This window comes from Pedobacter roseus, assembly GCF_014395225.1.
GTDB lineage: Bacteria > Bacteroidota > Bacteroidia > Sphingobacteriales > Sphingobacteriaceae > Pedobacter > Pedobacter roseus.
The window spans coordinates 4,959,749-5,017,419 of the sequence record NZ_CP060723.1 but is presented as its reverse complement, the minus strand read 5'-3'; the positions used below and the strand labels follow the sequence as shown (position 1 = coordinate 5,017,419).

Here is a 57,671-nt window from a genome sequence, read left to right as displayed (position 1 = left end):
GTAGATATTTAAACAACCAGAATTTTGTAAGCAAATCTGATCTTGACAATCACTATCAGCCAAGAGACGTAGATAATTTTATTTCGGCCGATAAAGATCCAAACTTCAGGGTTTTCGATATGTCGTTGGGCGATCCTTTTAAAAGTGCAGAAACTTCCTATTTCCATAAAACGGTTGGTGGTTTCCACTCGGCAAGGTTAAAACGTTTCCAGGAGTTGGTTGATAACCAGTTAACAAAAAGTATTAACCAGGATGTATTGGATATGTTAAATACCAAATACATCATTACGCAGGATCCTCAAACAGGATCATATAAAATGCAGCGTAATCCAACAGCTGCGGGTAATGCCTGGTTTGTACAAAGCGTGCAGTTTGCTAAAAATGCCGATGAGGAAATGAAAGCCATCAGCAGTTTCGATGCCAAAAAAGAAGCCATTGTTGATGAAAGCTTCAAAAATGTAATCGATACCAAACGTTTAGGTACCGGACAGGAAGGTTTTATCAAATTAACCAATTATAACCCTGATCATTTAACTTACGAATACTCTACCGCGAAAGATGCAATTGCCGTATTCTCGGAAATATATTACAACAAAGGCTGGAAAATGTATATTGATGGTGTAGAAAAGCCATATTTCAGGGCCGACTACGTTTTACGTGCCGCGCAGCTTGAAGCTGGTAACCATAAACTTGAATTTATTTTCCACCCAACTTCGTACTATATGGGCGAGAAAATCTCTTTAGCAGGATCAATCTTGTTATTGGCCGGCTTAGGTTTCGGTTTTTACTCAGAAGAAAAGAAGAAAAAGAAAGCAGTTAAAGCTTAATTTTCTTTAGACACTTATAACCCCGTAGGATTTATTTCTTGCGGGGTTTTTTGTTGCCTGTGTTTTTTGCCACGATCATTTTCCAAGGAAGCACAGAAACACGGAATATTTTCTCGGGTTTTCATCCTGAAGGGAAATTATTTCATAAACATCAGTAGAGAAAAGATAATTTTGAAGAGATGCTCAGTTGCGAGGAATCGTCATTGCGAGAAAGGCTTTTTCAGCCGACAGCCTGCCCCGACCTTTCGGGGAGGCAATCGTTCTGGCAAAAATCGCTGGCAGGAAAGATTGCTTCGTCGTACCTCCTCGCAATGACGACTTTTCTTCGCATCTGTCAATGATAGTGCTGTAGAAGGACCTTTGGTTGTTGCTCCCAACGCAGTTAACCAATTTAAACAATTAACCAATACCCAGTTTTCAATGGGCAGTTTGCTTTACCAATAAACCAATGGCAAATGAACTACTGAACTAATTCACCGCCAAACTAAAATTTAACAATGTCGTAACATTTGTTTGATATACAGTGTCTTATCTTTGTAATGAAAAATCAGGTAGTATGTTAGAGTCATTCTTTGCCGTATGTTTATTAATTGTTGTACTTTATTTCTTTAGCCCTTTTGAGGTAAAACTCGATGAGGAAGAAGAGTGGTAGCAAAGTTAATTTATCTCTAAACTGCTCAAACCGGGCGGTAACAATACCCTTCCCCCTAAAATTCCCCTTTTATGGATAAAAGAAATGTCGATGTAGTCGTAATCTCCGATGTACATTTAGGCACCTATGGCTGCCATGCAAAAGAGCTTTTAAAGTATCTGAAAAGCATTAAACCCAAAACTTTAATCTTAAACGGCGATATCATCGATATCTGGCAGTTTAGCAAAAGTTACTGGCCCGAATCGCACATGAAAGTAATCCGTAAACTGATGAAATTCGTTTCAGAAGGTGTTCAGGTGCATTATCTTACCGGAAACCACGATGAGATGCTCCGCAAATTCGACGGTATGGAAATGGGTAGTTTTCACCTCCAGAATAAACTCATTTTAGAGCTCGATGGCAAAAAAGCATGGTTTTTCCACGGCGATGTTTTTGATGTAACCATGCAGCATTCTAAATGGCTGGCCAAACTGGGTGCGGTTGGTTACGATACGCTGATCCTCATTAACAGTTTTGTAAATTGGGTGCTTACGGCATTTGGAAGGGAAAAAATGAGCTTTTCGAAAAAAATTAAAGCAAAGTTTAAAGATGCCGTTAAATTCATCAACAGCTTTGAGCAGACAGCAGCCGAGCTGGCCATCGAAAAAGGCTATCAGTACGTGGTTTGTGGTCACATCCACCAGGCCGAGCAACGCGAAATTGCAACTGAAGAAGGAAAAGTGACTTATCTGAACAGTGGCGACTGGGTAGAGAGTTTGACCGCTTTGGAGTATCAGAATAAAAACTGGACAGTGTTTAAATATGAGCATCAGCATTTTACCAAGGACGAACTGGATGAAGGACTCCTTTCGGATGCCGAGGATTTAAAGAGTAAACTGGATATAAATATTCTTTTACAGAATATAAAATATGAAATTGCCCAATAATTTTAGATATTCGGGCATAAATGAAGATACTATACGCAATACAGGGAACAGGAAACGGTCATATCAGCAGGGCGAGGGAAATCATCCCTTTGCTTCAAAAATATGGTGAATTGGATATTTTGGTGAGTGGCACACAGGCCGATGTAAAATTAAGCCAGCCCGTTAAATACCAGTTACATGGTTTCAGTTTCATTTTCGGAAAAAAAGGTGGTGTAGATCATTATAAAACCTGGCTAAACATGAATCTTTTCCGTTTCAGGAAAGACATGAAAAAACTGCCACTTAAAGAGTACGATTTAATTGTTAACGATTTTGAACCGGTAAGTGCCTGGGCCTGTAAACTGCAGGGCATCGAATGTGTATCCTTAAGCCATCAGGCTGCATTTAAATCGAAAAAAGTGCCTCGTCCGAGAACCTTAGACTGGGGAAAACTAATTTTAAGCCGTTATGCACCTACCAAATACCATATTGGTTTCCACTTTGACCGTTATGATACTTTTATCCATACCCCGGTAATCAGGGCGGAGATCAGAAACCTGAAAAGTGAAAATTTAGGTCATTATACCGTATACCTTCCTGCCATTGACGATAAACGTTTGGTAAAGCTTTTTACACAATTACCCAACATTACTTGGCAGGTTTTTTCTAAACACAGCAAAGTTGCTTATCAGGAAGGGAATGTTTTTGTTGAGCCGGTGAACAACGAAAAGTTTAATAAAAGTTTGTCTACCTGCGAAGGTCTTTTTACCGGAGGTGGCTTCGAAGGACCAGCTGAAGCACTTTATTTAAAGAAAAAATTATTGGTTGCCCCTATGCGTTTCCAGTTTGAGCAGCAATGTAATGCTTATGCTTTAAAACAGTTTGGTTTGCCTGTAATCTGGGGAAGTACCCGTAATTGGTTACCAATAATTAAAAACTGGGTAGAAAACCCTCAAAAGCACGAATTTGATTTCCCGGATGAAACCGCGCAAATTATCGATGATATGGTGAAGAAATACGCGAGGGTTAGTCTGGAGTCTTAAGTCGGCAGGCCTGAGGCGATTAGACTGGTTTTGTCATCCTGAGGGATAATATATTTCATAAAAATCAATATAAAGACAGAGTTTTTTGGCAAAATGGTAGGCTGCGCGAGATCGTCATTGCGAGAAGGCTTTTTCAGCCGACGAAGAAATCTTTATAGCAAGAATCGCTAGCGTGATAAATTGCTTCGTCGTTCCTCCTCGCAATGACGACCATTCTATTGGAATCTATGAATGGTAGCGGAGTCGAAGGATCTTGGCGCTTAGTTTTGAGGCTACAATTAGTTGTCATTCTAAACGAAGTGAAGAATCTTTTAATTAAGCGATACATTTTTGAACCATCTAAGGCATATAAGTAAATCTAAGCTCAAGCATTTTCTTGCGCCGTAACATTGTTATCTAAACCTGACAGGAGCGGGCATCCCGATTTTTTCATCGGGATAAAGCGGATGGCAGGACTACCGAAACCGAAAAGAACTGGAACCTGCTTTTCTAAAAATAATATAACACCTTTCTTTAGTCTTTCCGCTTTGAGCTTTGGTCTTTTTGCTTTCGCCTTTCCGCTTTTATCTTTCTTCCCCTACTCTTAAATTATTTTCTTTACTTTGCCTACTCTTTAAAAAGGCATGATTAATCAGTTTAGAAAGCTAAATCCAATTAACCTCGTATTCTTGCTGGCATACACGTTCTTTTTGCGTATTGCCATTTTTCATGAAACGCATGATAAGCTGAATTTTGATTTTTTAGAGCCATTTGCCAGGTTACTGATCAATATCGATTTAGATAATGCCTTTGCACCATCTACCAACATCTTTTTAGCCGGGATTTTGGTTTACATCCAGGCCTTAATTTTTAACCGGATCGTAAATAACCATAATTTATTAGGTAAGCCCAGTTTTCTTCCGGCTTTGATGTTTATTACCGGCACAAGTCTGTTTATGCCCTTCATGATCCTTTCCCCGGCATTGATCTGCAATTTTTTGTTGATCTGGATTATCGATAAATTTTTAAAGCTGGGTAAAAGTGCCAATTCCATTACCACTGTTTTTGATATTGGCATGATTATCGGCATAGGTACATTAGTTTATTTTCCTTTTATGGTGATGTTACTGATGATCTTTCTGGCTTTATTACTCTTCAGGTCGTTCAACTGGCGCGAATGGGTAGCAGGACTGATCGGATTTATTACCGTATTCTTCTTTTTGGCAGTATTTTATTACTGGAACGATAATTTAAGTTCGTTTTACCAGATCTGGAAACCATTGGGCAATAAGTTCCCATCAGTGTTTAAGATCAATTATAACGATTACCTGGTACTCATCCCGGTAGCGGTGATTATTATATTGGCATCCTTACAACTACGCGAAAATTTCTTCAGGAGTTTTATCAGTACAAGAAAAAGTTTCCAGTTGCTGTTTTTCATGTTTATTGTTTCTGCAGCGAGTTTTTACCTCAAACCTGATTTCAGGACCTGGCATTTTTTACTCTGCGTGCCTCCCGGTGCGGTGCTGTTGGCCTACTATTTCAGCAATGCCAAAAAACGCTGGTTTTACGAAACGTTGTTCCTTTTATTTCTGCTTTCTATCCAGTATTTTCTGTTTGTTTAACCTTTTTTAACAAATAACTAGAACGAAACTTGACAAAGATTAATAGCTTTGTGCATGATTTTAGAATTAAAGCCTTTTGGGTTTTAATCAGATGGATAAAAAATGGAGTCATTGGAATTTCTAAAGAACATATTATTTGCAGAGGGAGATTTTAAATGCGCAGGTTAAGCATTGATATTGGAAATTCTTCTGCCAAGGTTGCAGTTTTTGCAAATAAGGAAATTGTTCACCATCAGCGTTTCAATAAACTGGGCATAATTGATTTAGCGCAGTTGATCGAAAAATTTTCACCAGCAAAATCCATCATCAGCAGTGTAAACCAGGAAATTGCACCGCTGGAAGTATTTTTAAAAAAGCATACTGAATACACCCGTTTTTCAACTTTGTTGACCAATGGTGTTCAGAATAAATATAAAACACCTGTTACTTTGGGTTTGGACAGGTGGGCAGCAGTTTTGGGTGCAAACGGATTATACCCTGCAAGTGCAAGTTTGGTGGTAGATGCCGGAACCTGTATTACCTACGATGCCTTAAGCCGGTCAAAAGAATATTTTGGCGGAAGCATAAGCCCGGGCATCAAAATGCGTTTTAAGGCGGTACACGAATTTACCGGCCGTTTGCCTTTGGTAGAATGGGATGAAAGCGAAGGGATCACCGAAGGAACCGACACCCTGTCGGCAATCAAGAATGGTGTTTTACAGGGGATAATAAATGAAATTGAAGGCTTTATTGCCCTTAATAATAAAAAAGAAAGTGCCTTGAGGGTGATTATAACGGGGGGCGATGCTAATTTTTTGTATAAGCAATTACAAAACAGCATCTTTGCGCCTCAAATTATAAAAGATCCTTACCTGGTATTAAAAGGATTAAATGAAGCTATTGCAGATTAAAATGTACAGAAGAATAAATTATATTGCAGCCATACTCGTTCTAGTTTGTGGTTTTGGTGCGCAGGCACAGGTTACCACATCATCACCATATTCAAGATATGGGCTTGGAAATATAAAAGGATCTTTATTGCCGCAGTTTAGGGCAATGGGCGGAATTTCTACTGCTGTAGGCAAAGTTACCGGTTTCAATAACATCAATATGCAGAATCCTGCATCCTATGCGGGCATTAACTTAACGACGATTGATATTGGTATGACCGCGGGGACGACCAATTTAACAAGAGGGAATTTAAGCCAATCGAGTTTTAACTCTACTTTTAGTCACCTGGCTTTTGCAGCACCGGTTACCAGAAGATCGGCATTAAGTTTTGGTATTTTGCCTTACTCTGATTTAGGTTATTCTTATAAAAACACTGTAAAAGTTGATACCACAACAGTAAACCAGCTTTATGAAGGTGAAGGTGGTTTATCAAAAGCCTATTTGGGTTACGGTTACCGTTTTGGCGACCACTTGAGAATTGGTGGTAATTTGGAATATATTTTTGGTAACCTGCAAACTACAAGGGCGACTGAATTCCAATCGGTTGGCGCCATAAATGCAAAACTTCAGAATAAAAACAGTGTTGCCGGATTGAATTACTCTTACGGAATCCAGTACGATTTTAACGTAGGTAAGAAAACATTGGTTACTTTAGGTTATTCTGGTAGCACTTCGGGCAAAATAAATTCGACACAAACATTCTTTGCTACACAGTATACAAGAGATCAGGATGGTAATGAAAACACTGCGATTGATACTTTAAGTTCGATCAATAATGGAAAATCTAACCTTACCCTGCCATTAACGCATAATTTTGGTATCGCGATTCAACAGAATGATAAATGGTTAATCGGTGCCGATTTCAGAATGAGCAAATGGTCTAAAACCACAATCAATAACGTGAGTCAGGGTCTGCAGGATAGTTGGGGAGCATCATTAGGTGGTCAGTGGACGCCTGACGCTTATTCTTACAACAGCTACCTGAAACGTATTGATTATCGTTTGGGCGTAAGCTATGATAAAACTTATATCCAGATCAACAATCAGGACATCAAGCAAATGGGTGCATCATTAGGTTTTGGTTTCCCTTTACCTACGGCAACAGGCGGTAGTGCATTTTATAAAATCAATTTTACAACAGAAGTTGGACAAAGGGGAACCTTAAACAATAATCTGGTAAAAGAGCAGTATATCAACTTCCACTTAGGCTTTACTTTGAACGATACCTGGTTCCGCAAGTACAGGGTTGACTAATGAAACTTAAAACATTTTTATATGGTCTTTTTCTGGTGTTGCCCTTGTTTTTGGCTTCATGTGGAGACGACGATCTAAAAAATGCAAGTTTGGTTTCTATTAATAAGACCATTTTATCTCGTGATCGAACAATAGGTGTTGATATCACTTACAGCGATTCGGCGAGGGTAAAAGCAAAAGGTTACGCACCGATACTGGATAAAGTTACCCCTACAAACGGGAGTACCTATCAGGAGATGGTTAAAGGCGTAAACATCGATTTTTACAATCCCAACGGAACCATTGACGGAAACCTGGTTTGCGATTATGCCATCAGGAAAGATACTGAGCTTAAAACCGAGTTCAGGAAGAATGTGGTGGTGAAGAACAGCAAAGGGGATACCTTCTCTTCTCAGGAGCTAATCTGGGACGAATCGAAGAAAATATTCTATTCCAACCAACGGGTATACGTAAAAGGTGCCGATGGCAGCATAGGTGAGGGCATTAACTTTAAAGCCCCTCAGGATTTTAGTACCTACGAAATGGACAGCGGGAACGGTGAGCTGAATATGAAAGAAGGCGTAGCGCCTTAATAAAATGATTGAATGAGAGAATGGTGAACTAATTGAATGTTTTAGTGGATCTATTTTTTGATATTTTTCAATAATTCGTTAATTCAGTCCTCCCCTAATTCTGTCATTCTATCAATCAATAATTCATTACTTCAATCATTAATAAGAGACTTCCATTACCCTAATAATTAAGCGCTTGATAAATAAAATTTTGTATTTTCTTTTTTAATGCAAATTTGTATCTTGCGCCCTCTTAAAAAAGAACTAAATAAATTTATAATTACAATATGGGATTAATGACATTTTTGCGTAACCGTGCGGGCTACATCCTAGTCTTTGCTATCGGTTTTGCAATTGTTGCATTTTTAGTAGGTGATGCAATTAACGTGGGTAAACCTTTTTGGTCGGCAAATCAAAAAGTTGTAGGGTCTATTGATGGTAATGATATCAATATCGACGAGTTCGGACCAAAAGTTGATCAGGGTGTAAACCAGATGAAACAACAATATGGCGGTAGTGCTAACGCACAAATAACTGCAATGGCGGTTGATCAGGCATGGAATGCAGAACTTGCTAAAGTTTTGTTGACCAAAGAATATGACCGTTTAGGTTTAAGCGTATCAGAAGATGAGTTATTGGATTTATTACAAGGACAAAACCCTAGCCCGCTGATCAAACAATATTTTTCTAATCCTCAAACCGGACAGCTGGACCGTGCAACCTTGATGAACTTTTTGAAATCAAAAGAACCTCAGGCTTTGCAACAATCTACCATGTTACAGGAAGAAATTAAAAACCAGGCATTACAGACCAAATATTCTAATTTGATCCGTAACTCGGTTTATGTAACTTCATTAGAAGCAACAGACGAATATACCAACCGTAACAAACTAGCTAACTTTAAATATGTAAGTTTAGATTACGCTTCTATTCCAGATAAATCGGTTAAATTAACTGATGGCGATTATTCTGAATATTACGATCAGAACAAAGCACGTTTCAACAATCCTCAGGAAACACGTGCTTTCGAATATGTTACTTTCAGCATCAGCCCTAATAAAGCAGATTCATTAGCAATCAAAACTCAGGTTGATAAAATTGCTGCTGACTTCCAGGTGGCTAAAAACGATTCACTTTTCGCAGCGATCAATTCAGATGTTAAAGTTCCGTTTACTTATTTAACAAAAGGTAAATTAGATCCTGCTGTTGATTCGGCAGTGTTTGCTTTACCAGCAGGTAGTTTCTATGGCCCGAAATTAACCGGTAACTCATACAAAATTATTAAAGTAGTTTCTACCCGTATCTCTCCTGATTCGGTAAAAGCAAGCCACATCTTAATTGACCCTGCTAAAGTAGGTGGTGAAGATAAAGCCGTTAAATTAGCAGATTCATTAAAAGCATTAATTTTAAATGGTGGCAACTTTGCCGAACTGGCTAAAAACTACAGTGTAGATGGATCGAAAGATAAAGGTGGCGAACTAGGTACTTTCGCACGTGGTGCAATGGTTCCTGAATTTGAAAACGCAGCTTTTGACGGTAAAACAGGAGATATTAAAGTGGTAAAATCACAGTTTGGTTACCACGTAATAAAAATTGAAAAACAGATCGGTTCTTCTAAAGTAGCTAAATTGGCTTACGTAGAAAAAGCATTGGCAGCAAGTAGTAAAACCCAGGCGGCAGCTTATAAAGCAGCAAGCAGTTTCTTAGCTGATGTAAAAGGTAACGATTTCAGCAAATTTGCAACCCAAAAAGGATTGAAAGTAGGTGTAGCGGATAAAGTAGCCGCAACCCAAGGATTTGCAGCAGGTTTAGACAACCCACGTAAACTGATCCAGGATGCTTATGCAGCAGACAAGGGTGACGTTTTACCGGAAATTTATACCATGAGCAATGCTTATGTGGTAGCACGCTTAACCAACATCAGTCCTAAAGGAATATTATCATTGGCTGATGTGAAAAAAGAAATTGAACCGATGGTAATCAATGCGGTTAAAGCAAAACAATTAAAAGAAAAACTGGCTGGTGCAGGTTCAAACTTGGATCAGGTTGCAGCTAAAGTTGCACGTCCTGTTAACCCGGTACAGAATGTTGTATTTGCTAACCCTGTAATTCCAGGTGTTGCGCAAGAAAATGCATTGGTAGGTAGCGTATTTGGTTCACAGCCAGGTAAAGTATCTGCTCCTGTTCAGGGCGAGCGTGGTGTATATGTATTTACCGTTGATGGTTTTACAAGCCCTGCTCCAATTGCAAACATGTTTAAACAAAAAGAAAGCATGTTGTTAAGTTTAGGTCAGCGTTCATTAGGATCAGCTTTCCAGGCTTTACAGGAAAATGCCAAGATAAAAGACAATCGTGTGAAATTCTATTAATTAGAAAATACGTAATTTTGTAACCGTTCCGATCTATCATCGGAACGGTTTTTTTATTTAAGGCCATGGAAATTCAAGAGAACATCGTAAATAAAGTTGCCAGCAGCGGTTTAATCACCTTAAACCTCGAAGACTTTTATCACAAAGGCGAAAGAGTAGTGTATGATATTGTAGATAATCTTTTTCATGGCTTAATGCTAAGGGAAAAAGATTTCAGGGCTTTTATCAAAGATCACGATTGGGCACAATACCAGGATAAGAATGTAGCTATTACCTGCTCTGCAGATGCCATTGTTCCTACCTGGGCTTATATGTTACTGGCCAATAAACTACAGCCTTATGCCAATGAAGTGGTTTTTGGTGGCTTGGATACTTTAGAGGCGGTATTGTTTACCAAGGCCCTTTCTCAAGTTAATCCGCAGGATTATGCCAATGAGCGTGTAGTGGTAAAAGGATGTGGTGATATCGATATACCTGTTTCTGCCTATGTAGAAATCACTAACCTGCTTACCCCGGTGGTAAAAAGCATTATGTTTGGCGAGCCTTGCTCTACCGTGCCTGTATATAAGAGAAAAGATTAAATTTTGGTTTGCTTTTTGTATATCTTCATGATGAAAAGGAATTTGACCGGATTTTAAAGGAGCCTGATTCTTTCTCAAACACACACAAATGAATACAAAAGCAATGAAAAAGATATTGATAACCATAACGGCTAGCTTATTTAGCCTTTTTGCAGTGGCTCAGGAACTTCCCTGAAGAAGGATGCTGTTTTTCAGGAAGGTGAAGTTTTACAATATAAATTGAGATACGGCTTTATTACGGCGGCAGAAGCTACCATTAAAGTAAGCAATTCTGATTTAAAGTTTGATAATAGGCCTACCTATAAACTCACGGTTGATGCACAGACGTCGGGAACCTTTGATGTATTCTATAAGATCAGGGACCATTATGATTCGTACATTGACAAAACTGACCTATTGCCTTACTTTTATCAGGAAAACATCCGTGAGGCTAGCTATAAACGTCAGGATAAAGCCAGGTTCAATCAGGATGGGAAAAAGGTCGTTTCGAACAGGGGGACATTTACCACGCCAACAAACCAGACTTTCGATCTCGTTTCGGCCTATTATTTTGCCCGGAGCCTTGATATCGGTAAAATAAAAGTTGGTGATAAATTTAAACTAAACTATTTTTTAGGTGATGAAATTTCGGCCCTGGAAGTTGAATACGTGGGTAAAGAAACGGTGAAGAGTAAATTAGGAAATATCCGCTGTTTAAAATTTAGTCCTTCAATAAAGCCGGGTAGAATTTTTAAAAAGGACAGCAGGTTATATCTTTGGGTTACTGACGATGGAAACCGCGTACCGGTAAAGGCTCAGGTTGAAATATTGGTGGGTGCAGTAACCATGGAATTAAAATCGGCCGATGGCCTTAAATATGCTTTAGCGAAAGAATAATGATGATAGAAGTTGAACAGGTGCTGGTGCACGAAGATGTGTTGAAAGAAAACTTTGTTTGTAATTTAAGCAAATGTAAGGGGATCTGTTGTGTGGAAGGTGATTCGGGTGCACCCCTGGATAATGATGAGAAAGGTATCCTGGAAGAGATTTATCCGAAAATCAAACACCTGTTAAACGAAAAAGGCATTAAAGCTATTGAAGAACAAGGTGTTTATGTTGTTGATGAAGATGGCGATTTAACGACTCCATGCGTTGATAAAAATAAAGAGTGTGCTTATGTGCTTTTTGAAGGAGGCATTACCAAATGCGCTATCGAAAAAGCTTACGAGCAGGGGATAGTCGACTGGCAGAAACCAATTTCCTGTCACCTATACCCTATCCGCATTACCAAATATCCTGAATTTGATGTATTGAATTACGATCGCTGGCATATCTGTCACGATGCCTGCACCTTTGGCCGTGAGCTTAAAGTACCTGTGTATAGTTTTTTAAAAGGGCCACTTATCAGGAAGTATGGAGAAGAGTGGTATAAAGAGCTTGAGAGTTCTGTGGCTGCGATGTAAGCGCTTGATGAATTGTAAGTGCAGTTTCTTGGTATGATCTTTTACTTATCATGTATTTATAAAATTGCCTTATAAATTTATGTGTTGATTAGCCTCATGAGACTTAAGTTGGCCATATTAAGTCCGTCAAAGGTAATGACTATTTATTCAATAGAAATATTATATCTATCCAATTTACGAATCAGTTAATTAATGGTCGAACGATAAATAAGGGTAGCGTATGAAAGATTAATGCGAGAATTATATTTTTTCCTAAAAAAAAATCTCCAATTATTTCTCCTACTTTTCTTTATTTAAATTGATTTTTCCAACAATTTTTCTTTTCGTTCCCCTCCTGTATAATATTGATGATAGGCTGTTGAGCAAAGCTGTATCTGCCTTATCCGAGCCCACTTAGGCTATCGTTCCGAATTCTATAACCTTAGCCGATCATTGTGCCTATGCAACTCATTTTCTGAGACACCATATCAACTATTACTTTCCAAACGGAAGAATGAAAATCTTTTTGAGCCGATGACAAAAAGTTATTCCAGCGCACGCTATAAAGAGGGGTTTGCTATATGTAAAATGGATGCAGAAGACTTGTGTCAGGTTTTATTATCCTTTCTTGAATTTGCGAGAACTATGTTTAAGAAAAAATTGATTTGTTGCAGGCTGAGGCCGCGAAATATCGACTTTCACAGCAGTCTTGGGCAAGCGCGCCCTTCGATTCAGTCAGCATCCATAAATAGGAGTATATTTAATTATTCAGTTAATCTGGGTCATAAAAAAACTAAAAAAACAAACAAAAAGCAAGATCTTAAATCTTGATAATGATGAAATCATAAACCCACTAACATTTCAGGATGCCTTATTTAATTAATACTGCAGGTTTACCCGAGCATTTCGATATGTTACGGAAATGGCGTGATGTTGTTGCTTTTGGTACTGACAAAAAAAAAGACGTCCTGCAAACTCCGTGTATGATCAGGAGCTGACTATTGAACTCAATGAGACTTACCTTGGCTTCTAATAAAAAGCAAAATTGTATAAAACTATTATCAAAATTAGCGGCTGGAGTAACAAATTAAAAAATACTAAAAGTCCTAAATCGATAGGTAATAAATATTAATGCTAATTAATTTAGATTTTTATCAAGGTTACTTCATTTTTTAATTGAAATCAATAAATCCCTAGGCTCAGTATTAAGGTATTCACCTATCTCAAACAATCTTTTTACTGAAGGTTGAGCTGAGTTCGTGCACCAACTCGAAACAGTTTCAGGAGCTATATTTAGAGCATCAGCTAAATCTTTATTTGTTTTTCCTTTCTCGGCTAATACCGACTTGATGCGATTATAGATTGTCTTACTCATTGTAGCTGTAGTAAAACAAATATAAGATTCAGAAAATTATTGCTTAAGTCTTAAAATTAATGTAAAAAGTCAATTAATTTTGTTTTTAAGTTATTTAATTTTGCTTTTACATTATTTATTGTTATTTTTGATAAAAATGATAATAAATTAAAGTTATACTTTTGCATTCCGAGAACTAGAAGGATTGCATACGAGCCTCGCAGCTAAATCTGGTAAATTTAATCTCAGCGAGCGTAAGTGTAGCATTGCCACCCTATGTAAGAATAGGGCTGGTGCTCGCTTATGTCTGTTGATGAGATCCATTCCGAAAGGTTTGGCGGTTTACCAGAACCATGCTGCAACGAACTAAGTGGGTTACCAGCCCTATTTTAATTGGTAAATACTTTGTTCAGGCTTATTTTATAAAAATTAAATAAGGCCAGCATGCAATCAACCAGGGTTTCATCCATACCGAATCAGAAAAAATATTTCGCCGAGTTTAAGGAGGGAAATGAAAGGGGACTTGAATTTTTCTATAAAAGGTTATATTCCTCCATATACTATTATAGCTTTAGGTACATCAAAGATGATATCAGTGCGGACTGCATAGTAAGCGAAGCCTTCCTCAGGCTCTGGCTATGCCGTCAAAACATTACCTGCATTGAACATATCGAAACCTTCTTAACAAAAGTGACTGCTGAAGGTTGCAGGGCATATTACAAAACTAACGCTAACAGTTTCCAGCGCAATATGCTTAGATTGGATGAAATTGAAAACTATCAGGAGTTTAAGGTTGGGTACAATCCGGACTCTGACTGGGAAGAAAATGTCATCTATCATCATGAACCACTGGATGAAGAAAAAAAGCAATGGGAGAGGATTGAGGCCGTTCTGCCCAATCTCAGTCCTGATCAACAGCTATTTATCCGGCTATGTATAAAATATTCATTTGATTACCCTCGCATGGCCTGGCACATTGGTGGCATCTCCGATTATCAGGTAGCAAGAAAGGTGGAGCGCACGCTTGAATACCTGAAAGCAGTTATCAGCGATGCAGAGAATTTCAATAAACTGGAAAAGACCACTAAGTTCAGTTTTGAGGGCGAAGTGAGCGAAGAAGAATCTAAAATCCTCAATATGCGCTATGAGCTACAGTATAGTTTCAGTCAGATCGCGGTAGCATTAAACCTCGATCAGGGATATATACAGAGGGCGTTCGCCGCCGCTTCGCTCAGAATCACAAAAAGCAGAAAAAGGTGATATGGAAAAGAACATGATGATCGTAACCCGTAAAATACAGCTGCGGATCGATTCCAGTGATAAGGAAACAGTCAGGCAGACAATAGGACAGCTGTACGGCTGGCAATCAATCTGCTACCGCGCGGCCAACATGATCATGAGCCATCAGTTCATACAGGAAAGAGTCAAGGATTTTTTCTACCTGACAGAGGACATCAAGCTCAAGATCGCCGACGTTAAAAAGGAGGAAAATGGGATACTAAAATCCTCCCGGCAGAATACTACCTACCGCTTACTGTCCGATCATTTCAAGGGTCAGATACCCACCAATATCCTGAGCAACCTCAATAATACTTTGATTGCCTATTTCAACCAGGAAAAGGATGCCTACTGGAGAGGTGAGAAATCCCTCAGAAACTATAAGCATAATATACCGCTGCCCTTTGGCGCAGAAATCATTTGCAGACTGTCAAGAACGGCCGACAACCGTGACTTTACCTTCAGGCTTTTTCAGATCCCTTTCAAGACCTACCTCGGGAAGGACAGGTCGTGCAAAAAAAAGATATTCGAACGGATGATCAACGGCACGTTAAAACTCCGTGCAAGCCAGATACAACTGGACAAAGGAAAAATATTCCTGCTCGCATCCGTACCGGTAGAGAAAGAACAGCATGCCCTTGACCCTGCGATTATTGCCGAGGCATCACTTTCCATCGAACATCCGGTAACGGTCAAGATCGGGCAACATGAACGTGTGATAGGCAACAGGGAAGAGTTCCTCCACCGCAGGATGGCCATAAAGGCAGCAGTCAACAGGGTCAAAAAGGCTGTGCCCTTCAACAGCGGCGGTCACGGGAGGAAGAGAAAGATGAAAAGTGTGGAGGATTACAGGCACATGGAAAAACGCTACGTCGATCAGAAGCTGCACCTTTACAGCAGGATGTTGATCGATTTCTGCGTAAAGCACGGCGCTGCAACACTCCTGCTTGTTAATCAGGAGGAAAAAGAGGAAATGGCAAAGGAAGACCCTTACCTGCTACAGAACTGGAGCTATTACAACCTAAAAGAAAAGATCAGCTACAAGGCAGAATTGGCAGGTATCCAGGTAATCACAGAATAAACAATAAGGAGGTTATTTGCATAACCACAGGGTGAGACATATATGTTCTCACAAGCCCAATAGAAAGGGCATTGCAATGGCGAGCTCATGTAAGAAAGAGAGAACATATCGATGTTAAACTGCGTTCGGATAGAGAATAGTTTGTAAAGCATCAGGGTATATATGTTATAATACGAAACCCACGGCTACTTATGCTGCAGAAGTTCGGCCACAATGCGGCACAAGCAGACATATAGATGATCATAAGATAAAAAGAGGTTTTTTGCAGAACCGTAGGGTGAGACATCCATGTGCTCACGAGCCTATAGATAAGGCATGCAATGGCGGGTTTCATGTCAGCGTTTGATAACGTATCACCGATCCCAAAAAATAATATTCCGGAACGCTCGTTGCCTGGATCACAGTTACCCTAAGACCGATGCATTTGAGTTGGGTTTTATCGGAAACCCTATTCCCCTATTTGCGAAAAGCTAGAACAGCGGGGGCAGGGCAAAACTACTTACTTAGATTGAAACAAAAGTAAGACAGCTACTTTTTTTGCATCAAGATGTTTAATCACTGAACATCTTGGTGTTCCGTTTGTTATTATGAATTCATTGCGGAATGTTTTCCATTTTAGCTACGCACCGAAATACTCAGTTTTTATTGCGATTTGATGCATATTTTAAGTTTTTGGCAATAATAAAAAAACTGCAGATGTTCGACTTCCATCGTTTTGACATCATTTGATATTGATTTTTTAGTCTGTAGAGACGAATACGCCTTTTTTCAACTATCTGCATGAACCGTTTCTAACCGCGAACTGGAGTTTCTGCAGAGTGCAAAAGTGATGGACTGTATGAGTGGGTTCCTGTTCTAATATTATCGGCATCTGAAAGCATGTATGTTTTTCTTAGACAGTTTACTTTGCTAATGGCTCGACTGTCAATGTCATCCTGTTCTTTTATTTCTAATAAGAAAATATTTCATCTTTGGCCTATAGCCTAATCAATATAAGATTGATGGATTTCGTGCAATATTTCTTTGTCTGCAAGTCGTTCTATGATTATTTCAACATTCGATCCCAATGCTGGCTTTTTACTTTCATCCTTATGTGCACTGCTCCTTACCATCTTGATCGCCACCTTTTCCACCAATTTAAGCTTTAAGAAGAGCGCAACCAGCCTTTGCTGATTGATTGGCTTTAATGAGTCAATGCTTCTTTTTGAACGCCCCTCATTTCTATCAGGCGCATATACTCCAGATATGATCTGAAGTAAAGGATTATGGACAGCAACAGCGTAAGCCAACCAGGAAGCTTAATGAGTACTTATCTTGTTAGTCAAGGTAGCTCAGTATCGTGAATGAAGTGAAATATCTTTAAAATATCTAGGTATTGTTATGGGTATTGTCAATAAACATGAAAAATGATGGCGAATTTCATTGGCGTTGACCGGACTTTAGGCTCGGTCATTAGTGAAAAAAGTATTATGAAGAAACCATATAAAGTTAATGAATTGCGAAACCGAAAAGCAATATGCTGTATGACAGATAAAGAGTACACCGAGATGAAGAAAGAAATCTCAAAGCTAGGCGTCACGATGTCCGAATATATCCGGAGAATATTATTTGATAAGAGGGCACATCTTTTACTTGACTCAGCTCATCTGGTCGAGTGGCTGGATCGCGTTGCTGTCGAGTCGGGCTCCTCGACCTTGGCCATTGAAAATTTCGTACAAAAATGCGCTATCGAATCACCAGCCAATAAGTATTACATGAATGAATTAATTTCTTTGGTCGCCAAGTGTTATGAATCACAATATAATATAGGGAAATGCATGAAAAAGTTAATTAAGCTTATTGGCAGTAATTAATTACAAGTTCAGTTTTTATTTAGATCCGAAATCATGATAGTTCAGTTTCTTTCATCTAATAGCCGATTTGCGGCAATTAAATATAATGCAGACAAAGTGTCCGCAGGAAAGGCCGAGCTGATGTCTGTTAAAAACTTCCAATCGCTATCAGTATTGGACAGGCCTAAGCCCTCGGATTATCGGTCTTACCTGCGGATGATTGGGACGCTTAACCCAAAAGTTAAAAACAAGCAGCTTCATGCAGTTATTATGGCTAAAGGTCACTCATATGATAAACATCAGTTAACGCATATTGCCTGGCTTTGGCTCAAAAAAATGGGCTATGCACATAATCCCCATCTGATCTATTTTCATAATGATAATCCCAACAATCATGTACACATTGTTTCAGTAAGGGTGTGTAAAAACAGAAAATCTGTTGAATCCCGCTATGAAAAATTGAGAGCATCTCTGGCATTACATCAGCTTATAGGCTTTGACCCCGTTGTCCAGGCTGAGATGGATTATTCAAAAGCGGTTACTTATCAATTTGCAACAATGAATCATTTCATTATTCTATTAAAGACTATGGGGTATTCGGCTTACATTAAAGGTACAATCCTTTATATGGTTAGGCACTCCAAATCACTTCGAAAGGTAGATCTAAACATTATCGAAAAGATCATAAAAAACTATAAAGACAACACTTTCGAAGTCGGTGCACTTAAACAGGCAATTGAGCTGGCTTTGAAAGTTGTATCCGGTGAACCGGTCCGGCACCCTTCTTTCTGGCATTCTTATCTTCGAAAAAACTATAAATCTGATCTTTCTGAAGTGTTCCATGATAAGCTAAATATTGATATCATTTATCATAGCAAGGACGAGGATGTTAATGGCTTCACCTTAATTAATCATCGTACAAAGAAGGTTTACGACGGAAATGAGATTATTGATTTTAAGCGCTTGGTCAGGCCATTATTTCGTCCCGAAGGATTTTTTGAGGGTGATAGAATAATATTTTATGAAGATCAAAAACGATATCAACCTAACAATGTGCCCAGCCTGGCGGTGAAGATGTCAGGCGGAGCGTCTGATTCAGAAAACAAAACGACAAGGAGGGGAAGATAATTTCGCTAGACGCCCCACCCTCTAAATAATAGTCTTTAGATGCGTTTATCATTATTGCATTAGCGAATAATGAAACATAAATCTGTCTTTCATCTTTATCTTAGTTTATTTGAATTGAAATAGGAAAGAAAATAAAAATCGTCATCCTACCAAGCAGGTATGGAAGCCATAATCAATAGCATGGCTGATTTCGTGAACAAATTCTTATTCTGTATATTATTCACAGTCTGTCTGGTGGTGAATACAATAGTTTTCGGCAGATATCAAGTATGATGAAACTAATTTTTGGTTTATTGGTTTATAATGTAACTTTGTAGTTCTAACTGAATATTTCATGAGCAATATCTCTAATCCGAAACCATTCAAAAAGGGTGATGGGAAAGAAAAAGACCATAATAAACTTGAAGGTTCTTTCAATCCGTCTTCCAAGCACAAATTCGAGGGATGGCCTATCTTGTGGATTTTAATCGCAATATTTTTAATCTCCGCTGTATTATGGTATACAGGTGCAGGACCTTATATAATGAGGTGGATAGCAAATAAATAAAATACGGCTAATAAATTACTGTCGTCAAAACAGCCGGCCTGATTCTTAGCTTTTTAGTGATGAAGTTTTAAGAGTTTTTTAGAGGAGGTTAATTTAGATGAAGAAAAGTCCTAATTAAAATTTTTCATCATCGCTGGGAATCTGCTCAGCTGAGAAATAGCAGTAAAGCATTAATCCAAAAGAAACAAAATAAAATAGTGCTGTGATCAAAAGAAATGTGCTCATAGGTTTGGTTTATTAGGTTAGTGTAATTATAACGTTAAGTTATTCGAAATTATCCATCATAGTTTATTTATCTTCCATTAATTATTAACAAAAATTATTTTTAATGTTGAAAACTATTTTTTTAGTTTATATCCCCGGTGTTACATGTCTGGATTTCTATTATTTTCAATAAATGGACCTGTTAAGTTATATGGTGATTTTGAAAATGTCTATCAGAATATCATAATAATTAAGATACCATTAGTCACCTACCTATTTCTATGCTATAATGATATATCGGACTAAATAGGTTACCAGGAAAAGCATATATATTAGCAGATGAAAATTACTACCATTTAGTAATAAGGCTATTAGCAATAGATAACATCGACAACTAATTATGCACCAAGAGAATTCAGAAAATCAATATGTGCATTGGTTTTATTTTTATTATTTATTTCAAAGGTGTAAATTGGATATTATGAATACCAAATTAGTTGTAATTCAGTTAAATCTAACTTACTTTAGCCCATTGAAAAGCATTTATAACTGTGAAAAAAATCTTAATCACTGGTGGTGCGGGCTTTATTGGCTCTCATGTAGTCCGCCGTTTCGTCAATAACTATCCTGGATACGAAATCGTCAATTTAGATAAGCTTACCTATGCTGGTAATCTGGCTAACTTAACCGATATTGAAAATAAGCCAAATTATAGATTTGTTAAAGAAGACATCACAGATGCTTCTGCAATGTTTGATCTGTTCAAAACAGAAAACTTTGATGCAGTTATTCACCTTGCAGCAGAAAGCCACGTAGATCGTTCTATCTCCGATCCTACAGCTTTTGTGATTACCAATGTAATTGGGACCGTAAATTTATTAAATGCTGCACGCGAATATTGGAAAGGTGATTATGATAAAAAACGCTTTTACCACGTGAGTACCGATGAGGTATATGGTGCGTTAGGTGAAGAAGGTATGTTTACTGAAACAACCGCTTACGATCCGCATAGTCCATACTCGGCCTCAAAAGCAAGCTCTGATCATTTTGTGAGGGCATATCACGATACCTATGGCATGGATTGCGTAATTTCAAATTGCTCTAACAATTATGGCTCGCATCATTTTCCAGAGAAACTGATTCCATTAGCCATCAATAATATCAAAAATAACAAACCTGTTCCAGTTTATGGTAAAGGTGAAAACGTGCGCGATTGGTTATGGGTAGAAGATCATGCCAGGGCAATCGACGTGATTTTCCATAATTCAAAAACTGGGGATACTTATAATATTGGCGGACATAACGAGTGGAAGAATATTGACCTGATCAATTTACTTTGTACCATCATGGATCAAAAGTTAGGCCGCGAAGCAGGTGAATCAGCCAAACTGATTACCTATGTAACTGACCGGGCTGGTCATGATTTACGTTATGCCATAGATTCTAGTAAGCTGCAAAATCAACTGGATTGGGTACCTAGCCTACAGTTTGAAGAAGGGCTAGCGAAAACGGTTGACTGGTATTTACAAAATGAAGATTGGTTAAACAACGTAACTTCTGGCAATTATCAATCTTATTACGAACAACAGTACAGTACCAAATAATGGAAATCGAACAAACAGGATTAAAAGACTGCTTAATTATTAAACCAAGGGTCTTTGAAGATCCCAGGGGTTATTTTTTCGAAAGCTTTAATCAAAATACTTTTGAAGAAAAAACGGGTTTATCAGGAAGGTTTGTACAAGATAATCAATCTTACTCTTCTTATGGGGTAATCCGTGGCTTGCATGCCCAAACAGGAGAGTTCGCACAGGCAAAATTGGTTCGTGTGACCAAAGGTGAGGTATTGGATGTTGCCGTAGATGTACGGCCGAGCTCACCAACGTATGGTAAACACATTGCGGTACGGTTAAGTGCAGAGAACAAGCTGCAATTATACATTCCTAGAGGATTTGTACATGGCTTCTCAGTATTAAGTGAAACGGCAGAGTTTTTATATAAATGTGATAACTTTTTCAATAAAGCCTCAGAAACAGGAGTGATTTATAATGATTCAGATTTGAATATCGATTGGCTGATCCCGGAAAAAGATCAGGCTGTATCTGATAAAGATCTAGTTTTAAAACCATTTGCCAAACTACAGCATATATGAGTAAAACATTAGTAATTGGTGCTGGTGGACAATTAGGCCAGTGTTTAAAGGTAGTTGCGGAACGAAGAGGAATTACAGAAATTGTTTTTCCAGCTGAACAAGATGCCAATATTTTAAATGAAAGTGGTTTAAATGATCTTTTAGCTAAACAAAAACCTGCTTATGTAATCAATTGTGCAGCCTACACGGCTGTTGATAAGGCAGAAGATGAGTTTAATCTGGCAAAAGCCATTAATGAAACTGGTGCCTCTTACCTGGCTTCGGCTTGTTTGGCCAATGGCGCAACACTTGTACATGTTTCTACTGATTTCGTTTTCGAAGGAAATGAAGTAAAATTGCTAAAGGAAGATGATGAGGCAGAACCGATCAATGTTTATGGCTTAACGAAACTTGATGGAGAAAAAGCTGTAGCTTCAATACTACCTGCCCATTTCATCATCCGTACCAGCTGGTTATATTCTGAATATGCTAATAATTTCGTAAAAACGATGTTGAAGCTTGGCGCTGAACGTGATGAGCTAAATATTATAGCCGATCAGGTAGGTACACCAACCTATGCTATAGATCTTGCAAATGCTATTCTTGATATCATTGCATCTTCATCAAATGTTTACGGATTATATCATTACAGCAATGAAGGCATAACATCATGGTTCGACTTCGCAAGAGCCATTTTTGATATCAGCGAAACAAAAGTTAAAGTAAACCCTATTCCAGGATCTGCTTATCCAACTAAAGCTACCCGTCCCGCATTTTCGGTAATGGATAAAACTAAAATAAAAGAAACTTTTAATTTGGAAATCCCTTATTGGAGAGATAGTTTGGTGGAGTGTATAAAACAAATTAATAAATTAGAAGCAATATAGATGTTTAGATAGAGCCATTCGTTTCAAATCTAATATCTCAAATCTCAAATGTAATATGAAAGGTATAATCTTAGCTGGTGGTAGCGGAACGCGTTTGCATCCCTTAACTTTGGCTTGTAGTAAACAAATGATGCCGGTTTACGATAAACCGATGATCTATTATCCTTTATCTACTCTAATGTTAGCAGGGATAAAGGAAATTCTGATTATTTCTACCCCACACGATCTACCTAATTTTGAGAAACTATTAGGTGATGGATCAACCTTAGGTTGTAAGTTTAGTTACGCCGTGCAGGATGAGCCAAACGGTTTGGCACAGGCCTTCGTAATCGGTGAAGAATTTATTGGTAAAGATAAGGTTGCTTTGGTATTGGGTGATAATATTTTTCATGGTGACGGGATGGCGAAATTATTACAGGCCAGCTCTGATCCTAATGGCGGTGTAGTATTTGCTTATCAGGTAGCAGATCCTGAACGTTACGGTGTAGTTGAGTTTGACGCCGATAAAAAGGCTATTTCAATTGAAGAAAAACCTGTTCAGCCAAAATCTGATTATGCAGTGCCAGGATTATATTTCTACGATAATGAGGTAGTCGAAATCGCAAAGAACATTAAACCCTCGCCGCGTGGAGAATATGAAATTACCGATGTAAACCGTGTTTATTTAGAGCGTGGTAAATTAAAAGTAGGTGTGTTAAGTCGTGGAACAGCTTGGTTAGATACCGGAACATTTACTTCGTTAATGCAGGCTGGGCAGTTTGTCCAGATCATAGAAGAGCGCCAAGGCTTAAAAATTGGATGTATTGAAGAAGTAGCCTACCGTATGGGTTTTATCGATACAGAACAACTAAAAGCTATTGCTACGCCATTGGTAAAAAGTGGCTATGGTAGTTATCTGTTAAAACAGATAAGTAATTTTTAACTAAAATATTATCCTTGTTAATCTCCGGTAAATACACTTGTACTTATCGGATATTTTTTTATCGCTTTGTCATTTTGAGGGATAATTATTTCACAAAATCAATATAAAAGACAGAGCTTTTTGGCAAAATAATAGGTTGCGCGAGATCGTCATTCCCAACTCGATTGGGAATCGTAATGCAAGCGCTTTAAGATTCCCGCCTGCGCGGGAATGACGGGCGTGCTAATGGATTCTTTCTATGGTAGCGAAGCGAAGAATCTTTCAATATATAAAATACTTTATTTAGCTAAATCCATTTTCCGTATTTTTCTTTTTAAGATTTTGTGACCCAAAAATTCCTCCAGTAATAATCAATCGAATTAAACCTTTCTTATTTGTTTTATCTTTGTCCAATCACCGAAAGAAAAAATGAATACAAAAAAGCAAATTGCCGTTATAGGTTTGGGTTATGTCGGATTACCACTTGCAATAGAATTTGCTAAAAAGTATAAAGTCATTGGTTTTGATACAAACGAAAGCCGTGTTGAAGAGCTAAAGCGAATAGAAGATCGTACTCATGAAGCTAATCTGGAAGATTTGGAAATTGTATGTAATTCGGAAGGTAATGATGCTGGATTAACTTTAAGTTCGAGTTTACCCGATCTAGCGGCTTGCAATGTATATATTGTTACTGTTCCAACACCTATTGATCATCTCAAAAGACCGGATTTGGAGCCATTGCTGGCAGCAAGTAAAATGTTGGGTATTCTGCTCAAAGCAGATGATATTGTGATTTATGAATCCACCGTTTACCCTGGCTGTACCGAAGAAGATTGTGTACCTGTTTTAGAGAAAATCTCTGGACTAAAATATAACGTCGATTTTTTCTGTGGTTATTCACCAGAACGGATTAACCCGGGAGATAAAATAAATACACTTACAAAAATTAAAAAAGTAACCTCAGGCTCTACCCCTACTATTTCTAAAGAAATTGATCAGCTTTATGCTTCGATCATTACTGCAGGAACACATTTAGCGCCCAGTATTAAAGTGGCAGAAGCTTCAAAAGCTATCGAAAACGCCCAAAGGGATGTTAACATTTCTTTTGTGAATGAATTGGCTTTAATCTTCGATCGTATGAATATTGACACAGCTGATGTGCTTGCTGCTGCTGCAACCAAATGGAATTTTCTAAACTACAAACCAGGCTTAGTCGGCGGGCATTGCATTGGTGTGGATCCCTATTATTTGGTACATAAAGCAGAAGCTTTGGGTTACAAACCAGAAGTAATTCTCTCCGGGCGTAGGGTAAATGATAACATGGGCATGTTTGTAGCCAATAAGGTGATCAAGATGTTGGTGGCCAAAGATAAAATGATCAATGGTGCTAAAGCGCTAATTTTGGGGTTTGCTTTTAAAGAGAACTGCCCAGATACACGTAATACCAGGGTAATAGATATTTACAAGGAGTTAAAATCTTTTAGTATGGAAGTAGATGTATACGATCCATGGGCAAACTCAGCTGAAGTAAAAGCAGAATATAATATTGATATGATCCAGGATACTCAATTTAAACATTATGATCTGATAATCTTAGCGGTTGCTCACAGGCAGTTTTTGGATGTTGATTATGTGAATTTTAAAGAAAAGGGTGCAATAATATTTGATACAAAATCTTTTATAAACAGGAATTTAGCGGATGCCAGACTATAAATCTAAGAGCTCTTTTTGAAATACTAATCAATAGATTAGTAATTAAATTGGAGCCTAATTTTCTTTCGTTTGACATAAGTTTAATTATAGAAAAAATCATGTTATAATGATTTTGATAATTTAATAAGTTTGGCAGTGAATTAAAATTAGACAAAATCTCGACTTTTTGTCTGTTTTGATCTACTTTTAAATCCATTATCGCTATCTTTGTTTTTATTTCTAATCTATCATTGCATATTGCATAATAAATTAGGGCTTTTGTTGTTTAATATGGAGTGAATTATTAATTTAATTAAAAATTGAACAATTAGTGCTAATAATTTTAAATCCCAACTCTTCATCAATTATATGTTAAGTTTTTTTAGTAAAAAAAATAAGGTCACTGATATCTCTTGGTTAGGTATTGATATGCACTCTCATATTTTACCAGGCATTGATGACGGATCGCCTGATGTGGCAACTTCATTACGCTTTGTAAAATCACTTCAGGAGCTGGGTTTCGAACAATTAATTTGTACTCCACATATTTACAAAGAACTTTATCCTAATACATTTGAAACCATTTCTTCTGCAAAAGCGTTATTACAAAGTGCTTTAGATATTGCCAATGTATCTTTGAAATTGAATGCTGGAGCAGAATATATGATTGACCAGGACTTTAATTTAAATGAACAGTTATGTTCTCTGGATTCAAAACACCTGCTTATAGAAATGTCTTATTTGAATGAAAGTCCAGGGATTAGTAAAACCATTTTTGATGTTGAAATCAAAGGATATAAACCTATATTAGCTCATCCCGAACGATATATCTTTTACTTTAAAGATAAAAATAAATTAAAGCGATTTAAAGAAAAGGGCTGTTTACTACAATTAAATCTGCTTTCTATCATAGGGTATTATGGTAAAGATGTTAAGCAACTGGCAGAGGTTTTGCTAAAAGAAAAAATGTACGATCTTGCCGGGACTGATCTGCATCACGATAAACATTTAAGTACATTAACCGATGCTGTACAATCTGGTAAGTTGTATGATCTTTTGGGAAACTATCCTTTTAAAAATCAGGAAATTTTCGGCTCAGTTTATGCTTAATCGAACTCTTGGATTTATATATAAATACTAAATTACTTAAACTTAATTTTTCTTAGTTTTAATTTCTGAAGAATAAGGTTTTTAGATATTACAATTAAATGATTAAGTTTGCAAGCTGTTTAAAATGGTCAATTTCATTTTAGGCGGACATATACTTATGAATAGAAATAGTTCTCTAATAAAAATGGCAAGTTTATTCCTTGTTATAATTTTTACATCGTCTTGTATTAGTAATAAAAAAATTGCTTATTTCCAAGATATTCAAACTGTAAATCAAGCGCAGCTTGATAATGCAATTAAGTTTACTGAACCTATAATTCAATCTGATGATATATTAAGTATTAATGTATTTACCTTAAATCCTCAAAGCGGAGCAATTATAAATCAAGCGGCTTCGACACCTTCCTTAGGAGGCAATACTAATAATAGCTTGAGTACGCAGAACACAGGTTTCTTAGTTGATAAGAACGGAGAAATTGAACTTTCTTTAATTGGAAAAGTTAAAGTTGCTGGCCTTACAACTTATCAGGCTAGGGAACTCATCAGAGATAAGGCTAGTCTGTTCTACAAAGAGCCTAATGTTCAACTTCGTTTTTCAAATTTCAAAGTAAGTGTTCTTGGAGAGGTAAGTTCGCCTTCAGCGTATACTTTGCCAAATGAAAAGGTAAGTATTTTAGATGCTTTGAGTTTAGCCGGCGATTTAACTATCTACGGCAAGCGTGAAAATGTACTGATTGTTAGGGATAATAATGGTAAGAAAGAATTTGCACGATTAAATCTTAATTCTAGTGAAATCTTTAATAGTCCTTTTTATTATCTGAGACAGAATGACGTAATTTACGTGGAACCCAATAAACGTAAAGTGTCAGCCTCTAATTCTGCTCAAATCCAAACTATAGGTGTAATAGCTTCGGTTGTTTCTGTAATTGTTTTAGCAATTTCAAGCTTCAGATAATCTAACCATTTAATGAATAATATACCTGATAAAAATACAGTGAAAAATCAAGAGGAAGTTGAGAGTATAAACCTAAAAGAACTATTTGGCAAGCTAATTGAAAAATGGCCGTGGTTTTTAATGAGTATATTCATCTGTTTGGCTATTGCCTTTACCTATATACTATACACGCCGCCAACATTTCAGATAAATGCTAAGCTTTTGGTTAATGATGATGAGAAGGGTGGTAATATCGCTAAACAAGCTGGAGCATTGATGGATTTAGGGGGATTAATGGGAAGCAAAAATTCTGTTGACAATGAAGTTGAAATATTGAAAACCCGCTTTTTAATGGAGCAGGTTGTTAGACAAATGCAGCTTAATATCATATATACAAAGAAAAGCAATCTGGTTAGTCGTGAATTATATAATGCTCCGTTTAAATTCAATATTTTAAAAGGTGTTGATACAATCAAAACTACTTTATTTGAAGTTCAGAAAATTTCAAACAATAGAATCAAAATTAGTACACCAAATTTTGAAAAGGAAATTAGTTTAGGCGAGAGCTTCAGCATAAATGGAGTTGGTGTTATCCAAGTTGAACCAAATCAAATTGGTAAATTTGATAATGCAGAATATTATGTTGTTGTAAAATCAATTGACTCACGTGTTGCTGAACTGATGTCGCAATTAGCCGTTAATGTAACTAATAAACAAGTAAGTATTATTGATTTAGGCTTATCATATTCTTTACCCAATAAAGGTGAAGACATCTTAAATACATTGATAAATAAATATACGGAAGCCAATTTAAGTGATAAAAATGCAATTGCTGATAGCACGTATAAATTTATAAAAGAGCGTCTAAATAAAATCGCTTCGGAACTTGGTGATGTTGAGAATAAAGTTGAAAGCTTTAAACAGCAAAATCAGCTGGCTGATATGAGTGAGCAAGGCAGACTTTTAGTCAAGAATACAGGTGAATTTTCTACAGAGCTGGCTAAAGCCGAGACACAAGTAACAGTACTTAACGATTTAGAGAAGTACTTAAAAGATTATGAGAAAAATAAACGGGTTTTTCCATCTTCAATGCTGCCCCAAGATCTCGTCTTCTCAAATTTAATGAGCCAATACAATAGTTTATTAGTAGAAAGGGAAAGGCAGTTATTAAGTGTTACTGAAGAAAGCCCTTTTATACAAAATATTGATAAGCAAATCCAAGGACTTAGAAGTGATATTCTGACTAACATACAGAGTACAAAAAATTCATACATTCTTACTAGAGATAAACTCAAAAGTCAATTGAATACTGCTGAAGGTCAAATTTCTGGTGTTCCACAAATTGAAAAAAATTACTTAAAATTAGCTCGTAATCAACAAATCAAGCAGGAACTCTATATATTTTTAATGCAAAAGGCTGAGGAAACAGCTATATCAAAAACTTCAAATATATCTGTTGCAAAGACTATCGATCCGCCTAAGGCAAATGTAAAACCAATAAGTCCAAAGAAAAGTACCATCTACCTAATAGGACTAATTATAGGCGTGTTGCTGCCTATGATTGCAATTTTTGGCCAAGATCTGTTAAATACTTCTATAAAGACCAAAGATCAAATTATTGGATTGACGCAAGTACCTGTCATTGGGGAAATTAGTCATAACGAAAGTTCAGATAATTTAATTGTAGCCAATCATGGAAGGTCTGCAATATCAGAACAGTTTAGGGCATTACGAACAAACCTTTCTTTTTACTTAAAGACAAAAGAAGAAAAAATTATTCTTTTAACTTCAAGCATGAGTGGAGAAGGGAAGTCATTTACAGCAATTAACCTCGGTAATATTTTAGCCTTAACAGGCAAGAAAGTTTTGCTGATGGAACTAGATTTAAGGAAGCCAGGGTTATCAGCGAAGCTAGAGGTGGCTAATACTATAGGCTTTAGTAATTATACAATTAATTCAGATGTAAAAGTTCATAATATCATACAGCCTTTAAGCATTAATAAAAACATGTTTATCATATCGTCTGGACCTTTACCTCCTAATCCTGCAGAAACATTAATGAATGAAAGAGTTCCGCAGTTAATCGAAGATTTAAAAAAGCAGTTTGACTACATTATAATGGATGCGCCTCCTGTTGGTATTATTACTGATGCGCAATTATTGTCTACTTATGCTGATGTAATATTGTATTTGGTTAGACAAAAAGTTACACAGAAGGATCAACTGAAAATAGTTGAGGAGCTATATAGAAGCAATAAAATGAAAAATTTAGGAATAGTGGTTAATGACATCATCAATAAAGATTATGGCTATGGATATGGTTATGGAAGCTATGGTCAGCAAGAAGACGATTCTAACTTTTTCGGTAAATTATTAAATAAATTTAAAATTCGCTAAATAAAATAAATGAAGGTTGCATTAATTACAGGTATTACAGGTCAAGATGGAACTTATCTTGCAGAGTTACTTTTGGAAAAAGGGTACATGGTTCATGGTATTAAACGAAGAAGTTCTTTATTTAATACTGATCGCATTGATCATTTATATCAAGATCCACACGATGATAATGTTACATTTAAACTACATTATGGAGATTTAACCGACTCAACGAATTTAATCAGACTTGTTCAGGAAATACAGCCAGATGAAATTTATAATTTAGGTGCAATGAGTCATGTAAAAGTATCTTTTGATTCACCCGAATATGTAGCTAATGTAGACGGAATCGGAACTTTACGGATATTGGAAGCAGTGAGAATCTTAGGCTTGGAAAAAAAGACCAGAGTTTATCAGGCATCTACATCCGAATTGTATGGGGGCATGCCAGAAAATAAAAATGACAAAGGGTTTTATGATGAAAATTCACCTTTTTATCCACGTTCACCATATGGTGTGGCAAAGATTTATGGGTTTTGGATTACAAAGAACTATCGTGAAGCTTATGGTATGTTTGCTTGTAATGGAATATTATTTAATCATGAAAGCCCATTAAGAGGCGAGACTTTTGTAACCCGTAAGATCACCCGTGCGGTGGCTAAAATAGCTCAAGGTCTACAGAAGAAATTGTTTTTAGGAAATCTTGATGCCGAACGTGACTGGGGACACGCCAAGGATTATGTTGAAGCTATGTGGAGGATTTTACAGCAAGATGTTGCAGAAGATTTCGTAATTGCTACAGGAGTTACAACCAGAGTACGTGAATTTGTGCGTTTGGCTTTTGCTGAAGTTGGAATTACGATTGATTTTACTGGAGAAGGTGTCGAAGAAAAAGGTATTGTATCTGCATGCTCAAACCCTGAATTTCAAGTAGCTATTGGAACTGAAGTAGTTGGCGTAGATCCAACTTATTTCCGCCCGACGGAAGTTGATTTATTGATTGGCGATCCCACCAAATCAAAGACTAAATTAGGATGGCAGCCTAAATATGATCTAGCTGCTTTAGTAAAAGAAATGGTCGCAACTGATGTAGATCACTTCAAAAAAGAATCATTATTGAAGTCACATGGTTACACTATAAAAAACCAATACGAGTAATGTTGGATTTATATCTTCAAGATAAATCAGCTGCAATATATATCGCCGGGCATAACGGAATGGTTGGTTCTGCGATTAAACGTAAGCTAGAGGCCGAGGGCTTTGAGAATATATTGGTTGCTAATTCCAAGACATTAGATTTAAGGAATCAGCAATCAGTGTTGAACTGGTTTGAATCTAATCAACCTGAATATGTCTTTTTAGCCGCTGCGAAAGTTGGAGGAATCATTGCCAATAACACATATAGAGGTGAATTTTTGTACGATAATCTGATGATTCAAAGTAATATCATAGAAGCATCTAGAAGAAATGAAGTTAAAAAGTTAATGTTTTTAGGTTCATCTTGTATTTATCCTAAATTGGCATCGCAACCATTAAAGGAAGAATATTTGTTAACAGGTGAGTTAGAGCAGACAAATGAGCCCTATGCAATTGCTAAAATTGCCGGAATTAAAATGTGCGATGCCTACCGTGATCAATATGGATGTAATTATATTTCGGTGATGCCGACCAATCTCTACGGTATAAATGATAATTATCATCCTGAAAATTCACATGTTCTGCCTGCCTTAATTAGAAGGTTTCACGAAGCAAAACAAAAAAGCATTCCTGTTGTAACGATATGGGGAACTGGGGCACCTAAAAGGGAATTCTTGTACGCCGATGATTTAGCTGATGCTTGTTATTTCTTAATGCAGCATTATAATGAAAAGGGCCTGGTTAATGTTGGTTGCGGTGAAGATTTAAGCATTGCTGATTTAGCAGAGGAAGTTAAAAAGATTGTCGGTTATGACGGGAAAATAGAATATGATCATTCTAAACCGGATGGAACGCCACGCAAGCTTATGGATGTTCAAAAACTTTCAAAGTTAGGGTGGAATTATAGAACCTCATTAACTGAGGGCTTAAAGTTAGCTTATACTGACTATATAAATAGGGTTTTTACAGATAGTTCCGTAGCTTAAATACCTACCTTGGAGCGGAATTTTTTTAGTAGGCATGAGAGAGACAAAATTAAATGTTAATTATTCCTATAATAATAAAATACATATTATAATAAAAGTATGAAGGTAGTAATATTAGCGGGGGCTTGGGCACCCGATTAATGGAAGAAACGGAAGCAAGACCAAAACCAATGGTTGAAATTGGTGGTAAACCTATTTTATGGCACATCATGAAAATATACGAAGCCTATGGTTACAATGATTTTGTTTTGTGCTTAGGTTATAAAGCACAAACCATCAAAGAATATTTCCTAAATTACTATTTATACAACTCAGATGTATCTATAGATATTGAAAAGAATAAAGTGGATGTGCATTTTTCAAATTCCGAATCTTTTAAGGTTACTTTGGTCGATACTGGATTGAATACCAATACTGCTGGAAGGATAAAGAAAATACAAAAATACGTAGAGGGCGAAACGTTTATGCTTACGTATGGTGATGGTGTTGCGGACATTGATATTAATGCTTTAGTGGCTTTCCATAATAGTCATGACAAGTTAGCAACATTAACGAGTATACAAACTCCTGGTCGTTTCGGAAATATTGAAATGGATGAAAATGGAAACGTTCGGCATTTTGTCGAAAAACCTCAAGGCGATGGGATGTGGATTAATGGTGGATTTTTCGTATTGGATCCTGGTATATTCAAATATTTAGAGGGTGAAGTTGATGATGTGCAATGGGAGAATAAACCTTTAAAAGAAATTGCAAATGATGGGCAGCTAGCTGCCTTCAAGCATTCTGGTTTCTGGAAACCAATGGATGCCCTTCGTGATAGAATTGAGTTAGAACAGCTTTGGAAAAGTGGTGAGGCTAAATGGAAAATCTGGTAATATGTTAGATCAGTTAAAGAATGCCTATTCCGGAAAGAAAGTCTTTTTAACAGGCCATACCGGCTTTAAAGGAGCTTGGATGTTGAAGGTTCTTAATCTTTTAGGAGCGCAGGTAAAAGGCTATGCTTTAGCACCTAAAACAAATAATGACTTATATTATCTGATTGATGGGGATGAGATTTGTGAATCTGTAATTTCAGATTTACGCAATCGTTATGTGCTTAAGAATGCCGTTTTGGATTTTCAACCAGATTTTGTTTTTCACCTTGCGGCTCAGCCATTGGTTAGGCTATCTTACGAAATTCCGTCTGAAACTTTTGAGGTAAATGCAATTGGAACGGCCAACTTATTAGATGCAGTTCGTTCATTGGAGAAAAAATGTTCGGTTGTATTAATTACTACGGATAAAGTATATCATAATAATGAATGGGAATATCCATACCGCGAAAATGACCGCTTAGGAGGTTATGACCCTTACAGTGCCAGTAAAGCTTGTACAGAACTCGTTATCGATTCTTATCGTAACAGTTTTTTCAATATAAAAAATATAGCTGAGCATAAAAAAGCATTGGCTGTTGGCCGTGCAGGAAACGTTATTGGAGGAGGTGATTGGTCTAAGGATCGATTAGTTCCGGATATCGCCAAGTCGTTAAGTATAAATAAAACGGTTGAAATAAGGAATCCTAAATCTATTAGGCCGTGGCAGCACGTATTAGAACCTATTTTAGCTTATTTGATACTAGGAATGAAATTGGAACACGATCCAATTAGCTTCAGCACTGCTTATAATTTTGGCCCATACGCTACTGATGCATTGCCAGTTAGTGAAATGGTCAATTTAGCAATTAACGCATGGGGTAGTGGAGATTATACCAACCTTCAAAATGAAGGTGAACCGCATGAAGCCGGCCTTTTAAAATTAGATATTAGTAAAGCTATTAATGAATTGAAATGGAAACCCTTATTAGATGCAAAAGTTGCTGTTAGCGATTCCATAAAATGGTATAAGGAATTTGATAATGACAAAAATGTAATTAACACTTTTACTGAAATGCAAATTTTGGAATACATTTCTAAATTTAATTCATAGTGAAAAAGATAGCAATCATAGGGTGTAATTCATTCTTAGCAAGAAACTTTGTAGAGGCTTACGGAAATGAAAATTTTTTTTACTTATATGGAAGAACACTGCATCATAATTATGATGCTTTAGTAAACTATAAGTATATTGAATTTAATTATCCTTCTAACAAATTAAATTTAGATGATTTCCTTAATTATGATGTGATTATTTATGCTGCCGCAGGAGGAGTTCAGGCAAATTTACAGGAATCAAATTTACTCACTTATCAGATTAATACATTTTTCCCTATAGACCTTGTTACTCACTTGGAATATAATAACTTTAAAGGAAAGATAATAACTTTTGGCTCCTACTTCGAAATAGGTAACAACAATAAATTTTCTCCCTTTGATGAAGAGTCTCTGGTTTTTGCAAGTGGAAGTATCCCAAATAGTTATTGTGATTCGAAGAGATTATTAACCCGCTTTTATTCAAATAAACAATTTAATGTAACCTGGTATCATTTGATTTTACCTTCCTTATATGGCCCGGGAGAGGATGAAAATCGACTAATTCCTTATCTTATTAATAGTTTAAAAGAAAAAAAGAAACCTAGGTTATCGTCAGGAGAGCAGATTAGGCAATATATTTATATTTCCGACCTTGTAAATTTAATGAGCCTTTTAATTGATCAAGATATTAAGGCAGATCTTTATAATGTTGCAGGTTTGGATCTACCTCTAAGCATAAAAGCGTTGGTTGCGCGTATTTTTGATATGTTAGAAATCGAAAGGCCAGAAAATCAACCAATAGCAACAAGAGATCAGCAAATGCTTTATTTAGCATTGGATGATTTTAAAATTAGGACAGCTGTTAAAGATTGGGCACCAGTTGTTGATCTAAATACTGGATTAAGGAAATATTTGTGAGATGAACTTAGAGCGAAAGATTAAAATAATCAAAAGGAAGAGGATCGAAGATAGTAGAGGATGGTTTTTAAAAGTAATAAATGGTTTTGAAGAAAATTTGCCTCAATTCACAGGTGAAATTTATTTAACAATGGCTACGCCGAATCAAACAAAGGGATGTCATTTTCACAATAAAGCTAATGAATGGTTTACGCTTTTAGAAGGTAATTGTTTGGTGAAGTTATTTGACTTAGGTACAAATGAGAGATTGGAGATTATATTAGAAGCTGATAATCCTCAAACATTATATGTTCCGAATAATATAGCACATTGCTTTATTAACCTTAATGATAATAGTAACTTTCTTTTATTAGCTTATACAGATCAATTATATGATCCCGCAGACACGATAATATTCAACGATTTTGACAAACCGTTTAGCAACGATAGGATACTAAATAAATAATGAGAGAATTACAGGTTTTTATATCAACTTATAATAGGCCAGATATTATCTGTAATACTATAGATTCCATCTTAAATCAGAAGGGCGTGGAGTTTGATGTTATTGTGTCAGATAATTCAACAAATAATCAGACATATGAATTGCTTAAAAGCTACAAAGATAGAATTAAGTATATCAAAAGAAATCTTTCGGTCAATGCTGTAGAGCATTGGAATCTGATTTTAGGCGATGTTACATCAAAGTATTTCATGATATTTCATGATGATGATATTATGCTTGATGGAATGTTGTCTGCTATTTATGAAGCCTTTAGTAATGATGATGAAGTTGTAGCGGTTGGTAGTAATGCAAATACGGTTAAGAATAAAAAGATCATTGATACTTGGTTCTTGAAAAATAATGAAGATACACAGATAATTTCGGATGGGACACAGATGGCAAAAAGATATCTTGTTAAGAACCAAATTGTCCCATTTCCCTCTTACGCATATAAAAAAAGGGTAGCTGATGAATTAAAATTTGATCCTAAAAAAGGAGGGAAATATTGTGATGTAGCATTTTTGATTGATGTTGCTAATTTAGGGAAAGTGAAGTTTATTGCAAAACCTCTGATGGATTATTATGTTCATTCATCGCAATATAGTTTTGTTAACGAATTTAATGAAAGAATAAGGCTTATTAATTACATCAAAAAATGTACCTCAATAAATAAATTCAATAAAGAGTTACGTCTTTACAGGACGAAGAATATATATGAGCAAATCAGAGATTCAGGGGTTAACTTTTCTACGCTTTTCAGAAATCGTTCAATAATTTTAATCAAAGAATCTGATTATAGATCTTACGTTAAATTATGTGTTTTAGCTTTTTTTAAAAGACTATTTAAACGTTCTTGAATTTAAAATTAATGAAGATAATATTTGATTTACAGTATCAGGAAATGTTAAGCTTGCCGCTTACAGAGGTTGCCATGAACAGATTACCTGGTTTAACTTGGGTTAATATCTGTTATGATAATCTTATACACAGAGGTTATGAAGTAAGTTTATCAAGCAATGTAGACAGCTTTGAGGATGTTAAAGGTGCAATACTAATTAGTGATATGTACACTGCTCACACTGATAAACTTATAAGTAGAGGGGCCATTGCACATTTAGTTTTCAGTATGGAGTCTCCAAACATCTCGAAAAATTTTTACAGCACTTATTCGTCTAAATATAATTATAATTACAGTTATTTATTTCCTGGAATATTTAGTTTTTTTGGCAATGGAAAACAAAATTTACCGTTGTTTTGGCCAAACGCAAAGGTGAGCGAGCATTATAAGGCCAAGCCTAAAGATGTATTCTTAGGAATGATCGCAAGTAATAAACAAATGTTTAATCGAAGGTTCAAATTCATCCCTGGCATTATTGAACATACTGTTAAAAAAGTTGTTTGGTCCAATTACTATAACCGATTGAATAAAATGAGTTATACAGATCTTTATAAAAATAGATTAGAAGCAATTATCTACTTTTCTAAATTTAAAGATTTTGCTCTTTTCGGCAGGGGATGGAAGAAACAAAATACTTTAAGCTTACAAAATTTTAATCAAATACAAAAAATAGAACCACTAGAAATAGATGATAAGCTTGAGACTTTAAGTAGAATGAAATTCTCGATCTGTTTCGAAAACTTTAGATTTCCAGGCTATATTACCGAAAAGATATTTGACTGTTTTTTTACTGGAACTATTCCTATTTATTTAGGAGCTCCAGACATTGAAAATTATGTACCAACGAATTGTTTCGTTGATGCTAGGCAATTTGGTTCATTTAGCGAGATGAACGATTTTATTAGATCAATATCTCCAGAGAAAATTAAAGAGTTACTCGAAAATGCAAACAACTTTTTGAATAGTTCGGCATACGAGAAATTTACAGATAGGTGTTTTGCGAATCAGATTCTGAATTCAATAAATTAATAATATTATATCAAGCGTAAAAGTATATGGCTATGAAGTTGAAGTTGGGAAAAGCAGGGAAGGATTTGATTAGTAATTTGGGAGGGCGAACAAAATCCGTTATTTATGGATCAGGAGTAATGCTTATTGCAACTTTAGTGAGTACCTTAACACGAGTTGGTTTAATAGCTATTTTAGCTAGGATATACACAAAAGACGAGTTTGGAATGTGGGTTGCTATTACGTCAGCAACTGCAGTATTGGCATCATCAGACTTAGGGATAGGTAATTCTTTAAGAAATAAACTAGCCGAATTAAAGGTTAATGGAATAAGCGGTGATATAGAATCGCGTAAATACTTCTTCTCAGTCTTATATTTTTTCTTTTTTGTATCCCTAGCACTAAGTTTAGGACTTTATTTTTTCCACGATTTTATAAATTACAAAGATGTATTTAAGACAAGTGATTTAGCGCTTCAGAAACAAGGTGTAAATATCTTAATAGGTGTTCAAACAATTTTTTTGTTGGGAATTCCTTTCGGAATTGGAGCCTCTTCATTTTTTGTTTATAATGAGTCATTTTGGGTTGGAATTCAAAATATAGTGATAGGATTATTAAGTCTTATTATAATAGCAATTTTGGCACTTACAAAAGCCGATATAACAGTTGTTGCAATTGTTTTTTTCCTGATAACTCTTTTTGTAAATATTTGTGGATGTATGTATTTTATATATAGGCGCAAATGGCAATTTATCAACGTGAATTTTTTATTGATCTTTAAAAGAATAAAACAGCTGCTAAGATCGAGTTTGTGGTTTGCATTGTTACAGCTATCTGGTCCTTTTATGTATAATGCAACAACCTTAATTGTAACTGCAAATTTGAGTTTATCAAATGGTGCTGAAATCAATTTAGTTCAAAAGCTTTATACCTTCATAATTACTATTTACTTAAGCTTTTACAATCCTATCTGGTCTGGATATGCCGATGCAATACACCGTAAGGATTGGGCTTGGACAAAGAATATGCTGAAAAGGACGCTTCAAATTTCTACGGGAATATTTACACTAGCTATAATTATTTTTGTATTTTATGGAAATTTCTTTTTACAATTATTAGCGGGATCAAGTTATGTCAGCAATAATATTTTGTTTTTTTACCTAGGATTATGGGCTTTGTTTTACTCTCTTTATACCATGGGAACAGCTTTCCTGAGTGCAACAGGCAAAATAAATTTTATTACAATTATCACTAGCTTATTTGCACTAATTTATGTTTCTGCAGGTAACTATGTAACTAAGGCTTATGGATTGAGTGGTATATCTTTAATGTCAGCATTTGTTTTTTTTATCTTAACAATTGCAGCATACACGCACTCTTTCTTGATTATAAAAAAGAGATTAATATAAATATTTAGTTTGAATATCGTTTTATTAAGTTAGTGAACAATGGTAAGAATTAATAAAGTATTTTGTTCTGAGTGATGAAATAATATGATATAGTTAATACATCAAAAGTAGCATGAGATGATTTCATTGCATTGAAACTTATATTTAAAATACTTTAGACTAAGAATTGCTAAATTTTACTACTATGGATGAAATAAGCGTTTATAAATATACTGAATACAGGAGACAAAGATTGTTGAAATATTTTGTGTCACCCGCAATATACTTTTTGTTTATATCTGATTCACTGAATAAATACTATCAAACAAAAGCAGAAGTTATTGATCCTGAGAATTTCACCATAAAAGATATTATTAACAATAAGCGGTTGTTAACAATAGAAACATCATTCGACAGGTTTTTTTTAACGAGTATTTTGACAACTTCAATATTTTATCTATTAATAATAAGTTTGTTAAATGATTATAACTAGGGATGGTAAGAATTTAGGATTCCTAATATCCTCAGCACTGATATTATTTTACATGTCTGATGCTTTAAATAAATATTTTCAAGTAAGGTCTTCAATAATCAATGCTGAAGGCGAAATTTTTAGAGATTCTTTAAGTGTTTCTATTTTTTTTCGGTTAGTATTTGAAGTTGTTTTCCTCTACCTTATTGTGAGATTTTACGATAAGAAAAGAAAACAGGGACTTATGCTCATAGGGGGGCTTTTTTGCTCTTTTATCATTGGTAATCTCTTATTTCTTTTGAACTATTATGATTCGAATTATAGTTTAAGCCATCATTTAACCTCATTTAATAAATATATTTTTGTTTTTATAATCTTTTATGCAATTAAAGATATAGTTAATAACACTGAAGCGATAGATAGAATCTATAAAATTTTAAAAAAAATATACTTTGTCAATTCTTGTTTGATTCTTGTTGGATTACTCTTAAATATAAATTTATTTAAATCATATTATAATCAAGATTATAGATATGGGTATAACGGGTTAATCCCTTCCATTAATGAAGCAACACTTTTTTATATGACTGGTCTATCTTTGTTTTATTTCAATTATATAACACAAAAGAAAGATTTTTGGTTGTTAGTACTTTGTATAGTTGCTTCATTACTAATGGGTGCAAAAGCAACGTATTTGTTTCTATTTTTGTTATTAGCGTATCATATTCTATTTAAAGCAAATTATTGGCAAAAGGTTGTTTCAACTATAATTATAATTGTTGGTACTATTACTCTTATCCCATTTCTTTTAAGGGATAAGTATAGCTACCTATATGATTTCTTTATTTATCAATACGAGAAAAATGGTCTATTACAAACCTTAACTTCTGGTAGGAGTTTGTTTGTAATTACTAGATTTATAGAGAATCTAGAGTATTGGAATTTTTTCAATTTTCTATTCGGAGGTACGGATCAATTCAAATTTTATATTGAGATGGATTTTTTTGATCTTTTTTTGTTTTTTGGCGCCGTAGGTTTTGTCTTGTTTTTTGTTTTATATTTTAAAACACTTTTTGGAAAATTAAAACGCAAGACATTCAGACTTTTTTTTTGCTTTTCTTTTTTTTTAATTGCCTTTCTTGCCGGACACTTCTTTAGCAGTGCTTTAAATGCTTTGTATCTAAATATAACGGTTCTGTATATGATTGCCCATGAAGAGCAAATCTCGATAAAATTCACATCTTCATCATGATTCAATTACTTTAGTAACAAATAATAAAATGACATTAGACAACAAAAATATTCCTTCCTTAGATGGAATCAGAGGATATTCTATACTGTTAGTATTTCTATCTCATATAGGGTTTGGAAATGTTATCCCTGGAGGACTAGGAGTAACCATCTTTTTTTTTATAAGCGGATTTCTAATAACAAAGCTTTCGCTAGTTGAGCTTCGAAAAAATCTACATTTCAATTTCAGAGCATTTTATCTTCGAAGATTCTTTAGACTCTACCCCGCATTAATTTTATTTTTGCTTTTTATTGTTTTGTTCTTTGTAGTAATCCAACGTCCATTAATACTCTCGGAATTTTCAGCGGCTCTTTTTTACTATGTAAATTATGCTTGGGTATTTTGGGCTCCTTCTCATGTAGATCAATGGCATGGGATATTTAAAATACTATGGTCCCTAGCGATAGAAGAACATTTCTACCTTTTTTTTCCTGTTATTTTTGTTGTAACTTATAAAAAAGCGAGTTGGTTTTATTTCACGTCATTTAGTATAATTCTCGCATGTTTGCTTTTTAGAATCTATTATTCAAAAGTGTTTGGAGATAGTCCCGAACTTGAGTTATATAATTATAGTCTAACGCATACTAGGGTAGACTCTATAATGTATGGTTGTCTTTTGGCATTTGCACTATATAGTGGTTATAACGTTAAAATTTTCAAAATATTGAGCAATAAGAGTTTATTTGCTTTTGCAATATTGACTCTTTTTTTTACATTAATATATCGGGATCCAATTTTTCGGCAAACTTATCGTTACAGTTTACAAGGTTTTGCATTATTTGTTATTATACCAAATATTGTATTTACTGAATGGAAATTATTACGGTTCTTTTTTGAAAATAAATTGATCGTTGAGATTGGCAAATTAAGCTACTCTATTTATCTTTTTCACTGGTTTTCTATGTTTTTAGGCAAAAGCTTATACCCGGAAGTTACTGTAGGATGGTACTTTATCGTTATTGTAATGACCATTCTTTTCTCTTATTTCTCATTTAATTATATTGAAAAGCCTTTTGTTAAATTACGTAGGAATTATGGTTCAAATGTTCAGCTTGAAAAAAAATCGTAATGAGTACACATCTCAAAAAGCTCAAATTATATATCGTATCTAATATGTATCCATCAAGTGAGGATGCTTATTACGGTGTATTTGTAAAGAATTTTTGTAATTCGATCATTGGGTCTCCACAAATTAAAATCGTATCTACTTCTTTTATTAGAGGTCGTGGAACATCTTTTTTGTCAAAATTGAATAGATATTTTAAATTCTATACTAGCATATTATTTAAATCGTTATTTTTTAATTATGATATTATTTATGTTCATAATGTGTCGCATAGTATTTTGCCGCTTTATCCTGTTCTATTAAAAAGGCTATTCTCCAAAATACGAATCATTATCAATCCCCATGGAGAAGACATGGTTATAACTCACAAAATTGATGGTATTCTGCTTAGCTTATCCCTTCCTTTTATTAGAAAAGCAGATCAGATCGTTGTTCCAAGTTTGTATTATGGTAATTTAATTGCGAAGTTATATAATTTAAATCCCAAGAAGATATTCATATCACCGTCAGGAGGGATCGACTTATCAGTGTTTAAAGTTCTGGAGACTAAGCGATTTGTAAATGTTCAGGAGAAAAATATTGGATTTATCTCCCGGATTGATCCTGATAAAGGATGGGATGTTCTATTAAACGCAATAGCTATACTTGTCGCTTTTGATGAATTTAAATCATTGAAAGCAACTTTTGTTGGGAAAGGCACTGATGTTGATAGATTTTTAAAGTTAGTGGATATATTAAAATTGTCAGATCATGTTGAATATTTGGGTTTTAAATCACAAATACAACTTCCGGAAATAATTAATAAGTTTGATGTTTTTGTATTTCCAACTAAAATGAGGGAGAGCTTAGGTTTGGTGGGACTCGAATCTATGGCCTGCGGTGTTCCAGTAATTGCATCCGATCAGGGTGGAATGTCTGACTATGTTAAGGACGGTGTTAATGGCTTTACTTTCAAATGTGGTGATCACTTAAGTCTTTCAGGCGTGCTTAAGAATTTTTTTAATTTAAGTACTGAGGAGGTTTTGGATATGAAGAAAAATGCTTTGGAAACTGCGGAAGTATTTTCTAGCAATAATGTTAAAAACAATATGATCGCAAATTTGATTTCAATTAAAAATAAATGAAAAACGCTATTCTTCTTCAAGGAAAATTTTTACTTGTTCAAATTTTGAATACCGTGTATTCACTTTTACCATTTTTTACCCTAAAAAAAATTCTTTTACAATGTGTAGGTATTAAGATTGGGCATAAATCCTGTATTCATAGAGGAGTTAAATTTTTTCATATTGGAAATTTGTCTTTGGGAAATAATTCTGTCATAAATTTTGGGTGTTATCTGGATAATAGAAGAAATATAACCATTGGTAATAATGTTTCAATTTCTCATAATACAAAAATATACACATTAGGGCATGCAATAGATTCTCCAGATTTTTGCACGCAAGGTAAGCCTGTTATAATAAAGGATAATGCATGTATTTTCGCAAATGTTCTGATAATGCCTGGCGTTGTAATAGGAGATGGGGCTGTAATATTACCTGGATCAGTTGTAACGAAATCAGTTGGTGAAATGGAGGTAGTTGGTGGCAATCCGGCAAAATTTCTTCGTAAAAGAAATACCACCTTGGAATATTCGATTGACTATTCTTACTGGTATGCACTTTAGTGGTTATTTTATGATGATTACGAAAGAAAAGTTCTTAGGTTACAATTTTATAGTTTCTAAAGATATTAAGCAAGTTGCATTAAGTATTTTTGAATATCACAATAGTAATGAGATCCATCTATTGCCAATAATTTTCACCCCAAATGTTGATTATATTGTCAAACTTGACATTGCTAAGTATCATGAATTAAGAGAGCGCCTTAAACAATCCGCTTTTATTCTACCAGATGGACAACCAATAATTTGGGCATCCAAATTATCAAAAGGTAATATAACTAATCGTTTAGCAGGAAGTGATCTTTTTAGCCACCTTTATTCACTCGTTAAAAGAAATCAAATACCATCTTTGTTCATAACTTCCGGAGATAACGTTTCGAAATTTTATGAAAAAGATTTTCCTGGATGCCATATCTTGACCTTACCTTACATAGATGCGGAAGACAATAATGGGTTTAAAAAAATAGCAGATCTAAGCGTCGATCTTATCATTAAACATGACATTAAATTTGTTTTTATTGGAATTAGTTTTCCTAAACAAGATAAAATCGCTTTAGGCATTTTTGATGAATTAAAAGCAAGCGGATACGAGAATATTCCTATACTTGCTTTAATCGGTGCGAGTCTTGAATTTGAAGCTAAAATCAAAAAGAGAGCTCCAATGATTTTTCAGAAACTAGGATTAGAGTGGTTTTATCGGTTTTTGATGGAACCTAAAAGGCTTTTTAAAAGATATTTTATTGACAGTTTTAAATTTATAAATATAGTTAAAGCTAATAAAAAAAGTGAGTTATAGATAGCAATGACAAAATTAATTACTACCATTCATTATGGCTTAAGGTGTAGCTTTAGTTTTTAATGAAACGGACAAAATATTTTCCCAACAATTTATTATTGTATTAACTTATTAACAATCTAAAATTGTTAAAATACTAGTTGTAGAATCAAAAATCGATGTAGGTAACCAGAGAAATGATCTCCTCTAATTGTAACAGATGACCGAACATTAGTTTTAACTTTAATTAAAACAGATGGAATACTAGAAAGGGATAACCTAAATAATGTTTGTTTCCAATAAAAAAGCTAATTTTGAGATTTGACGTCATTAAATGTTTTAGTGAGAAAAAGGTCTTGATTTCGTTTTTAATCCTAACTTATGAATTAAAATATTACTAGAAATAACATTATATTGTTAGCGTTTATCGCAGAGCCACTTTATTGTCATTTTGTGGAAGTATTTATGGAGCTATTTGTTATTCTAATTTCGGTAACGCTAAAATCAAATAAATTCAATGGTCGAATTTAGAGAACCCATGATTCAAACACACAATATTCTGAATATTAATTTGCAAACTTTGGGGCAGAGCGCTTTGCTACTACTACTGCTGATGACTTTTTAATATTAAATTGAGGGGCAAGTACTGCTGTTATTTTGTGAGCAAAAAAATATATGTGTATGGCAGATAGGGAGGTGAAGTTAGAACATGAATTAAGAAATTATTTAAATAATATGAGTAAAATTGAAATTGGAGTAGTTGTGAATTATTACAACCCAACTAGAAATAAAAGTTTAATTTATCAGACATTATTATCGGCCCTGTCTTATAAAGGTAGTAAAGTTTGTACAGTAATAATTGTAGACGGCAGCGGTTTTGAAGATGAATTTTTAAAGAATACTGCATTTGAAAATGGGATGATATATTTAGCAAGTGACAGGAAATTGAAATTTGCTGAAGGATATAATAATGGAATAGATTTTTTTGTCAATCAGGAAGATATAAAATATATTATTCTCTCTGCAAATGATATCATAGTACCCGAATCATTACCAACAGATCTTCTAACCGCTTATTTAACTAACGGTAATGTTGGATGTGTAATTCCTTATCTCACAAAAGGCGATTATTATCTTCAGAACGAGTATTTTTTATTTAAAAATCGCTTTGTACCATTAATGACTTTAAACTGCAATTTTTTCAGTAAGGAAGATCTAATATCTATTGGAAGGGTACCTGAATATCTAAGTGGTTATTTTAATGATGTGGTGATGTCTCACCGCCTCCATCAAATTGGTAAACGGATATTGATTGCAAAAAATGTATTAGCTATACATTTGTTAAGTAAAACCGTGGCAATTTCTTCAAGCGCATCTTATGATGCAGATTGGTTAATATTTAAAGAGCAGCATAGCGAGCTCACATCTGGAAGTACATTTGTAATCAATGCAAAAAAATTTAGTTCTGGGAAAATCGAACATTTTTTTTCATTACTAATGGGTATGATGCCTGGAGTTAAAGCAAAAAGGAATTTGGAAAAACTATACTACGTAGTTTACGGAATAGAAGCCTTTTTTTTTAAACTTATGAAAAATGTTATACCTAGGAGTTGGTTTAAAGCATAAAGCTCTATTTAGCAAGAAACATATTAAATTTGAAGCCAAAAATAAATAGGGCCGAAGGCTTAAGAATTACTTACGAGTATTTTAAATCTCTTCCAAAAGAAACTTTGAAAAAATAGAACATAAAGACTTTATACATTATAACCGTTAATAAATGACTATAAAAACAAATACATTTATCCTAATTATGGCTGGAGGAGTTGGTTCTCGCTTTTGGCCAAAAAGCCGCAATCATTTTCCTAAGCAATTTATAGATATCTTAGGAATAGGCAAATCTTTATTGCAGCTAACTTACGAGCGCTTTCTAACTATCTGTCCTAATGATCAAATATTTATTCTAACCAACGAAACTTATGCAGATTTGGTTGCAGCGCAATTACCTGAAGTTTTAAAGGAAAACATCCTTTTAGAACCTAGTAGAAATAACACCGCACCTTGCATAGCTTATGCAACATACAAGATTAGTAAGCTAAATCCGGATGCCAATATTGTAGTAGCCCCTTCAGATCATTTAATTTTAAAGGAAGATGTATTTTTGAATAAGATCGCACAAGCGCTGGGTTTTAGTTCGAAGAATGATGCCTTGTTAACATTAGGGATTAGCCCAACCAGACCTGATACTGGTTATGGTTACATCCAATATCAAGATTCGAGTATCGAGAATCAAGGGGTGCCGAGTGAAATTAAAAAGGTAAATGCCTTTATGGAAAAGCCCGTTTTAGCTAAGGCAGAGGAATATTTACTAAGTGGGGATTATGTTTGGAATGCCGGGATTTTTATCTGGTCGGCAAGTTCATTAAAGAAAGCCTTTGAGCAACATGCTCCTGAAATTGCTACAATGTTTGAAAGCGGTTTATCTTTTTATAATACACCAAACGAGGTCAAATTCATTGTTGAAAATTATCCATCAAGTCCTAATATTTCGATTGATTATGCGATCCTGGAAAAAGCAGATAATGTTTATACCATTCCTGCCGACATTGGCTGGTCGGATTTGGGCACATGGGCATCATTACATGCTATAGGGGAAAAAGATGCTGATAATAATATGGTCAATTTGGAAAAGATTCATTTAAAAGATACTTCGAACTGTATTATTCATTTGCCGAATGACAAAGCTGCCGTAATTAGGGGCTTAGATAACTATATTGTGGTTGATGATGGCGAAATATTGTTGATTTATCCCAAATCCGATGAACAAGAGATTAAACAGGTTGCTAAGGATATGGTGATTCAACATGGAATGCAGTATTCATAATTACAGAAATTAAAGATCGTTTGCAAAGTTTACAGAAATTGTAAACTTTTTTTGTATCTACCTATGGGATGAATTTATCGACTATTACTAGAAGCATAAATACTCCTCTTTCTTTAGCTTTATGTAAATCTTATATTGCGTGATTATTACTGATTTTTATTTTGGTAATGATTATTTAACTTTGAATTTAGATTTTGGGCATCAATTTTGTTCATTATGATTCATTTAAAACAAAAGCAATAGATAAATGTTTTAGTTTTCCCTTTAAGCCTATGCAAACACGTTACTTATTTATACTCAAATATATTTTACCGATTACTGACCTGATTATGGTCAATATTGTGTACTTTTTTGCCTACGAATTTACCGCTTATATGGGGAAAGCGGTAAGTTCTGAATTGCAATGGCATTATATTGTGGTTTGTAATCTGATCTGGATTGTGAGCACTACAAGTTTTGGTTTGTATAGTGAATATGGATCGCGTAGGATTGAGCGCATCTATCGCGGAACCTGGAAAAGTGTCGTTTTACACGCGGTTTTATTTTCTATCTACCTTTTCTTCTCTAAACAAAATGATTTCTCCAGATCTTTTTTAGTGATTTTTTATGGCATGTTAGCCATTTTGTTTTTGGTGAACCGCTTTATTGGTACCTCTTTTCAGTTTTTATTATTTAACCATCTACGAGGTGTTAAGTCTGTAGCGATTATGGGTAATAATGCTACGGGTTTGCAATTGGCGAGCTATTTCGAAAAGCAGCGCTATATTGAATTTCATGGTTTTATTAATGATATGCCGGAGGATTATTTAGACCGTAACGGTCAGATTTCTGATATGGTTGGGCGGCAGTTTAAAATGGCGGTTGATAAAGGCATTAAAGATATTTATGTTACCATTGCACCGGAACGGATGGCAGATATGAGTCTATTGACTGAAGAGGCTGAGCGCCAATGTGTACGCTTAAAGTTTATTCCTGATATTAGCGGTGCCTTATTATCGCCCTATACGGTAAGTTATTTGGGGAACGAGTTCCCCGTGATTTCTTTACGTTCTGAGCCACTAGAGAAAATACACAACCGCTTTAAAAAACGGGCAATTGATGTAGTGTTTAGTGGTTTGGTGATTCTTTTCGTGCTAAGCTGGTTGTATCCAATTATTGCCTTGTTAATTAAAATGCAAAGTAAAGGCCCTGTGTTATTTAAACAGCTGCGAAGTGGGAGAGATGATGAACCTTTCTGGTGTTTTAAATTTAGAAGCATGCGCATGAATGCCGATAGCGATAAAAAACAGGCGAGTAAAAACGATGATCGGATTACGCCTATTGGAAAGTTTTTAAGAAAATCTAGCTTAGATGAACTGCCACAGTTTTTTAATGTATTTATGGGGCATATGAGTGTGGTAGGCCCCCGTCCGCATATGTTAAGCCATACCGAACAGTACAAGGGTATCGTAGACCAATTTATGGTTCGTCACTTTTTAAAACCAGGAATTACAGGTTGGGCACAGGTAAACGGCTACCGTGGCGAAACTAAGGAAGATTACAAAATGGTAAAACGAGTGGAACACGATATCTGGTATTTAGAGAATTGGAGTGCCATGCTGGATGTGAAGATTATCTTTATGACCGTAATTAATATGGTTAAAGGTGAAGAGAATGCTTTTTAATTACATTATTTGATGAATACAAGACCAACCCTAATTATTCTTGCAGCAGGAATGGCCAGTCGATATGGGGGGAACAAACAAACAGAATCTTTCGGTCCTGGTGGTGAAACTATTATGGAATATTCTATTTATGATGCCATCAGGACAGGATTTGGCAAGGTGGTTTTTATCATCCGCGAAGAATTTGCTGAAGCCTTTGCTGCGCAAATTGAGCACAAATTAAGCGGAAAAATTGAGATCGATTATGCTTTTCAATCGCTGGAAAGCTTTAGCAATGATATTGAATTTTCAAAAGAAAGAACAAAACCTTTTGGTACTGCACATGCGCTACTTTGTTGCAAGGGTAAGGTGAGTGAACCTTTTGCTGTAATTAACGCCGATGACTTTTATGGTTTTGATGCCTTTAATAAAGCCCATACATTTTTAACCCAAGAGATTCAGGATAATTTATTCGCCTGCTTAGGATACGAATTAAAGAATACCGTAAGCGAGTTTGGCGCGGTTACCAGAGGAGAGATCCAGACCAATGCCGCAGATGAAATTGTCTCCATCAATGAAAGAAGGGAGATTATTTTAAAAGCTGGAAAAATAATTAGCCTGGAAAAGGATCAAAGTGAGATTTTAAATAAAGGTACTAAGGTGAGTATGAACTTTTTCTGTTTTACACCAAGTTTTATTGACTGGATGGAGGATAAGTATTACGAGTTCTTATCAGTAAATAAAGATGAGCTTAAAACGGAGTTCCTTATACCAGAAGTTGCTGATCAGTTGATTAGAACTGGTGAAGCTCGTATCAAAGTTATCGCTACAGATTCCAAATGGTTCGGTGTTACTTTTAAAGAAGATGCAGCTCTAGTGAAGGAAGAGCTGTTAAAACTTTCTAATGCACAAACGTATCCTGTTGATCTTTGGGATTTAAATATTCCAATAACATTATTATAGATTTTTAAGCCCGTAAGGGCTTTTCTTTTATTGAACTTTGACAAAGAGCATTAAATTGATAATTAATAACGTTCTTTGCCGTTTGAATTAAAAATTTACCAGATGAAGAAAATCTTATTCCTCCTATTTTTAGTCTTTTCCATTTACAAAGTGAAAGCCCAGGTTGTTTATCAACCTTACTCTTATCAATTTTATCAGAAACTGAGTAGCGAGATTTATAATCCAAATTCACGTATTCATAGCGCTTTAAAGCCTTTTTTTATCGATGATAGCTTGCTGAGAGATAAAAGTAACCTACTATTGAGTGTTGGAGTAGATTCGAGTAGGCATTCCTGGGTGTCACGTAAATTATTTCAAGAACATTTATTGGATATACAAAAAGAAGACTATACTATATATGCCGACTTTTTGCCGGATTTCCAAATTGGTAGAGACTTTTCAGGCAAACAGAATGTTTGGTTAAATACCAGAGGATACCAGGTGGGAGGAACAGTTGGCAAAAAGTTCTCCTTTTATACTAGTGGTTTCGAAAATCAGGGGCAATTCTCACAATATTATAATAATTATGTAAACACAAGCAAAGTTGTTCCAGGTCAATCTTATAACCGTGCTTACGGCTTTAATGCTGGTAAGACTTCGTTAGACTGGTCTTATGTTACCGCAACAGTATCTTATACACCCATAAAATATTTGAATATTACTGCAGGTTATGATAAAACTTTTATTGGTGATGGCTATCGCTCTTTACTATTGTCTGATTTTTCGTCTCCAGCCCCTCTCCTCAAATTAACAGCGAATTTAGGTAATGTACAATATATGGCCATGTGGACTTCAATGCAAGATCCAGGAGCAAATAAATTATCTTATGATGCCGGTAACCGTAAAAAGGGCGGAGTTTTTCATTACTTGGATTGGAACGTAAATAATCGATTATCTGTCGGATTCTTTGATTCAATTATATGGGCGCAAACTGATGATACTGGTAACAAACGAGGTTTTGATTGGGGCTATGCTAACCCAATAATCTTTTTAAGACCTGTTGAAGCTTCGAGTGGCTCACCAGATAATGCTTTATTGGGCTTTACGGCCAAATATAAATTTGCTAAAGAATTGGTTGCTTATGGACAGTTTTCTTTAGATGAGTTTGAAGCTAAAAATTTCTTTTCTAGCTCTGGAAGCTCTAGAAATAAATATGGCTGGCAGTTGGGTTTTAGAGGAGCAGATGTTTTTAAGGTTGAAGGACTAAATTATTTGTTAGAGTATAATACTGCTAAGCCATATACATTTTCTTCAAGAACACGCATCGGCAATTACGCAAACTATAATGAGCCTTTAGCTCACCCAATGGGTGCTAACTTTAGAGAATTAATTGGACTATTAAATTATTCTTACAAACGTTTTGATTTTAGTGGCGAATTATTGTACGCTAAATATGGTTTAGATGAAGCTGGAAAAAATTACGGTAAAAATATTTTTGAACCTTACACAGATGCAGTGCAGTCGACAGGGAATTATACTACCCAAGGTATCCGTACGGATCTTTTCTATGCAGAGGGAAGGGTAGCTTATGTAATTAACCCGAAATATAATTTACGCTTAGAATTGGGGGGTATATTGAGACGCGAAAGCAACAGCTTCGGTAAAAACAATACAGGGCTAATCACGTTCGGTTTGCGCAGTTCGTTCAGAAACTTATATAGCGATTTTTAATGAAATGTTATCAAATTTCAAAGCCTCAGTTAAAAATAACTGAGGCTTTTTATTTATTTAAATAATTACATCATCCATCTTACATTTTCCACTTAAGATGAGCGCTAGCGAGTTTTCCTACCCTGCCATACTATCGGTAGTTCTCTTTACCGCAACTTTCCTAACCGCCTTAATAATTGCATTTTTATCATAACCACATTCTGCCCAAAGTTCGGCCTGTTCGCCATGTTCGATAAAATGGTCAGGAATACCTAAGCGGACTACATTTGCATTGTAACCATGATCGGCCATAAATTCTAATACTGCAGAGCCTACACCACCAGGGAGCGAACCATCTTCTACCGTAATCACATATTTATATTTAGTAAATACTTCATGCAATAAAGCTTCATCTAAAGGTTTTACAAAACGTAGATCGTAATGTGCCGGATAAAAGCCTTCGCTGTTCAGTTCAGCACGCGCTTCTATTGCAAAATTACCTACGTGGCCGATGGTTAATAAAGCTACATCTTCCCCATCGCATATTTTACGTCCTTTGCCGATTTCCAATGCTTTGAAAGGTCTCTTCCAATCGGGCATTACACCGTTACCACGGGGATAACGGATTACAAATGGACCGATATTTTCCTGTTGAGCAGTGAACATCAGGTTGCGTAACTCTTCTTCATTCATAGGAGAAGAAATTACTAAATTTGGAATACAGCGCATATAAGCAATGTCATAGGCACCATGATGCGTCGCACCATCAGCACCAGCCAGGCCGGCCCTATCTAAACAGAATACAACATTTAGTTTTTGTATAGCCACATCATGGATAACCTGATCATAAGCCCTTTGCATAAAGCTTGAGTAGATGTTACAGAAAGGAACTAATCCCTGTGTCGCTAAACCAGCCGAAAACGTCACCGCATGTTGTTCGGCAATCCCCACATCAAATGCACGATTTGGCATCGCTTTCATCATAATATTTAATGATGATCCTGATGGCATTGCTGGCGTAATTCCTACAATTTTATCATTAACCTCCGCCAGTTCTACCATGGTATGCCCAAAAACATCCTGATATTTTGGCGGCTGTGGTTTATCTGGAATGCTTTTTTTGATCTCTCCGGTAATCTTGTCAAAAAGTCCAGGTGAATGCCATATTGTTTGATCTTTTTCTGCCAGGGCGAAACCTTTACCTTTCACCGTAATACAGTGAAGAAGTTTTGGGCCGGGAATGGCAGATAAATCCTTTATCGTTTGGGCCAAACGCTTTACGTCGTGACCATCAACAGGGCCAAAATACCTAAAGTTTAAAGCCTCAAACAAATTACTTTGTTTGAGTAGCGTTCCTTTAATGCTTTTCTCTATTTTCTTAACATACTTATGTGCATTTGGACCTAATTTAGAAAGCCCGGCCAGTACGTGAGAAATATCATCACGGAAACGGTTGTATGATTTAGAAATGGTGATGCTGGTTAAATATTCTTTAAGTGCACCCACATTCGGGTCGATAGACATGCAATTATCATTCAGGATAACCAGCACGTTACTATTTTCGATTCCGGCATGGTTTAATCCTTCAAAGGCCAGACCTGCGGTCATGGCCCCATCACCAATAATGGCAACGTGCTGTCTGTCTGTTTCGCCTTTTAGTTGCGAAGCTACAGCCATACCCAGCGCAGCCGAAATTGAAGTAGAGGAGTGACCAACGCCAAAAGTATCGTACTCACTCTCCGAAATTTTCGGGAAACCACTGATACCTTTATAGACACGGTTAGTATGGAACAAATCCCTACGGCCGGTCAAGATTTTATGGCCGTAAGCCTGATGGCCTACATCCCAAACCAATTTGTCATATGGGGTATTTAGTGCATAGTGCAAGGCTACTGTTAGTTCAACAACACCTAAACTGGAAGCGAAATGGCCTCCGTTAACACTTACTACATCAATAATGTACTGTCGTAATTCCTGGCTTATTTGTTCTAAGTCGGATTCACTAAATTGCTTTAAATCAGCAGGATAGTTGATTTTAGATAATAGGGGGCCAGCTTTTACTTGCATTCGAAATTTATGGTAAAAAACAAGATACAAAGTAAGGTATTTTTGTTTTAATATAGAAACGAAAAATAGCGGTTTATTCTTGATGGTTAAGCGGTTAGTGTTTAGCAGGTTAGAGTTGCGTTATAAACGTTTAGCGTTTGTGTTAAGTGGATAGCAGTAAGTGATAATGGTATAGTATTTTCGATTAGTCTTTAACTGTTAGGACCTGAAAAATTTCATTATGTTTGTCCTTTCACATGCAGGCAGAGAATTTTGAAATAAAACTTCCGGTATTCGAAGGACCCTTCGATTTGTTGCTGTTCTTTATAGAGCGCGATGAACTGAGTATTCAGGATGTAGAGATCGCGAAGATTACAAACGACTTTTTAGCTTACATTCATCAACTCCTTGCGCTAAACGTTGAGGTGGCGAGCGAATTCATTTTGGTGGCCGCAACTTTGATGCGCATTAAATCTAAAATGCTTTTGCCTAGGATTGAGGTTGATGAAGCTGGAAATGAAATTAATGCAGAACAGGACCTGATTGCGAGGCTTATTGCTTATAAACAGTTCAAATCTGCTGCAGAAGAGATGAAGGGCTTTGAAGAGGAGCGTCTAAAACAAGACCACAGGGGAAACATCGCTTTCGATTTGACCCAAGCCGCTGCATCTTCTTCTCACCAGGATGAACTTTTGTCATTAGACCTTTATAAGCTTTTAACCGTTTACCACCGCACGATGCAGAAATATGAACTGCGCAGTGAAGAGGTTAAGCATACTGTCGTACAATATCCCTACACCATAGAGCAACAGAAACATTTTATTGCGAACCTGCTCGATATCAACAAACAGATCGATTTTGCACTGGTGCTTAAAAACTCGGAGAATAAAGTGCATTTCGTTTATAATTTCCTGGCTATTTTAGAAATGTTGCAACAACAAATCGTAGAGATCACCATTGGGAGCGGCTTTAACAACTTTAATGTGAAAGCATTATCCTAATACGACATAAATTAAATTTGAAATCCTTACTTTTGCCAAAAAAATACAAACCTCATATAACAATGACACGCGACAACCAAATTTTTGAACTTATCGATAAAGAATTAAACCGCCAAGAGCATGGTTTAGAGCTTATTGCATCAGAAAACTTTGTAAGCAAGCAGGTAATGGAAGCTGCCGGATCGGTACTAACCAATAAATATGCTGAAGGCTTACCAGGAAAACGTTACTATGGCGGTTGCCAGGTAGTAGATGTGGTAGAGCAAATTGCGATCGATAGGGCAAAAGAATTGTTCGGTGCAGCGTGGGTAAACGTTCAGCCACACTCTGGCGCACAGGCCAATGCAGCTGTAATGCTTGCTATTTTGCAACCAGGTGATAAAATATTAGGTTTTGATCTTTCTCATGGAGGTCACTTAACACACGGTTCGCCAGTTAACTTTTCAGGTAAATTATATCAACCATTCTTTTATGGTGTTGAAAAGGAAACCGGACTGATCGATTATAAAAAGTTAGAAGAAGTAGCTTTAGCTGAAAAACCAAAATTGATCATCTGCGGTGCATCTGCTTATTCTCGCGAGTGGGATTATGCATTTATCCGTTCAGTAGCTGATAAAATTGGTGCTTTGGTTTTGGCAGATATTTCTCACCCTGCAGGTCTGATTGCTAAAGGTTTGTTGGCCAATCCGCTTCCACATTGCCATATCGTAACTACAACAACCCACAAAACTTTACGTGGCCCACGTGGCGGTATGATTATGATGGGACAGGATTTCGAAAATCCATGGGGACTAAAAACACCAAAAGGAGAAATTCGTTTGATGAGTAATTTGCTTGATATGGCTGTTTTTCCAGGTACGCAAGGCGGTCCGTTGGAACATATTATTGCAGCAAAAGCAGTAGCCTTTGGTGAAGCTTTAAGCGAGGAATACGGAATTTACATTAAACAGGTTGCCGCTAATGCGCAGGCTATGGCCAAAGCATTTGTAGCTAAAGGTTACGGTATTATTTCGGGTGGTACTGATAACCACTTAATGTTGATCGATCTTCGCAATAAAAATATCACCGGTAAAGTCGCTGAGAATGCTTTAGAAAAAGCAGAAATCACAGTGAATAAAAACATGGTGCCTTTTGACGATAAATCACCATTTGTAACTTCAGGAATTCGTGTAGGTACTGCTGCCATTACTACCCGTGGTTTAAAAGAGGCTGAAATGGGACAGATCGTGGAATTAATCGATAGGGTTTTAACCAACCCTGAAGATGAAACCAATTTAAGCACAGTAAAAGCTGAAGTAATTAAATTGGTGAGTGCATTTCCACTTTACAAATAAGCACACCTAATTCGATTTAGTACTCATACACTAAAAGCAGTTACATTAATTTGTAGCTGCTTTTTTTATTAGTCAAAGTTCTTTATGTGGTAATGCTATAAAACAAACGTTTGTTTTATATATTTGATGAATTAATGTGATATAATTTATGTGTGGAATAGTAGGCTATATTGGCTATAGAGAAGCTTGGCCAATTGTATTAAAAGGTCTTAAAAGATTAGAGTATCGTGGTTATGATAGTGCCGGTATAGCACTAATGAATAATGATGGTCAGCATATTTATAAAAAAGCAGGGAAAGTTGCTGTTTTGGAAGAGTTTGCTGAAAACGAGGACAGATCGGGAACAAGTGGTATGGGGCACACTCGTTGGGCTACGCATGGTGTTCCTTCTGACCGCAACTCCCACCCACATACTTCAAATAACGGTAAGCTTTCTATTATACACAACGGTATTATCGAAAATTATGCTACACTTAAGGAAGAGTTATTCAACCGCGGGCATGAATTTAAAAGTGATACCGATACAGAGGTATTGATTCATCTGATTGAGGAAATTCAAAAAATTGAACAAATTGATCTTCTAGAAGCTGTTCGATTGGCTTTGCACGAGGTAAATGGCGCTTACGCCATTGTTATTATGGATAAAGACCATCCCGATCGTTTAATCGCCGCCAGAAAAGGCAGTCCGATGGTAATTGGTGTGGGACAAGGAGAATACTTTATTGCTTCGGATGCTACACCTATTATTGAGTATACTAAAAATGTAATTTACCTAAAAGATGGTGAAATTGCATTGATGACCAGGCGGGATCTTCTAATTAAACAGTTAGATAATGTTATCCAAACACCACTTATACAAGAGTTAGAGCTAAAACTCGAAATGCTGGAAAAAGGTGGTTTCGATCACTTTATGTTGAAGGAGATCTATGAGCAACCGCGTTCGATTAAAGATTGTATGCGTGGCCGCATTTATCCAGAAGAGGGTAAAGTGCAACTTGGTGGGATTAAAGAATTTGCAGAGAAATTAAAAAATATAGATCGCATTATCATTGTAGCCTGTGGAACATCGTGGCATGCTGGTTTAGTTGGTGAATATTTAATAGAAGAATATGCCCGTATTCCTGTTGAAGTTGAATATGCTTCAGAATTCAGGTACAGAAATCCAATTATAACGGAGAAGGATGTCGTTATCGCGATTTCACAATCTGGAGAAACCGCTGATACCATGGCTGCCATCGAAATGGCCAAAGAGCGTGGGGCAACCATTTTCGGAATATGTAATGTTGCCGGTGCTTCCATTCCACGTTTAACCCATGCTGGTGTTTATACCCATGCTGGTCCTGAAATTGGTGTAGCCTCTACAAAAGCATTTACGGCGCAGGTAACGGTTTTAACTTTGATGGCCTTTTACATGGCACAACAAAAAGGTACCATTACCACGTCAAAATTAATTGAGCTATTAACCGAACTGGATCATATTCCTGAAAAAATACAGGTTGCTTTAGAATCGAACGATTTGATTAAAGAAGTTGCAGAAAAAATTAAAGATTCTACCAACTGTTTATTCTTAGGCAGGGGAAGTGGTTTCCCTGTAGCGTTAGAGGGAGCTTTAAAACTTAAGGAAATTTCATACATACATGCAGAAGGTTATCCTGCAGCAGAGATGAAACATGGTCCTATTGCTTTAATCGACGAAGAAATGCCGGTAGTGTTTATCGCTACGCAGAATTCATCATACGAAAAAGTGATCAGCAATATACAAGAAGTAAAAGCAAGAAAAGGGAAAGTGATTGCCATTGTAACGCAAGGCGATACCGAAGTGAAGAAAATGGCCGATTATTGTATCGAAATTCCGGATGCTAATGAAGCTTTCTTGCCGCTTTTAGCAACTATTCCACTTCAGTTATTATCGTATCATATTGCGGTAATGCGTGGCTGTAACGTAGATCAGCCAAGAAACCTGGCGAAATCAGTAACCGTAGAATAATTACAACAAAACAAATAGATAAGCAGTTGCATTAATTTGTAGCTGCTTTTTTGGTTATAATAATATTTAAATACCGACTTCGTTAACTAAGCCTGATCCGATAGGTACCGGATCAACGGATGCCGTTTTGAACGTTATGTTTTTAATATTGGCAAATTAAAATGGTAGGAGGAAAAGCAGGACTGTAGGCCGGCCACGGGCATCAATGTTCACTTTCAAAAAATAATACTACAGGGAATAGATGGATATTCAAAACTAACCTGAAAGAATCGAGCGGCAATCTTAAAATCCCGATAAAAAGTAAAGGGCCGATATCCTTTAGAAGAAATATCGACCCTTACCATCTAAATTAACGCTCTCATATATATAAACGAGATTACTTGACGATTTGTTTTCGGAAAATAAAAAAAAATGATTATTTCTCGTAACTTCCTAAGGTTGAGGGAGAAATTCTTGTGTTGCCTTTTATATCTTTATTAAGGTAACTGGTAAAATAAGGA

Annotated in this window: 49 protein-coding genes (2 of these 49 running past the window's edge); 45 read left to right on the top strand and 4 right to left on the bottom strand. The window is 35.8% G+C overall.

Going from position 1 to position 57,671, the window contains the following annotated elements; translation table 11 throughout:
• The 11 genes from H9L23_RS20625 to H9L23_RS20575 all read left to right on the top strand — a co-directional run.
• A protein-coding gene (locus H9L23_RS20625; protein ID WP_187592094.1) for a YfhO family protein crosses the window boundary here: on the top strand, window positions 1–827 show its 3' end. It extends 1,669 nt beyond the left edge of the window; 827 of the gene's 2,496 nt are visible here — the last part of the coding sequence; its start codon lies off the left edge, out of view; the stop codon is at window positions 825–827.
• A gap of 723 nt (window positions 828–1,550) precedes the next feature.
• Entirely contained in the window at window positions 1,551–2,405 is an 855-nt protein-coding gene (locus H9L23_RS20620) for a UDP-2,3-diacylglucosamine diphosphatase (protein ID WP_187592093.1), read from the top strand.
• A 20-nt stretch (window positions 2,406–2,425) separates the two neighbouring features.
• Entirely contained in the window at window positions 2,426–3,427 is a 1,002-nt protein-coding gene (locus H9L23_RS20615; RefSeq protein ID WP_187592092.1) for a glycosyltransferase family protein, read from the top strand.
• Window positions 3,428–4,050: 623 nt separating this feature from the next.
• On the top strand, window positions 4,051–5,031 hold the full coding sequence (locus H9L23_RS20610) for a DUF6427 family protein (RefSeq protein WP_187592091.1): 981 nt from the start codon (window positions 4,051–4,053) through the stop codon (window positions 5,029–5,031).
• 155 nt (window positions 5,032–5,186) lie between these two features.
• Window positions 5,187–5,921, top strand: a complete 735-nt coding sequence (locus H9L23_RS20605; RefSeq protein WP_187592090.1) for a type III pantothenate kinase — start codon at window positions 5,187–5,189, stop codon at window positions 5,919–5,921.
• Between the two features lies 1 nt (window position 5,922).
• Window positions 5,923–7,215 (top strand): OmpP1/FadL family transporter, encoded by a 1,293-nt coding sequence (locus H9L23_RS20600; protein ID WP_246474752.1) that lies wholly within the window; start codon window positions 5,923–5,925, stop codon window positions 7,213–7,215.
• Entirely contained in the window at window positions 7,215–7,787 is a 573-nt protein-coding gene (locus H9L23_RS20595) for a hypothetical protein (protein WP_187592088.1), read from the top strand. The genes H9L23_RS20600 and H9L23_RS20595 overlap by 1 nt, the downstream gene beginning before the upstream one ends.
• Before the next feature lie 275 nt (window positions 7,788–8,062).
• Entirely contained in the window at window positions 8,063–10,135 is a 2,073-nt protein-coding gene (locus tag H9L23_RS20590) for a SurA N-terminal domain-containing protein (RefSeq protein ID WP_317175265.1), read from the top strand.
• 65 nt (window positions 10,136–10,200) lie between these two features.
• The gene (locus tag H9L23_RS20585; protein ID WP_187592086.1) at window positions 10,201–10,716 is read left to right on the top strand and encodes a DUF2480 family protein; all 516 of its coding nucleotides are present in this window, start codon (window positions 10,201–10,203) and stop codon (window positions 10,714–10,716) included.
• A gap of 219 nt (window positions 10,717–10,935) precedes the next feature.
• Window positions 10,936–11,592, top strand: coding sequence for a DUF3108 domain-containing protein (locus tag H9L23_RS20580; protein ID WP_317175264.1), 657 nt, complete (start codon window positions 10,936–10,938; stop codon window positions 11,590–11,592).
• A gap of 2 nt (window positions 11,593–11,594) precedes the next feature.
• Window positions 11,595–12,158, top strand: coding sequence for a DUF3109 family protein (locus H9L23_RS20575; RefSeq protein WP_187595542.1), 564 nt, complete (start codon window positions 11,595–11,597; stop codon window positions 12,156–12,158).
• Window positions 12,159–13,302: 1,144 nt separating this feature from the next.
• On the opposite strand, the gene H9L23_RS20570 is transcribed toward H9L23_RS20575, so the two are convergent.
• On the bottom strand, window positions 13,303–13,512 hold the full coding sequence (locus tag H9L23_RS20570; protein WP_187592085.1) for a helix-turn-helix transcriptional regulator: 210 nt from the start codon (window positions 13,510–13,512) through the stop codon (window positions 13,303–13,305).
• Between the two features lie 423 nt (window positions 13,513–13,935).
• On the opposite strand from H9L23_RS20570, the gene H9L23_RS20565 reads away from it, so the two are divergent.
• Window positions 13,936–14,751, top strand: coding sequence for an RNA polymerase sigma factor (locus H9L23_RS20565; protein ID WP_187592084.1), 816 nt, complete (start codon window positions 13,936–13,938; stop codon window positions 14,749–14,751).
• A gap of 1 nt (window position 14,752) precedes the next feature.
• Window positions 14,753–15,850, top strand: a complete 1,098-nt coding sequence (locus tag H9L23_RS20560) for a hypothetical protein (RefSeq protein WP_187592083.1) — start codon at window positions 14,753–14,755, stop codon at window positions 15,848–15,850.
• A 983-nt stretch (window positions 15,851–16,833) separates the two neighbouring features.
• Here the strand turns inward: H9L23_RS20560 and H9L23_RS20555 are convergent.
• Window positions 16,834–17,139: a hypothetical protein gene (locus tag H9L23_RS20555; protein WP_187592082.1), complete on the bottom strand. Its 306-nt coding sequence runs from the start codon at window positions 17,137–17,139 to the stop codon at window positions 16,834–16,836.
• Between the two features lie 117 nt (window positions 17,140–17,256).
• Between H9L23_RS20555 and H9L23_RS20550 the strand changes: the two genes are divergently transcribed.
• From H9L23_RS20550 to H9L23_RS20410, 29 genes are all read left to right on the top strand, one after another.
• Complete coding sequence (locus H9L23_RS20550; protein ID WP_187592081.1) at window positions 17,257–17,703, top strand: plasmid mobilization protein; 447 nt, start codon at window positions 17,257–17,259, stop codon at window positions 17,701–17,703.
• A gap of 33 nt (window positions 17,704–17,736) precedes the next feature.
• A complete protein-coding gene (locus H9L23_RS20545) occupies window positions 17,737–18,810 on the top strand; it encodes a relaxase/mobilization nuclease domain-containing protein (RefSeq protein ID WP_187592080.1) in 1,074 nt (357 codons plus the stop codon).
• A gap of 1,302 nt (window positions 18,811–20,112) precedes the next feature.
• The gene (gene rfbB / locus H9L23_RS20540; protein ID WP_187592079.1) at window positions 20,113–21,165 is read left to right on the top strand and encodes a dTDP-glucose 4,6-dehydratase; all 1,053 of its coding nucleotides are present in this window, start codon (window positions 20,113–20,115) and stop codon (window positions 21,163–21,165) included.
• Window positions 21,165–21,713 (top strand): dTDP-4-dehydrorhamnose 3,5-epimerase, encoded by a 549-nt coding sequence (gene rfbC / locus H9L23_RS20535; RefSeq protein WP_187592078.1) that lies wholly within the window; start codon window positions 21,165–21,167, stop codon window positions 21,711–21,713. Before rfbB ends, rfbC begins: the two co-directional genes overlap by 1 nt.
• On the top strand, window positions 21,710–22,579 hold the full coding sequence (gene rfbD, locus H9L23_RS20530; protein WP_187592077.1) for a dTDP-4-dehydrorhamnose reductase: 870 nt from the start codon (window positions 21,710–21,712) through the stop codon (window positions 22,577–22,579). The genes rfbC and rfbD overlap by 4 nt, the downstream gene beginning before the upstream one ends.
• Window positions 22,580–22,634: 55 nt before the next feature.
• A complete protein-coding gene (gene rfbA / locus H9L23_RS20525; RefSeq protein ID WP_187592076.1) occupies window positions 22,635–23,501 on the top strand; it encodes a glucose-1-phosphate thymidylyltransferase RfbA in 867 nt (288 codons plus the stop codon).
• Between the two features lie 408 nt (window positions 23,502–23,909).
• Window positions 23,910–25,193, top strand: coding sequence for a nucleotide sugar dehydrogenase (locus H9L23_RS20520; RefSeq protein WP_187592075.1), 1,284 nt, complete (start codon window positions 23,910–23,912; stop codon window positions 25,191–25,193).
• A gap of 348 nt (window positions 25,194–25,541) precedes the next feature.
• Entirely contained in the window at window positions 25,542–26,282 is a 741-nt protein-coding gene (locus H9L23_RS20515; protein ID WP_187592074.1) for a tyrosine-protein phosphatase, read from the top strand.
• A gap of 184 nt (window positions 26,283–26,466) precedes the next feature.
• Window positions 26,467–27,237 (top strand): polysaccharide biosynthesis/export family protein, encoded by a 771-nt coding sequence (locus tag H9L23_RS20510; RefSeq protein WP_246474751.1) that lies wholly within the window; start codon window positions 26,467–26,469, stop codon window positions 27,235–27,237.
• Window positions 27,238–27,249: 12 nt separating this feature from the next.
• Window positions 27,250–29,613 carry a GumC family protein gene (locus H9L23_RS20505; protein ID WP_187592072.1) on the top strand — a complete coding sequence of 788 codons (2,364 nt, stop codon included), beginning with the start codon at window positions 27,250–27,252 and terminating at the stop codon, window positions 29,611–29,613.
• 9 nt (window positions 29,614–29,622) lie between these two features.
• The gene (gmd, locus tag H9L23_RS20500) at window positions 29,623–30,750 is read left to right on the top strand and encodes a GDP-mannose 4,6-dehydratase (RefSeq protein ID WP_187592071.1); all 1,128 of its coding nucleotides are present in this window, start codon (window positions 29,623–29,625) and stop codon (window positions 30,748–30,750) included.
• Complete coding sequence (locus H9L23_RS20495) at window positions 30,750–31,715, top strand: GDP-L-fucose synthase family protein (protein WP_187592070.1); 966 nt, start codon at window positions 30,750–30,752, stop codon at window positions 31,713–31,715. The genes gmd and H9L23_RS20495 overlap by 1 nt, the downstream gene beginning before the upstream one ends.
• 140 nt (window positions 31,716–31,855) lie before the next feature.
• A complete protein-coding gene (gene rfbF, locus H9L23_RS20490; protein ID WP_187592069.1) occupies window positions 31,856–32,590 on the top strand; it encodes a glucose-1-phosphate cytidylyltransferase in 735 nt (244 codons plus the stop codon).
• 1 nt (window position 32,591) lies between these two features.
• Entirely contained in the window at window positions 32,592–33,680 is a 1,089-nt protein-coding gene (gene rfbG, locus H9L23_RS20485) for a CDP-glucose 4,6-dehydratase (RefSeq protein WP_187592068.1), read from the top strand.
• Window positions 33,680–34,582 (top strand): NAD-dependent epimerase/dehydratase family protein, encoded by a 903-nt coding sequence (locus tag H9L23_RS20480; RefSeq protein ID WP_187592067.1) that lies wholly within the window; start codon window positions 33,680–33,682, stop codon window positions 34,580–34,582. The genes rfbG and H9L23_RS20480 overlap by 1 nt, the downstream gene beginning before the upstream one ends.
• Before the next feature lies 1 nt (window position 34,583).
• Window positions 34,584–35,027 (top strand): polysaccharide biosynthesis C-terminal domain-containing protein, encoded by a 444-nt coding sequence (locus H9L23_RS20475; protein WP_187592066.1) that lies wholly within the window; start codon window positions 34,584–34,586, stop codon window positions 35,025–35,027.
• On the top strand, window positions 35,027–35,923 hold the full coding sequence (locus H9L23_RS20470) for a glycosyltransferase family 2 protein (protein WP_187592065.1): 897 nt from the start codon (window positions 35,027–35,029) through the stop codon (window positions 35,921–35,923). The genes H9L23_RS20475 and H9L23_RS20470 overlap by 1 nt, the downstream gene beginning before the upstream one ends.
• Before the next feature lie 11 nt (window positions 35,924–35,934).
• Window positions 35,935–36,993, top strand: a complete 1,059-nt coding sequence (locus H9L23_RS20465) for a glycosyltransferase family 10 domain-containing protein (protein ID WP_187592064.1) — start codon at window positions 35,935–35,937, stop codon at window positions 36,991–36,993.
• Between the two features lie 32 nt (window positions 36,994–37,025).
• Window positions 37,026–38,381, top strand: a complete 1,356-nt coding sequence (locus H9L23_RS20460) for a lipopolysaccharide biosynthesis protein (RefSeq protein ID WP_187592063.1) — start codon at window positions 37,026–37,028, stop codon at window positions 38,379–38,381.
• 524 nt (window positions 38,382–38,905) lie between these two features.
• Entirely contained in the window at window positions 38,906–40,084 is a 1,179-nt protein-coding gene (locus H9L23_RS20455; RefSeq protein ID WP_187592062.1) for a hypothetical protein, read from the top strand.
• 28 nt (window positions 40,085–40,112) lie between these two features.
• Window positions 40,113–41,192, top strand: coding sequence for an acyltransferase family protein (locus H9L23_RS20450; protein WP_187592061.1), 1,080 nt, complete (start codon window positions 40,113–40,115; stop codon window positions 41,190–41,192).
• Window positions 41,192–42,313: a glycosyltransferase family 4 protein gene (locus tag H9L23_RS20445; protein ID WP_187592060.1), complete on the top strand. Its 1,122-nt coding sequence runs from the start codon at window positions 41,192–41,194 to the stop codon at window positions 42,311–42,313. Before H9L23_RS20450 ends, H9L23_RS20445 begins: the two co-directional genes overlap by 1 nt.
• Complete coding sequence (locus tag H9L23_RS20440; RefSeq protein ID WP_187592059.1) at window positions 42,310–42,855, top strand: acyltransferase; 546 nt, start codon at window positions 42,310–42,312, stop codon at window positions 42,853–42,855. Before H9L23_RS20445 ends, H9L23_RS20440 begins: the two co-directional genes overlap by 4 nt.
• Window positions 42,856–42,865: 10 nt before the next feature.
• On the top strand, window positions 42,866–43,648 hold the full coding sequence (locus H9L23_RS20435; protein ID WP_187592058.1) for a WecB/TagA/CpsF family glycosyltransferase: 783 nt from the start codon (window positions 42,866–42,868) through the stop codon (window positions 43,646–43,648).
• A 660-nt stretch (window positions 43,649–44,308) separates the two neighbouring features.
• Entirely contained in the window at window positions 44,309–45,253 is a 945-nt protein-coding gene (locus H9L23_RS20430; protein ID WP_187592057.1) for a glycosyltransferase family 2 protein, read from the top strand.
• A gap of 151 nt (window positions 45,254–45,404) precedes the next feature.
• Window positions 45,405–46,508: a mannose-1-phosphate guanylyltransferase gene (locus H9L23_RS20425; protein ID WP_317175263.1), complete on the top strand. Its 1,104-nt coding sequence runs from the start codon at window positions 45,405–45,407 to the stop codon at window positions 46,506–46,508.
• Window positions 46,509–46,780: 272 nt separating this feature from the next.
• Window positions 46,781–48,172 carry an undecaprenyl-phosphate glucose phosphotransferase gene (locus H9L23_RS20420; RefSeq protein ID WP_187592056.1) on the top strand — a complete coding sequence of 464 codons (1,392 nt, stop codon included), beginning with the start codon at window positions 46,781–46,783 and terminating at the stop codon, window positions 48,170–48,172.
• Between the two features lie 12 nt (window positions 48,173–48,184).
• Window positions 48,185–49,114, top strand: coding sequence for a nucleotidyltransferase family protein (locus H9L23_RS20415; protein WP_187592055.1), 930 nt, complete (start codon window positions 48,185–48,187; stop codon window positions 49,112–49,114).
• Window positions 49,115–49,216: 102 nt separating this feature from the next.
• Complete coding sequence (locus H9L23_RS20410; protein WP_187592054.1) at window positions 49,217–50,824, top strand: gliding motility protein RemB; 1,608 nt, start codon at window positions 49,217–49,219, stop codon at window positions 50,822–50,824.
• Window positions 50,825–50,941: 117 nt separating this feature from the next.
• Here H9L23_RS20410 and dxs read toward each other — a convergent pair whose 3' ends face one another.
• Complete coding sequence (dxs, locus tag H9L23_RS20405) at window positions 50,942–52,870, bottom strand: 1-deoxy-D-xylulose-5-phosphate synthase (RefSeq protein WP_187592053.1); 1,929 nt, start codon at window positions 52,868–52,870, stop codon at window positions 50,942–50,944.
• A gap of 236 nt (window positions 52,871–53,106) precedes the next feature.
• Here dxs and H9L23_RS20400 point away from each other — a divergent pair, with 236 nt between their 5' ends.
• The 3 genes from H9L23_RS20400 (at window position 53,107) to glmS (ending at window position 57,171) form a co-directional block, all read left to right on the top strand.
• Window positions 53,107–53,850: a segregation and condensation protein A gene (locus H9L23_RS20400; RefSeq protein ID WP_187592052.1), complete on the top strand. Its 744-nt coding sequence runs from the start codon at window positions 53,107–53,109 to the stop codon at window positions 53,848–53,850.
• 62 nt (window positions 53,851–53,912) lie between these two features.
• Window positions 53,913–55,184: a serine hydroxymethyltransferase gene (gene glyA, locus H9L23_RS20395; protein ID WP_187592051.1), complete on the top strand. Its 1,272-nt coding sequence runs from the start codon at window positions 53,913–53,915 to the stop codon at window positions 55,182–55,184.
• A 148-nt stretch (window positions 55,185–55,332) separates the two neighbouring features.
• Window positions 55,333–57,171 (top strand): glutamine--fructose-6-phosphate transaminase (isomerizing), encoded by a 1,839-nt coding sequence (glmS, locus tag H9L23_RS20390; RefSeq protein WP_187592050.1) that lies wholly within the window; start codon window positions 55,333–55,335, stop codon window positions 57,169–57,171.
• 415 nt (window positions 57,172–57,586) lie between these two features.
• Here the strand turns inward: glmS and H9L23_RS20385 are convergent, their stop codons facing one another.
• Window positions 57,587–57,671, bottom strand: the final stretch of a protein-coding gene (locus tag H9L23_RS20385; RefSeq protein ID WP_187592049.1) for a hypothetical protein. 1,289 nt of this gene lie beyond the right edge of the window; only the last 85 of its 1,374 coding nucleotides appear in the window; the start codon falls outside the window, past its right edge; it ends in the stop codon at window positions 57,587–57,589.

Coding starts and splice junctions, on each gene's coding strand:
- H9L23_RS20620 (WP_187592093.1), top strand. CDS start 1,551: ATGGATAAAAGAAATGTCGATGTAGTCGTAATCTCCGATGTACATTTA.
- H9L23_RS20615 (WP_187592092.1), top strand. CDS start 2,426: ATGAAGATACTATACGCAATACAGGGAACAGGAAACGGTCATATCAGC.
- H9L23_RS20610 (WP_187592091.1), top strand. CDS start 4,051: ATGATTAATCAGTTTAGAAAGCTAAATCCAATTAACCTCGTATTCTTG.
- H9L23_RS20605 (WP_187592090.1), top strand. CDS start 5,187: ATGCGCAGGTTAAGCATTGATATTGGAAATTCTTCTGCCAAGGTTGCA.
- H9L23_RS20600 (WP_246474752.1), top strand. CDS start 5,923: ATGTACAGAAGAATAAATTATATTGCAGCCATACTCGTTCTAGTTTGT.
- H9L23_RS20595 (WP_187592088.1), top strand. CDS start 7,215: ATGAAACTTAAAACATTTTTATATGGTCTTTTTCTGGTGTTGCCCTTG.
- H9L23_RS20590 (WP_317175265.1), top strand. CDS start 8,063: ATGACATTTTTGCGTAACCGTGCGGGCTACATCCTAGTCTTTGCTATC.
- H9L23_RS20585 (WP_187592086.1), top strand. CDS start 10,201: ATGGAAATTCAAGAGAACATCGTAAATAAAGTTGCCAGCAGCGGTTTA.
- H9L23_RS20575 (WP_187595542.1), top strand. CDS start 11,595: ATGATAGAAGTTGAACAGGTGCTGGTGCACGAAGATGTGTTGAAAGAA.
- H9L23_RS20570 (WP_187592085.1), bottom strand. CDS start 13,512: ATGAGTAAGACAATCTATAATCGCATCAAGTCGGTATTAGCCGAGAAA.
- H9L23_RS20565 (WP_187592084.1), top strand. CDS start 13,936: ATGCAATCAACCAGGGTTTCATCCATACCGAATCAGAAAAAATATTTC.
- H9L23_RS20560 (WP_187592083.1), top strand. CDS start 14,753: ATGGAAAAGAACATGATGATCGTAACCCGTAAAATACAGCTGCGGATC.
- H9L23_RS20550 (WP_187592081.1), top strand. CDS start 17,257: ATGATGGCGAATTTCATTGGCGTTGACCGGACTTTAGGCTCGGTCATT.
- H9L23_RS20545 (WP_187592080.1), top strand. CDS start 17,737: ATGATAGTTCAGTTTCTTTCATCTAATAGCCGATTTGCGGCAATTAAA.
- rfbC (WP_187592078.1), top strand. CDS start 21,165: ATGGAAATCGAACAAACAGGATTAAAAGACTGCTTAATTATTAAACCA.
- rfbD (WP_187592077.1), top strand. CDS start 21,710: ATGAGTAAAACATTAGTAATTGGTGCTGGTGGACAATTAGGCCAGTGT.
- rfbA (WP_187592076.1), top strand. CDS start 22,635: ATGAAAGGTATAATCTTAGCTGGTGGTAGCGGAACGCGTTTGCATCCC.
- H9L23_RS20520 (WP_187592075.1), top strand. CDS start 23,910: ATGAATACAAAAAAGCAAATTGCCGTTATAGGTTTGGGTTATGTCGGA.
- H9L23_RS20515 (WP_187592074.1), top strand. CDS start 25,542: ATGTTAAGTTTTTTTAGTAAAAAAAATAAGGTCACTGATATCTCTTGG.
- H9L23_RS20510 (WP_246474751.1), top strand. CDS start 26,467: ATGGCAAGTTTATTCCTTGTTATAATTTTTACATCGTCTTGTATTAGT.
- H9L23_RS20505 (WP_187592072.1), top strand. CDS start 27,250: ATGAATAATATACCTGATAAAAATACAGTGAAAAATCAAGAGGAAGTT.
- gmd (WP_187592071.1), top strand. CDS start 29,623: ATGAAGGTTGCATTAATTACAGGTATTACAGGTCAAGATGGAACTTAT.
- H9L23_RS20495 (WP_187592070.1), top strand. CDS start 30,750: ATGTTGGATTTATATCTTCAAGATAAATCAGCTGCAATATATATCGCC.
- rfbF (WP_187592069.1), top strand. CDS start 31,856: ATGGAAGAAACGGAAGCAAGACCAAAACCAATGGTTGAAATTGGTGGT.
- rfbG (WP_187592068.1), top strand. CDS start 32,592: ATGTTAGATCAGTTAAAGAATGCCTATTCCGGAAAGAAAGTCTTTTTA.
- H9L23_RS20475 (WP_187592066.1), top strand. CDS start 34,584: ATGAACTTAGAGCGAAAGATTAAAATAATCAAAAGGAAGAGGATCGAA.
- H9L23_RS20470 (WP_187592065.1), top strand. CDS start 35,027: ATGAGAGAATTACAGGTTTTTATATCAACTTATAATAGGCCAGATATT.
- H9L23_RS20465 (WP_187592064.1), top strand. CDS start 35,935: ATGAAGATAATATTTGATTTACAGTATCAGGAAATGTTAAGCTTGCCG.
- H9L23_RS20460 (WP_187592063.1), top strand. CDS start 37,026: ATGAAGTTGAAGTTGGGAAAAGCAGGGAAGGATTTGATTAGTAATTTG.
- H9L23_RS20455 (WP_187592062.1), top strand. CDS start 38,906: ATGTCTGATGCTTTAAATAAATATTTTCAAGTAAGGTCTTCAATAATC.
- H9L23_RS20450 (WP_187592061.1), top strand. CDS start 40,113: ATGACATTAGACAACAAAAATATTCCTTCCTTAGATGGAATCAGAGGA.
- H9L23_RS20445 (WP_187592060.1), top strand. CDS start 41,192: ATGAGTACACATCTCAAAAAGCTCAAATTATATATCGTATCTAATATG.
- H9L23_RS20440 (WP_187592059.1), top strand. CDS start 42,310: ATGAAAAACGCTATTCTTCTTCAAGGAAAATTTTTACTTGTTCAAATT.
- H9L23_RS20435 (WP_187592058.1), top strand. CDS start 42,866: ATGATGATTACGAAAGAAAAGTTCTTAGGTTACAATTTTATAGTTTCT.
- H9L23_RS20430 (WP_187592057.1), top strand. CDS start 44,309: ATGGCAGATAGGGAGGTGAAGTTAGAACATGAATTAAGAAATTATTTA.
- H9L23_RS20425 (WP_317175263.1), top strand. CDS start 45,405: ATGACTATAAAAACAAATACATTTATCCTAATTATGGCTGGAGGAGTT.
- H9L23_RS20420 (WP_187592056.1), top strand. CDS start 46,781: ATGCAAACACGTTACTTATTTATACTCAAATATATTTTACCGATTACT.
- H9L23_RS20415 (WP_187592055.1), top strand. CDS start 48,185: ATGAATACAAGACCAACCCTAATTATTCTTGCAGCAGGAATGGCCAGT.
- H9L23_RS20410 (WP_187592054.1), top strand. CDS start 49,217: ATGAAGAAAATCTTATTCCTCCTATTTTTAGTCTTTTCCATTTACAAA.
- dxs (WP_187592053.1), bottom strand. CDS start 52,870: ATGCAAGTAAAAGCTGGCCCCCTATTATCTAAAATCAACTATCCTGCT.
- H9L23_RS20400 (WP_187592052.1), top strand. CDS start 53,107: ATGCAGGCAGAGAATTTTGAAATAAAACTTCCGGTATTCGAAGGACCC.
- glyA (WP_187592051.1), top strand. CDS start 53,913: ATGACACGCGACAACCAAATTTTTGAACTTATCGATAAAGAATTAAAC.
- glmS (WP_187592050.1), top strand. CDS start 55,333: ATGTGTGGAATAGTAGGCTATATTGGCTATAGAGAAGCTTGGCCAATT.